General features: G+C 69.5%; 53 protein-coding genes, 2 tRNA genes, 2 rRNA genes and 1 other RNA gene (1 of these 58 cut by a window edge). 32 read left to right on the forward strand and 26 right to left on the reverse strand.

The genetic code is table 11. The annotated features are described in order from the left end of the window. The 4 genes from ACFYPG_RS12435 to ACFYPG_RS12450 form a co-directional block, all read left to right on the forward strand. Window positions 1-84, forward strand: a 23S ribosomal RNA gene (locus tag ACFYPG_RS12435); the annotation flags it as partial. Window positions 85-169: 85 nt separating this feature from the next. Beyond that, window positions 170-286, forward strand: a 5S ribosomal RNA gene (gene rrf / locus ACFYPG_RS12440). A gap of 105 nt (window positions 287-391) precedes the next feature. Then, the gene (locus tag ACFYPG_RS12445) at window positions 392-970 is read left to right on the forward strand and encodes an AAA family ATPase (protein WP_387351882.1); all 579 of its coding nucleotides are present in this window, start codon (window positions 392-394) and stop codon (window positions 968-970) included. A gap of 52 nt (window positions 971-1,022) precedes the next feature. After that, window positions 1,023-1,199, forward strand: a complete 177-nt coding sequence (locus tag ACFYPG_RS12450) for a hypothetical protein (RefSeq protein ID WP_387351884.1) — start codon at window positions 1,023-1,025, stop codon at window positions 1,197-1,199. Window positions 1,200-1,315: 116 nt separating this feature from the next. On the opposite strand, the gene ACFYPG_RS12455 is transcribed toward ACFYPG_RS12450, so the two are convergent. Next, the gene (locus tag ACFYPG_RS12455) at window positions 1,316-3,133 is read right to left on the reverse strand and encodes a VanW family protein (protein ID WP_387351886.1); all 1,818 of its coding nucleotides are present in this window, start codon (window positions 3,131-3,133) and stop codon (window positions 1,316-1,318) included. Window positions 3,134-3,316: 183 nt separating this feature from the next. On the opposite strand from ACFYPG_RS12455, the gene nudC reads away from it, so the two are divergent. Further along, window positions 3,317-4,234, forward strand: a complete 918-nt coding sequence (nudC, locus tag ACFYPG_RS12460) for an NAD(+) diphosphatase (protein WP_387351888.1) — start codon at window positions 3,317-3,319, stop codon at window positions 4,232-4,234. On the opposite strand, the gene ACFYPG_RS12465 is transcribed toward nudC, so the two are convergent. Together ACFYPG_RS12465 and ACFYPG_RS12470 are read right to left on the reverse strand one after the other, a co-directional pair. Next, the gene (locus ACFYPG_RS12465) at window positions 4,131-5,480 is read right to left on the reverse strand and encodes a lipopolysaccharide biosynthesis protein (protein ID WP_387351889.1); all 1,350 of its coding nucleotides are present in this window, start codon (window positions 5,478-5,480) and stop codon (window positions 4,131-4,133) included. The genes nudC and ACFYPG_RS12465 overlap by 104 nt on opposite strands. Then, on the reverse strand, window positions 5,477-9,838 hold the full coding sequence (locus ACFYPG_RS12470; protein WP_387351891.1) for an alpha-(1->3)-arabinofuranosyltransferase: 4,362 nt from the start codon (window positions 9,836-9,838) through the stop codon (window positions 5,477-5,479). The genes ACFYPG_RS12465 and ACFYPG_RS12470 overlap by 4 nt, the downstream gene beginning before the upstream one ends. 167 nt (window positions 9,839-10,005) lie before the next feature. Here ACFYPG_RS12470 and ACFYPG_RS12475 point away from each other — a divergent pair, with 167 nt between their 5' ends. The 3 genes from ACFYPG_RS12475 to ACFYPG_RS12485 are packed head-to-tail and all read left to right on the forward strand — an operon-like array spanning window position 10,006 to window position 13,823. Then, on the forward strand, window positions 10,006-11,883 hold the full coding sequence (locus tag ACFYPG_RS12475; RefSeq protein WP_387352682.1) for a hypothetical protein: 1,878 nt from the start codon (window positions 10,006-10,008) through the stop codon (window positions 11,881-11,883). Next, window positions 11,884-13,593: a hypothetical protein gene (locus ACFYPG_RS12480; protein ID WP_355006066.1), complete on the forward strand. Its 1,710-nt coding sequence runs from the start codon at window positions 11,884-11,886 to the stop codon at window positions 13,591-13,593. It begins immediately after the preceding gene. 35 nt (window positions 13,594-13,628) lie between these two features. Then, window positions 13,629-13,823, forward strand: coding sequence for a hypothetical protein (locus ACFYPG_RS12485; protein WP_124858362.1), 195 nt, complete (start codon window positions 13,629-13,631; stop codon window positions 13,821-13,823). Here ACFYPG_RS12485 and ACFYPG_RS12490 read toward each other — a convergent pair. Further along, complete coding sequence (locus ACFYPG_RS12490; protein ID WP_387352683.1) at window positions 13,808-14,986, reverse strand: glycosyltransferase family 4 protein; 1,179 nt, start codon at window positions 14,984-14,986, stop codon at window positions 13,808-13,810. The two genes, ACFYPG_RS12485 and ACFYPG_RS12490, sit on opposite strands and share 16 nt — an antisense overlap. A gap of 116 nt (window positions 14,987-15,102) precedes the next feature. Further along, window positions 15,103-16,359 (reverse strand): acyltransferase family protein, encoded by a 1,257-nt coding sequence (locus tag ACFYPG_RS12495; RefSeq protein WP_387351893.1) that lies wholly within the window; start codon window positions 16,357-16,359, stop codon window positions 15,103-15,105. A gap of 111 nt (window positions 16,360-16,470) precedes the next feature. Between ACFYPG_RS12495 and ACFYPG_RS12500 the strand changes: the two genes are divergently transcribed. Next, window positions 16,471-17,676 carry a DUF3068 domain-containing protein gene (locus tag ACFYPG_RS12500; protein WP_387351895.1) on the forward strand — a complete coding sequence of 402 codons (1,206 nt, stop codon included), beginning with the start codon at window positions 16,471-16,473 and terminating at the stop codon, window positions 17,674-17,676. A 76-nt stretch (window positions 17,677-17,752) separates the two neighbouring features. On the opposite strand, the gene ACFYPG_RS12505 is transcribed toward ACFYPG_RS12500, so the two are convergent. Then, on the reverse strand, window positions 17,753-18,493 hold the full coding sequence (locus tag ACFYPG_RS12505; RefSeq protein ID WP_387351897.1) for a class I SAM-dependent methyltransferase: 741 nt from the start codon (window positions 18,491-18,493) through the stop codon (window positions 17,753-17,755). 400 nt (window positions 18,494-18,893) lie between these two features. Between ACFYPG_RS12505 and ACFYPG_RS12510 the strand changes: the two genes are divergently transcribed. Both ACFYPG_RS12510 and ACFYPG_RS12515 read left to right on the forward strand, forming a co-directional pair. Continuing rightward, window positions 18,894-19,508, forward strand: a complete 615-nt coding sequence (locus ACFYPG_RS12510) for a DUF6230 family protein (protein WP_357204048.1) — start codon at window positions 18,894-18,896, stop codon at window positions 19,506-19,508. A gap of 74 nt (window positions 19,509-19,582) precedes the next feature. After that, window positions 19,583-21,097 carry a DUF6114 domain-containing protein gene (locus ACFYPG_RS12515; RefSeq protein WP_355006061.1) on the forward strand — a complete coding sequence of 505 codons (1,515 nt, stop codon included), beginning with the start codon at window positions 19,583-19,585 and terminating at the stop codon, window positions 21,095-21,097. Between the two features lie 71 nt (window positions 21,098-21,168). On the opposite strand, the gene ACFYPG_RS12520 is transcribed toward ACFYPG_RS12515, so the two are convergent. Beyond that, window positions 21,169-22,839, reverse strand: a complete 1,671-nt coding sequence (locus tag ACFYPG_RS12520; RefSeq protein WP_387351900.1) for a DUF885 domain-containing protein — start codon at window positions 22,837-22,839, stop codon at window positions 21,169-21,171. Between the two features lie 132 nt (window positions 22,840-22,971). Between ACFYPG_RS12520 and ACFYPG_RS12525 the strand changes: the two genes are divergently transcribed. Then, window positions 22,972-23,952, forward strand: a complete 981-nt coding sequence (locus tag ACFYPG_RS12525; protein WP_387351902.1) for a DMT family transporter — start codon at window positions 22,972-22,974, stop codon at window positions 23,950-23,952. 29 nt (window positions 23,953-23,981) lie between these two features. Here ACFYPG_RS12525 and ACFYPG_RS12530 read toward each other — a convergent pair whose 3' ends face one another. Together ACFYPG_RS12530 and ACFYPG_RS12535 are read right to left on the reverse strand one after the other, a co-directional pair. After that, the gene (locus tag ACFYPG_RS12530; protein WP_387351904.1) at window positions 23,982-25,055 is read right to left on the reverse strand and encodes a PHP domain-containing protein; all 1,074 of its coding nucleotides are present in this window, start codon (window positions 25,053-25,055) and stop codon (window positions 23,982-23,984) included. Window position 25,056: 1 nt separating this feature from the next. Next, window positions 25,057-25,818, reverse strand: coding sequence for a peptidoglycan DD-metalloendopeptidase family protein (locus ACFYPG_RS12535; protein WP_355006058.1), 762 nt, complete (start codon window positions 25,816-25,818; stop codon window positions 25,057-25,059). Between the two features lie 64 nt (window positions 25,819-25,882). Between ACFYPG_RS12535 and ACFYPG_RS12540 the strand changes: the two genes are divergently transcribed. The 4 genes from ACFYPG_RS12540 (at window position 25,883) to ACFYPG_RS12555 (ending at window position 27,787) form a co-directional block, all read left to right on the forward strand. Next, complete coding sequence (locus ACFYPG_RS12540; protein ID WP_355006057.1) at window positions 25,883-26,272, forward strand: hypothetical protein; 390 nt, start codon at window positions 25,883-25,885, stop codon at window positions 26,270-26,272. Window positions 26,273-26,383: 111 nt separating this feature from the next. Then, on the forward strand, window positions 26,384-26,551 hold the full coding sequence (locus ACFYPG_RS12545) for a hypothetical protein (protein WP_167362451.1): 168 nt from the start codon (window positions 26,384-26,386) through the stop codon (window positions 26,549-26,551). 116 nt (window positions 26,552-26,667) lie between these two features. Continuing rightward, window positions 26,668-27,195, forward strand: coding sequence for a tRNA adenosine deaminase-associated protein (locus ACFYPG_RS12550; RefSeq protein WP_355006056.1), 528 nt, complete (start codon window positions 26,668-26,670; stop codon window positions 27,193-27,195). Window positions 27,196-27,340: 145 nt separating this feature from the next. Further along, a complete protein-coding gene (locus ACFYPG_RS12555; protein ID WP_208648837.1) occupies window positions 27,341-27,787 on the forward strand; it encodes a nucleoside deaminase in 447 nt (148 codons plus the stop codon). Window positions 27,788-27,801: 14 nt separating this feature from the next. On the opposite strand, the gene ACFYPG_RS12560 is transcribed toward ACFYPG_RS12555, so the two are convergent. Both ACFYPG_RS12560 and ACFYPG_RS12565 read right to left on the reverse strand, forming a co-directional pair. Beyond that, window positions 27,802-28,956, reverse strand: coding sequence for a HAMP domain-containing sensor histidine kinase (locus ACFYPG_RS12560; protein WP_355006055.1), 1,155 nt, complete (start codon window positions 28,954-28,956; stop codon window positions 27,802-27,804). Beyond that, window positions 28,953-29,609 carry a response regulator transcription factor gene (locus ACFYPG_RS12565; RefSeq protein WP_355006054.1) on the reverse strand — a complete coding sequence of 219 codons (657 nt, stop codon included), beginning with the start codon at window positions 29,607-29,609 and terminating at the stop codon, window positions 28,953-28,955. Before ACFYPG_RS12565 ends, ACFYPG_RS12560 begins: the two co-directional genes overlap by 4 nt. Window positions 29,610-29,751: 142 nt before the next feature. Here ACFYPG_RS12565 and ACFYPG_RS12570 point away from each other — a divergent pair, with 142 nt between their 5' ends. Genes ACFYPG_RS12570 through ACFYPG_RS12585 form a run of 4 tightly spaced genes read left to right on the forward strand, consistent with a single transcriptional unit; the run spans window position 29,752 to window position 33,246 of the window. Further along, window positions 29,752-30,264 carry a hypothetical protein gene (locus ACFYPG_RS12570; RefSeq protein WP_355006053.1) on the forward strand — a complete coding sequence of 171 codons (513 nt, stop codon included), beginning with the start codon at window positions 29,752-29,754 and terminating at the stop codon, window positions 30,262-30,264. After that, a complete protein-coding gene (locus ACFYPG_RS12575; protein ID WP_355006052.1) occupies window positions 30,261-31,355 on the forward strand; it encodes a peptidoglycan-binding domain-containing protein in 1,095 nt (364 codons plus the stop codon). Before ACFYPG_RS12570 ends, ACFYPG_RS12575 begins: the two co-directional genes overlap by 4 nt. Window positions 31,356-31,363: 8 nt before the next feature. Then, window positions 31,364-32,047 (forward strand): ABC transporter ATP-binding protein, encoded by a 684-nt coding sequence (locus ACFYPG_RS12580; RefSeq protein WP_355006094.1) that lies wholly within the window; start codon window positions 31,364-31,366, stop codon window positions 32,045-32,047. After that, window positions 32,047-33,246, forward strand: a complete 1,200-nt coding sequence (locus ACFYPG_RS12585; protein WP_355006051.1) for an ABC transporter permease — start codon at window positions 32,047-32,049, stop codon at window positions 33,244-33,246. The genes ACFYPG_RS12580 and ACFYPG_RS12585 overlap by 1 nt, the downstream gene beginning before the upstream one ends. Window positions 33,247-33,368: 122 nt before the next feature. Here the strand turns inward: ACFYPG_RS12585 and deoD are convergent, their stop codons facing one another. After that, window positions 33,369-34,076 carry a purine-nucleoside phosphorylase gene (gene deoD, locus ACFYPG_RS12590; RefSeq protein ID WP_074315244.1) on the reverse strand — a complete coding sequence of 236 codons (708 nt, stop codon included), beginning with the start codon at window positions 34,074-34,076 and terminating at the stop codon, window positions 33,369-33,371. Window positions 34,077-34,151: 75 nt separating this feature from the next. Between deoD and ACFYPG_RS12595 the strand changes: the two genes are divergently transcribed. After that, a tRNA-Ser gene (locus tag ACFYPG_RS12595) sits at window positions 34,152-34,238 on the forward strand. Between the two features lie 213 nt (window positions 34,239-34,451). Here ACFYPG_RS12595 and ACFYPG_RS12600 read toward each other — a convergent pair. From ACFYPG_RS12600 to ACFYPG_RS12635, 8 genes are all read right to left on the reverse strand, one after another. Further along, window positions 34,452-35,009, reverse strand: a complete 558-nt coding sequence (locus tag ACFYPG_RS12600; protein ID WP_387351907.1) for a histidine phosphatase family protein — start codon at window positions 35,007-35,009, stop codon at window positions 34,452-34,454. Between the two features lie 27 nt (window positions 35,010-35,036). Beyond that, window positions 35,037-35,843, reverse strand: coding sequence for a PEP/pyruvate-binding domain-containing protein (locus ACFYPG_RS12605; protein ID WP_355006050.1), 807 nt, complete (start codon window positions 35,841-35,843; stop codon window positions 35,037-35,039). After that, window positions 35,840-37,384 (reverse strand): PEP-utilizing enzyme, encoded by a 1,545-nt coding sequence (locus ACFYPG_RS12610; RefSeq protein ID WP_387351909.1) that lies wholly within the window; start codon window positions 37,382-37,384, stop codon window positions 35,840-35,842. Before ACFYPG_RS12610 ends, ACFYPG_RS12605 begins: the two co-directional genes overlap by 4 nt. A 23-nt stretch (window positions 37,385-37,407) precedes the next feature. Then, window positions 37,408-37,812: an HIT domain-containing protein gene (locus ACFYPG_RS12615; protein ID WP_355006048.1), complete on the reverse strand. Its 405-nt coding sequence runs from the start codon at window positions 37,810-37,812 to the stop codon at window positions 37,408-37,410. Then, window positions 37,805-38,539 (reverse strand): hypothetical protein, encoded by a 735-nt coding sequence (locus tag ACFYPG_RS12620; protein WP_355006047.1) that lies wholly within the window; start codon window positions 38,537-38,539, stop codon window positions 37,805-37,807. Before ACFYPG_RS12620 ends, ACFYPG_RS12615 begins: the two co-directional genes overlap by 8 nt. 281 nt (window positions 38,540-38,820) lie before the next feature. Further along, window positions 38,821-39,570, reverse strand: a complete 750-nt coding sequence (locus ACFYPG_RS12625) for an SDR family oxidoreductase (protein ID WP_387351911.1) — start codon at window positions 39,568-39,570, stop codon at window positions 38,821-38,823. A gap of 244 nt (window positions 39,571-39,814) precedes the next feature. Continuing rightward, entirely contained in the window at window positions 39,815-40,309 is a 495-nt protein-coding gene (locus ACFYPG_RS12630) for a hypothetical protein (RefSeq protein WP_387351912.1), read from the reverse strand. A gap of 93 nt (window positions 40,310-40,402) precedes the next feature. After that, a complete protein-coding gene (locus ACFYPG_RS12635; RefSeq protein WP_387351914.1) occupies window positions 40,403-40,957 on the reverse strand; it encodes a hypothetical protein in 555 nt (184 codons plus the stop codon). A gap of 157 nt (window positions 40,958-41,114) precedes the next feature. On the opposite strand from ACFYPG_RS12635, the gene ACFYPG_RS12640 reads away from it, so the two are divergent. After that, complete coding sequence (locus ACFYPG_RS12640) at window positions 41,115-41,762, forward strand: DUF1349 domain-containing protein (RefSeq protein ID WP_387351915.1); 648 nt, start codon at window positions 41,115-41,117, stop codon at window positions 41,760-41,762. Between the two features lie 37 nt (window positions 41,763-41,799). Here ACFYPG_RS12640 and ACFYPG_RS12645 read toward each other — a convergent pair whose 3' ends face one another. Both ACFYPG_RS12645 and ACFYPG_RS12650 read right to left on the reverse strand, forming a co-directional pair. Then, on the reverse strand, window positions 41,800-41,991 hold the full coding sequence (locus ACFYPG_RS12645) for a DUF397 domain-containing protein (protein ID WP_387351917.1): 192 nt from the start codon (window positions 41,989-41,991) through the stop codon (window positions 41,800-41,802). Beyond that, the gene (locus ACFYPG_RS12650; protein WP_387351919.1) at window positions 41,982-42,749 is read right to left on the reverse strand and encodes a Scr1 family TA system antitoxin-like transcriptional regulator; all 768 of its coding nucleotides are present in this window, start codon (window positions 42,747-42,749) and stop codon (window positions 41,982-41,984) included. Before ACFYPG_RS12650 ends, ACFYPG_RS12645 begins: the two co-directional genes overlap by 10 nt. Window positions 42,750-42,947: 198 nt before the next feature. Here ACFYPG_RS12650 and ACFYPG_RS12655 point away from each other — a divergent pair, with 198 nt between their 5' ends. Continuing rightward, window positions 42,948-43,190, forward strand: coding sequence for a flavin reductase (locus tag ACFYPG_RS12655; protein ID WP_387351920.1), 243 nt, complete (start codon window positions 42,948-42,950; stop codon window positions 43,188-43,190). Window positions 43,191-43,330: 140 nt separating this feature from the next. On the opposite strand, the gene ACFYPG_RS12660 is transcribed toward ACFYPG_RS12655, so the two are convergent. After that, window positions 43,331-43,415 (reverse strand) — tRNA-Ser (locus tag ACFYPG_RS12660). 82 nt (window positions 43,416-43,497) lie between these two features. On the opposite strand from ACFYPG_RS12660, the gene ffs reads away from it, so the two are divergent. Together ffs and ACFYPG_RS12670 are read left to right on the forward strand one after the other, a co-directional pair. Beyond that, window positions 43,498-43,587: signal recognition particle sRNA small type (gene ffs / locus ACFYPG_RS12665), an RNA gene on the forward strand. 226 nt (window positions 43,588-43,813) lie between these two features. Next, window positions 43,814-47,233 (forward strand): DNA polymerase III subunit gamma and tau, encoded by a 3,420-nt coding sequence (locus ACFYPG_RS12670; RefSeq protein ID WP_387351921.1) that lies wholly within the window; start codon window positions 43,814-43,816, stop codon window positions 47,231-47,233. Here ACFYPG_RS12670 and ACFYPG_RS12675 read toward each other — a convergent pair. After that, window positions 47,211-47,969, reverse strand: a complete 759-nt coding sequence (locus ACFYPG_RS12675; RefSeq protein ID WP_387351922.1) for a DUF998 domain-containing protein — start codon at window positions 47,967-47,969, stop codon at window positions 47,211-47,213. The two genes, ACFYPG_RS12670 and ACFYPG_RS12675, sit on opposite strands and share 23 nt — an antisense overlap. Window positions 47,970-48,170: 201 nt before the next feature. On the opposite strand from ACFYPG_RS12675, the gene ACFYPG_RS12680 reads away from it, so the two are divergent. From ACFYPG_RS12680 to ACFYPG_RS12710, 7 genes are all read left to right on the forward strand, one after another. Further along, window positions 48,171-48,479, forward strand: coding sequence for a YbaB/EbfC family nucleoid-associated protein (locus ACFYPG_RS12680; RefSeq protein ID WP_007466279.1), 309 nt, complete (start codon window positions 48,171-48,173; stop codon window positions 48,477-48,479). A gap of 8 nt (window positions 48,480-48,487) precedes the next feature. Continuing rightward, a complete protein-coding gene (recR, locus tag ACFYPG_RS12685) occupies window positions 48,488-49,081 on the forward strand; it encodes a recombination mediator RecR (RefSeq protein WP_124856597.1) in 594 nt (197 codons plus the stop codon). Between the two features lie 314 nt (window positions 49,082-49,395). Next, on the forward strand, window positions 49,396-51,060 hold the full coding sequence (locus ACFYPG_RS12690) for an ABC transporter substrate-binding protein (protein WP_355006031.1): 1,665 nt from the start codon (window positions 49,396-49,398) through the stop codon (window positions 51,058-51,060). A gap of 82 nt (window positions 51,061-51,142) precedes the next feature. After that, a complete protein-coding gene (locus ACFYPG_RS12695; RefSeq protein WP_355006030.1) occupies window positions 51,143-52,147 on the forward strand; it encodes an ABC transporter permease in 1,005 nt (334 codons plus the stop codon). Next, a complete protein-coding gene (locus tag ACFYPG_RS12700; protein ID WP_355006029.1) occupies window positions 52,144-53,106 on the forward strand; it encodes an ABC transporter permease in 963 nt (320 codons plus the stop codon). Before ACFYPG_RS12695 ends, ACFYPG_RS12700 begins: the two co-directional genes overlap by 4 nt. A gap of 7 nt (window positions 53,107-53,113) precedes the next feature. Further along, entirely contained in the window at window positions 53,114-54,124 is a 1,011-nt protein-coding gene (locus tag ACFYPG_RS12705; RefSeq protein WP_357204482.1) for an ABC transporter ATP-binding protein, read from the forward strand. 76 nt (window positions 54,125-54,200) lie between these two features. Further along, window positions 54,201-55,304, forward strand: a complete 1,104-nt coding sequence (locus ACFYPG_RS12710) for an oligopeptide/dipeptide ABC transporter ATP-binding protein (RefSeq protein ID WP_355006027.1) — start codon at window positions 54,201-54,203, stop codon at window positions 55,302-55,304. Window positions 55,305-55,328: 24 nt separating this feature from the next. On the opposite strand, the gene ACFYPG_RS12715 is transcribed toward ACFYPG_RS12710, so the two are convergent. Beyond that, window positions 55,329-55,718: a hypothetical protein gene (locus tag ACFYPG_RS12715; RefSeq protein WP_357204495.1), complete on the reverse strand. Its 390-nt coding sequence runs from the start codon at window positions 55,716-55,718 to the stop codon at window positions 55,329-55,331. Continuing rightward, a protein-coding gene (locus ACFYPG_RS12720) for an HNH endonuclease family protein (RefSeq protein ID WP_355006026.1) crosses the window boundary here: on the reverse strand, window positions 55,712-56,230 show its 3' portion. The gene runs 120 nt beyond the window's last position; only the last 519 of its 639 coding nucleotides appear in the window; its start codon lies off the right edge, out of view; its stop codon occupies window positions 55,712-55,714. The genes ACFYPG_RS12715 and ACFYPG_RS12720 overlap by 7 nt, the downstream gene beginning before the upstream one ends.

Here is a 56,230-nt window from a genome sequence, read left to right on the forward strand (position 1 = left end):
TAGACGACTGGGTTGATAGGCCGGAAATGTAAGCCCGGTAACGGGTTCAGTTGACCGGTACTAATAGGCCGAGGACTTGACTACTAAGCTGCTACGCGTCCACTGTGCAACTCTGAACAAGCGAACACCCGTGACTGTGTGCCGGGGTTGTTTGATATGTTCATAGAGTTACGGCGGTCATGGCGGAGGGGAAACGCCCGGTTACATTCCGAACCCGGAAGCTAAGCCCTCCAGCGCCGATGGTACTGCACTCGTGAGGGTGTGGGAGAGTAGGACGCCGCCGGACAATCTTCCAGAGAAGCCCACCCCATCAGGGGTGGGCTTCTCTGCGTCTCCGCCCCCTTTTTGTGGGTCATCGGGTTCCCCTGCCCCTGGGGTCGCGAGGATTGCAATGCCGACCAGAGAGGACGACGTGAGCAGTCAGTACATCGTCATCACCGGGGGACCCGGAGCCGGCAAAACCACGCTGATCGAAAGGCTGCGGCTTGCCGGCTACGCCTGCGTCGACGAAGCAGGACGACAGATCATCCAGGACCAGCTGTCGATCGGCGGCCAGGCCCTGCACACCAGCGACTCACGACTGTTCGCCGAGATCATGCTCAGCTGGGAGGTCCGCTCCTACCGCCAAGCCAGCCAACATCCCGGACCCGTCTTCTTCGACCGAGGGATCCCCGACCTCGTCGGCTACTACCTCCTACTCGGCCAACCCGTTCCCGCACACGTGACAGCCGCCGCACAGCTCTTCCGCTACCACCAGCGGGTGTTCATCGCCCCGCCTTGGTCGCAGATCTACACCACCGACAGCGAACGACATCAGGACTTCGCCGAAGCCGTACGAACCCACGACGCCATGGTTACCGCCTACACCCAACACGGATACCAGCTCAGCACCCTGCCCCGCAGCGACATCGCCTCCCGCGTCAAGTTCATCCAGCAACACACCGCAACCCTCGACCACCGATCTCTTTGAATCGCCTCGCCCAGAATGCCCTGAGCTACGAGAATTCTCTTAGGCTCGGCCTGTGGATGAGGTCCTGACAATTGTGGTGTTCGTGGGCTGCCTGGCGGCGGTCCTGGGCACCCTCTGGTGGCTCGCGTCCCGCATTCGTCGCCGTGGTGTCGGTGGCGAGGTCATGGGTCCGTTCGAGGAGATGTGGCACCCCGCGGCGCACCGGTTCCGGGCCGAGATCCGGGTGTAGGAGAGTCGCGTTGTACCGATGCCACCACAGGGCGGCAAGCGCAACGAGCACGGCGACAACGCCGCCGAGCCGACCCGAGACCTGAGCTGACCCCAGACTCCAGCCGTACCCGGGCTTCAGGAGGGCTTCGGTCCGCAGACGTAGCGGGGCTCCGCGTCGTAGCGCCAGGTGAACTTCTCCCGCTTGACCACCGCGCCGCCCTTCTTGATGACCCGGAAGGCGTCCTGGGTGAAGCCGTTGATGCCGTTGGTCTCGATGCACGAGGGGCCGGGAGTCAGGTGGATCTGCTTCGGCGTGGTGATGTTGCGGCGAGGCCCGTACTCGGTCTTCACGCTGTCGTAGATCTTCGTGCTCCAGATCGACACGGTGATCGTGCTCGACGTGTACGACGTGTCGATGAGCACGCCGTACTCGGTGTTGTTGCGGAACTTGAAGTCCAGATTCGGCCAGAAGATTGTCGACTCGATGACCGCCGGGTACCTGTCGAACCAGTACGAGTGCGGCTTGTGCTCGACGTCCTCCAGGCCGGCGTAGTAGGTGGCGTTGAACAGCGTGGTGGTGAACTGCGAGGTGCCGCCGCCGACGCCCGGCACCAGCTTGCCGTCGAGGATGACGGGTGCGTCCCGGTAGCCCTGGGCGTAGCCGCGTTCGCCGGTGTGCCCGTTGAGCGAGAACGTCTTCCCTGGCAGTACGACAGTGCCGTCCACCTTCCTCGCGATGGTCGCGATGTTCTGGCTGCGCGACGAGGCCATGCCGCCGGTGAACCGGGTGGTGAAGGTCGACACCCGCTCCTTGATGCCCAGCCCGGCGAGCTTCTCCCCGGTCAGTTGCGGCGGCGTCGGCTTCAACTCGCCGGTCACCTCGCGGCCGTCCGCCTTCGGCAGCACGGCCAGCAGGTCTCGACCGAGGGCTGCCGTGTCCAGCTGCTGCCCGGCTTTCCCCTCCTTGGCGGTCGGCCGGCCACCGGAGATCGTCATCGTGGCGTCCTTCGGCGGCACCTCGATGGCGCTCAGCTTGTCGCCGAGCGCCGCCCGCAGCCGCTTGACGTCCACCGAGGGGGTGAGCTTGCCGGTCTTGTCGGCACCGAACCGGAGGCTCTTCGCGATCGCGGCGGGCGGGATCGTCACCTGGCCCTTGTTCGTCCGCAGGGTGACCGGTGCGGCGACCGCCGGCTTCGCCAGCTCGCTGACCATCCGGTCCAACTCCTCGGCGGTGGTCGCCGGGTGGGTCTCCACCAGGGGAACGGTGACCGGGGCGCCGGCCAACCAGCCGGTGCGGACCACCTCGGCGGAACGCTCCGGGTTCAGAGCCAGCCCGGGCTTGGGCTGGACGACCTTCGGCGTGGTGCCCTGATAGGTGATCGCCGGCATCGTCATGCCCTGGGCCTGGTCGCCGAGCACCTTACGGAGCGCGTCGTCCAACCGGCCCTCGTCGACGGTCACCACGGGTTCGACGGTGCGGGAGCCGACCAACCGGCTGACCGGGTGCGCGTCGGCCTCGGCGGCTGCCGCGACGGTCGCCGGCACGTCGACGGTCAGCCCCACGTCGGCGGGGTTGATCTCGGCGGTGCGCCCGTCGACGGTGACCTTCAGTGGTGTGGCCAGCGATGCCGCCCGCCGGTCCAGCTCCGCCCGCAACTCCCGGTCGGCGTCCGCGCGGCTCCGGCCGCCCAGTTCGGTGCCGAGCACGCTGGTGCCACGGGGAACGTCACCGGCGTACGCCCAGGCGCCGGCACCCGCCACGGCGGCGAGGACGCCACCGGTGATGCCCGCGGCGAGCAGCATGCGCACCCGACGCGGCCGGCGCGGGCCGCCGTCCGGCTCGCCGGGGGCGGCTGTGGTGACCGGCTCAGGTCCGTCCGGCCAGGTGACCGCGGTGACCTGCACGGTGGGCCGGTCGTCGGCGGGTGGACTGTTTTCGCCGTACAGCGTCACTGCAACCTCGATCGCCAGGGTGCCGCGGGAGGTCCTCCCTCCCGGAGGCACCTACGGTAACGAATGCGCGGCCGTCCTCGTCGGCTGCGCCCAGCAGGCGCTGCTACCGCGTGTCGTTCGGTGTGTCGCATCGGCCCCGGGGGCGGTGCCGACGGCCGATCATCGACGTGGCACGGTGACCGGGTGGGCACTGCGGAGCGGGTGTTGGCGTACGGGGGCGGATCGCTGGACCGGGCGGGACCGTTGCGCACCGATCCGACGCGGTTGGGCGCGCTGCTCACCGGGTCGACCGCCGTGTTGTTGCCGATGTGGCGGGACCGTTGTCTCGTCGACGGGCACGGGCCGGTCCGGCTCAGCGCGGAACGCGCGGCACTGGTCCGGTCCGCCGCCGGCGAGACCGTCTTCCTGGGGCTCGACGGGGAGGCCGCCGTTTTCGCCGCGGACCTCTCGGCGCTACCCGAGCAGTCCGCCGTCGAGATGGCCGGTGCGGTGCGGTCCGTCGACGTGCGGGCACTGGTCGGGCGGCTCGAACCCGGCGACGCGACCGTCCTGGCGTACGCCAGGGGTTTGTTGCACTGGCACCGGCAGCAGCGATTCTGCGGGACGTGCGGCGCGCCGGCCGTCGCCGGCGGTGGCGGGCACCTGCGGACCTGCACCGGCACGGAGTGCGGACGTCTGCTGTTCCCCCGGATCGAGCCGGCCATCATCGTGTTGGTCGAGGCACCCGGTCGGTCGGGGCGCTGTCTGCTGGCCCGGCACGCGGGCGCGGCCGAGGACGCGTACTCGACGCTGGCCGGCTTCGTCGAGATCGGCGAGAGCCTGGAGGACGCGGTCCGTCGGGAGATGGGTGAGGAGGCGGGCGTGACCGTCACCGACGTGACCTACCAGGGGTCACAGGCGTGGCCGTTCCCCGCCGGCCTGATGGTGGGCTTCCGGGCCACCGCCACCTCCGACGAGGTACACGTGGACGGCGAGGAGTTGCTGGAGGCGCGCTGGTTCACCCGGGCGGAGCTGCGGGACCGGGCGGCCTCGGGTCGCCCGCTCGGTCGGGTGGACTCGATCGACCACCGACTGCTGACGGACTGGCTGGCGGAGGGCTAGTCGGGTCGGCCGCCGGAACCGGGGCGGGCCGACGGGCCGTCACCGCCATCAGCGCGGTGGTGCCGATGGCCGTGCCCAGGGCCGCGACGAGGAGGCCGGGGACGGTGTGGGGCCGGAGGGTCGCGGTGACGGCCACCAGGCCGGCCACGCCCAGCCACAGCGGTGCCGCCGCCCAGCGCGCGCCGGCCGCGAGGCGGTCGTTGAGCAGCACGAACGTCACCGCGTAGAGAGCACCGACCGCCGCGAAGAGGGGCGCGTACCGGCCCAGGTGGTCGTAGTCGGGCCCACCGGCGAGGCGGAAGGCGAGCCCCCCGGCGAGCGTCGAGGCGAGGACGAGCACCACGCCACACCCGCCTGTCACCGCGAGCGCGATCGTTCGGCTGCGCCGGTCACCGCGGGCCAGCCTCGGTAGGGCGAGGACGGCGGCGACCTGCGGTGCCCAGAGCGCGCCCTTGCTCAGGACGGTGCCGACCGAGTACGCCCCGGAATCCGACGGGGACAGCAGTTGCCGGGACAACAGCAGGTCGGCGTAGGAGACGACGAGCATCGCCAGTGTCGCACCGCAGCCGGCAACGACCTGAGCGACGGTCAGCCGTGGGGCGGTGGACGACCGTTGCGGCTCGCGGGCGAGTCGGGCCAGCACCGCAGGGGTGAGGGCGGCGGTCAACGCGCCGACCGCCAGCGCACCGGTCGGTCCCGTGCCGAGCAGCAACCCGGCGATCACGCCGCCGTAGCGGCCGGCGGCGAGCACCGCCATCCCGATGGCGAGTCGTACGAAGCGTTGGCTTCCCTGCAACTCTCCGAGGGAGCGCGAGGAGAGCACGATTGCGACGGTGGTGACCGCCAGCAGCGCGGGCATCTCGACCGGGAGATCCAGGGCGATGACCAGCAGTGGTGTCGCCGCGACGAGGGTTCCCGCGCACACTGCGGCGGTGACCGCGGTGAGCCGCCGAGTGTCGGATGCGCCGTGCCGGGCGCGGTGCACGGCGACGGCCAGTTGCAGGCCGAGCCCGGGCACACCGACGATGGCCACCAGACCGAGGGCGGCGGCGAGCACGCTGAGGTCGGCCGGGTCGAGCCGCCGGGCGGCCAGGACCGGCACCAGGTAGGCCAGGCCGTTGACCAGCACCCCGGCCAGGGTGATGCTGATCCCTGCGGCGCCCAGACCGTTGTTCCGTCGGCCCGGATCCTCCGTCTCCGCCGTCCGCTCCGTCTCCGCCGGACGGACGGGTCGCCGAGGGCTCACGTGACCTCCGAGAAGGTCGGAAGCTGCCCGTCGGCCGGCCCCGCCGGGTCAGGTTCGGCCGGGTCCGGCTTGGCCAGGTCCGGGTTTGGCTCCTCCCCGACCAGCGCAGTCGCCGCAACGGCCGAGGTCACGGCGGTCGGCCTGGCCCGGCGTACGGGCCGCCGTCGGGCGGTGGTGGAGAGCCAGAGAGCGCCCAGGGCGACGACGATCATGAGTTGCAACAGGGCGTCGGTGTTGCGTTGCGTCGAATTGAGATAGAGCCACCCGGCGAGCAGGACGAGCACGCCGGGGAGCCACGTCTCGACGGCCCGGCTGATCGTCCTGGCCCGACGTGGGTCGGCTGGCCAGGGCAGGCGGCGTGGGCCGGGTACCGCCAGCATGAACCCCGCCGCGACCAGCAGTCCGCCGATGAAACCGCTCCACAACACCAGCGCGGCGGCACCGACGGCCAACAACGGCAGGGATCGGGTGACCCGACGACGGCCCCGCGGTACGGCGGTCGACGACGTGCGCCCGGTGGGCTGCCGGGCGGGCAGCACCGCGAGGAGGACCACCACCGCCAGCAGGATGCCGCCGAGCAGAAGGCCCGCCCGGTACGTCGTGTCCGGGGCGAAGCGGAGTACCACCTCCCCGGAGGTGCCAGCGGGAAGGATCCAGCCCTGCTGCCATCCGTCCACCACCAGCGGCTTCAGCGTCCGCCCGCCGATGGTCGCCTCCCAGCCGGTGTTGGTGTTCTCCCGCACGGCGAGTACGCGGTCGACGGGGTGATCGACCACCCGTACCCGTCGTTCGGTGGCTCCCCAGGAGCCCACTTCAATGGTGCCGGCGACCGCCGCCGGGGTCGGCGTGGGCGTCCGCGGCACCAGGGCGACCCGAGTCGGCGAGGCGAGCTTGCTCGGTGTGGTCACGAGGCGATGCTCCCCGCGGCCCAGGTCAAGCTGTCGGGGCGTGGCCCGCCCGCACGGCGTCACCGGCATCTCGCGCAGTTCCAGCAAATCGCGGAGTGTGCCGCGGAGCGTGGTGGTCACCCGGGACGCGCCGATCTGCAGCGTCGGGCCCGACCCGCAGGCCAGCGTCAGGGGTGCGTCGAGGCGCGGTTTGACGATTGTCGCTCCGGGCAGCACGGTCACCTCGCCGACCGCGACGGGCAGCTTCTCCGGCAACCGCAGCTTGTACGGGTCCGTGCTCGTGGCGGACGGCTTGTCGAGGAACTGGATGGTGATTTCGTCGGTCCGCATCGGCGGGTCCAGGCGAAGGAACCCGTCGTCGCCGAGCAAGCTGCTTCGGAAACCGTCGTCGCCGACCACCCGCACACTGCCGAGGCGGGTGGCGGCTGTGCCGTCATCGACGGAGAACCTGAGCCCGGTGATGGTCTGCGGCTTGAGCCACGTGAGGCGCAGGATCGGTGCCTCGTCGCTGACCGCCGGTGACCAACTGGTGGTCGGGTCCCCGTCGAGCGCGGCGCCGGCCCGACCGGTCGGGTCGGCAACGGCCGTTGAGGAGGCGCTGACCTGCGCGGCGAGGCGCAGCGGCTGTGCGTCGGCCACCAGCTTGTCGAGAGTGTTGTCCAGGTCCGCGCCGGCCGTCGGCCGCGCCCACAGCTTGGCGTCATACGCGCCGGCGGCGGGCAGGGTGAGGGTCCGGTCGATGATGGAGGCGTCCTCGGAACCGCGGACGGCGTCGGTGGAGCAGCGAGGGTGGCCGTCGACGGAGAAGCAGGCCGGCGTGGTGGGCGCCGCCGCCACGACGACGGTCGCCGGCCGGTCGGTGGCCGGTGCGGCGGGAAGGACGAGGGTCCGGCTGGTCTGGATGCCGGGAATCTTGATCTCGGCGATGCCGACCGACCTGTTGCCGAGCGAGCGGAGGTCGTACGCGTCGTCGATCGTGATCTGGACCGCGCGGGTGGCGTGGACGCCGGGTAGTTCGAAGACCATGTGATCGCTGAACTGTTCGATGGTGCGGCTCTCGTACCCGGCGGTGACGGTCACCTTCGTGGGCAGGGCGTCGGCTTTCACGTCGAACCAGACCTCGACCCGGGTGACCCGTGTCGGGTTGGCGAGGTCCACCTCGACCCACTGGCGGTCGCTGGGCGAGTACGGCGCGGACTGCCAGGAGGTTTCGGGATTGCCGTCCATCGCCGCGTACGGCTGGTGCTCGGGGCGGGCGCCGCCGGGGGAGTCCACCTGCGAGCGGGCGGTCGACGCGCGGATCGCGCTGATGCCCTCGAAGCGAGCGACGGTGGACTGCTGCGCTCCCCACTCGGGCAGGTAGTCGTGGGCGGGTGCCGTCACCTCGAAGGTGTCGTCGGCGGTGAGGGTCTGTGAGGCGTTGTCGCGCGCTCGGCCGAATGACACGTCCCGCCTGCGCAGCCCGTCGGTCATCGCGACCGGCCCGGCGACGCCGGCAGCCGCCGCATCGCCCGCCAGGACCGTTGGCGCCGCGCCGAGCTGCCCTGCCGCGGCGAGGTCGAGGAGCGATTCGGGGCCGCCCACCACGGTGGTCACGGCGTCACTGTCGTATGCGACGACCGGCTCGACCTGCCGGTCGACCCGGTAGACCTCCAACGCCCGGACCGGCACGTCGAGCCCCTGGTCGCGGAACTCGTCCGGGGACGAGGGCCCGCCGCGCAGGGGGCCGAAGGAGGTGACGCGGGTCAACCCGGGTGAGCGCTCCAGCGCCTGCCGGACCACTGCCGGGCGGGCCGTGTCGGAGCGGCCGTGGTCAAGGTCGGCGCGGAACAGGACGTGGCTGATCCCGGACCGGGCGAGCAGGTCGGCCAGCCCGGTCGAGCCGGAGCCGGAGGCGAGTGTCGACTCGATCGCGTCCAGCAGCCGGATCGTGGTCGGTGGGGTGAAGGGGATGGCGTTGCGTACCGCCCACCTGCTGTTCAGCAGCGGCTGGGCGATCTCATCGGTGGTGTTGCCCCAGTCGTACGAGGGGAAACGCGCCCCGGGTACGACGAGCACCCGCCCGCGCCCGGTGTTCGCGTCGAGCCAGTCGGTGGCCTCATGCCAGTAGCCGGGCACCGCCTTGACGCCGGCTGGCGTGGCGAGACCGCCGGCAAGCGCGGGCGTGGCAACCGCCGTGACGGCGACCATGGCCACGCCGGCCGTGAGCCAGGCGCGCGCGACCGTTCGTGGGCGATGCTGCTCGGGCGCGGTGCGTACCGCGCGGACGGCCAGGCCGATCAGGTGCGCCATGCCCAGGGCCAGGGGCAGGCGGAGCAGGACGTCGAACTTGTGCACGTTGCGCAGGGGTGCGCCGACGCCGTCGAGGAACTCCCGCTGCGGCCCGGCGAGGATGTTCGGCAGGTCACCGACGTGCCCGAGACCGACGAGCGCGACGCCGAGCACCAGACCGGTGATGAGGAACCGGCGGTGCGGCATCCCCCGTCGGGACAGCCCGAGCACACCGAGGGCGGCGACCACCAGGGTGGCGGCGACCAGTAGCGCCTCGTTGGCGAGTCGTGCGCCGGCCGGAAGGATCGACCCGAACGGGGAGGCCAGGTAGGCGAGCCAGTAGGAGGCGCCGCGGAGCGTCGTCACCGCGTCGGTGACGCTGGTCGTGTTCCGGGCGGTCTCGATGTAGTCCAGGAAGGGTGGGCTGTACCGCCCCAGAACGAGCAGCGGAATCAACCACCACGCCGTGGCCAGCGCCACCGCGCCACACCAGGCGGCGATGGCGGTGACGCGGCGGCGTACGGGTTGGAGGGTGGCGAGCCAGAGCAGGGCGAGTGGCACTACCGCGGCCACGGCTGTGGCGTTGACTCCACCGGCGCAGGCGACGGCGACGGCCGACCCGGCGACGGCGCGCCGCAGGGGGGTGCCGCGGGCGAGGCCCACCAGCGGGATGAGTACCCAGGGGGCGATGGCGCTGGGCCAGGACTCCACCGAGGCGTAGCCGAGCTGGGTGAGGATGCGGGGTGACAGCGCGAAGGCGACACCGGCGATCATGCGTCCGGCGGGCGTGCCGATGCCGAGCCTGCCCGCCAGCCGTACCACTCCCAGGTAGGCGACACAGAAGATCAGCGCCCACCACAGCCGCTGGACCACCCACGGCGCGAGGCCGAGTTCCGATCCGAGCAGGAAGAACGGGCCCATCGGCCAGAGATATCCGTATGCCTGGTTCTGTAGCTGACCGAACGTGCCGGTGGGGTCCCAGAGGTGCAGCGAGCGGAGCAGCCAGCCGGCCGGGTTGACGCTCAGGTCGACCTTGGTGTCGGGAACGACCTGACCCGGGGCCTGCTGGAATGCGAGGGCGGTCAGCGCGATGCAGATGACCAGGTGCCGGAACCGTCGGGCCGTGTGCCGGCTTCGACTGGACGCCGGGGCGGCGTCACTGGTCACCTCTGCACGCATTTCGGCTCCTGTCTTCACCGGCCGGACGCGCACCTGCAGCCGACGACTGTCGCGCGACGTTATCCGGACCGGGCACGGACGGGCGACCAGGGGCGCTGCGGTGGCGTTATCGGGAGAACGGCCGTCCCCACGGCGTGTAAGCGTGTGGCAGGCTGCCGACCATGTCAATGCCAGAAGCTGAGGCCGAGACGCGTCCGGAACGCGTCGCGTCCGATGGCGACCGGCCGGGGCCGGTCGGCCGATGGTTCCGTGCCGACCGCGTCCGCGCGGTAGCGATCGCCCTCATCGTCGTGTCCGTCGCGTGGCGCGCCGGCCTTGCCACCCGTGGCTGGTTCTCGCAGGACGAGTTCGTCATCGCTGCCCAGGTCCTCGACACCCGGTTGGACGCGGACTTCCTCCTGCGTACCTTCAACAACCACCTCATGCCCGGCGGCCTGCTGGTGGCGTGGGCGATGGTGCGGGTGGCGGGCTTTGTCACCTGGCCCTGGGTGGTGCTGCTGGCGGTCGGCCAGGCGGCGATCGGGTTCGCCGTCTACCGGTTGCTGCGCCATCTGCTCCGGCCGGGCTGGGGGCTGCTCATCCCGCTGTGCCTGTTCGTGTTCAGCCCGCTGACGCTCGAGGTTTCCTCGCTGTGGCTGGTCGGGCTGCTCGTGATGCCGATGCAGTTGGCCCTGGTCATGGCGGCGACGGCCCAGGTCTGGTACGTGCGGACCGGCCGGCTGCGGCACCTCGTGGCGGTCGTCCTGTGGGTGGTGTTCGGCCTTCTCTTCGACACCAAGTCCCTGCTGATCGTGCCGCTGCTGTTCCTGCTGACCGTCTTCCTCTTCACGTCGGGCGGCGCCTGGCGCAGCCTGGTGACGACGGTCCGCCGACACTGGCCGGCGTGGCTGGTGCTCGGTGCGCTCTCGGGGGCGTACCTGGCGTTCTATCTGACCCGTCCCGCCCGCGAGTTGGACGAGCCCACATCCGTCGGTCAGGTCCTCAAATTCCTCGGTGACCTGGTCGGCGAAACCGTCGTTCCGGGTCTGCTCGGTGGCCCCTGGCGGTGGGCGTACGCCGGTGACGGTCCTCCGGCCGTGAACCCGTACGACATCGCCAAGTGGCTGTCCTGGGCGGTGCTGGGGGCTCTCATCGTGGTCACCGCGCGGCGGCGCCCGTCGGCCCGGCGGGCCTGGCTGCTGCTCGCGTGCTACCTCGGGCTGGTCGCCGCGCTCTTCGCCGTGACCCGCCTCGGTGGGCCGCTCGGCTCGTTCGTGGGCATCATCCCCCGGTACGTCGCCGACGTGGTGCTGGTCGCCGCGATCTGTGTCGGCGCGGCCCTGTTGGGGACGAAGGACGCCGATGAGGAGGACGTGTCCGCGTGGCCGGTGCCGACCGTTCTGCGGGAGCCGGGTGCCTTCGCGGTCGGCCTGGTCTCGATAATCGTCGTCCTGGCCACCATCGGGGTGGGCACGCTGTGGAGCACGGCCCGTTTCGGGGACAACTGGAGCACCAAGTACGGACGGGACTACCTCGCGACGACGCAGATCGAGCTTGCCGCCGCGGCGCCGGGCACCGTCTTCCTGGAAACCACAGTCCCGGACCGCGTCATCGCCGGCTATTTCTGGCCGGACAATCTCCAGTCGCACTTCTTCCGCCCGGCCGAGCGTCGGCCCACCTTCGTGGAGGAGGCCGAGAAACCGTTCATGTTCGACGACTTCGGCCGGATTCGTTCGGTCGTGGTTCAGGGGCGGAAGGTCGTGCCCGGCACGGTGCCCGACTGTGGGCACCTGGCGGAGGGTGGTCAGCCCGCCCGGATCCCGTTGGACGGGTACCTGGAGGAGTGGCCGTACGCGATCCATTTCGGCTATGTCAGTTCGGGCGATTCGACGGCAATCTTCCGTCTCGGGGACAGCGTCCGGGTGATCACCCTGAAGCGCGGGCTGAACGACGTGTTCTTCCTGCTGGAGGGGGCTGGGGACGCCGTCGAGGTCACCGTGAGCACCTCGGGGGTCAGGGTGTGCACCCAACTGATCACCGTCGGCCGCGCGGTGCCGGCACCGTGAATGGTTGAGCAGACCACCGGCGTCGGGGCCCCACCGGTGCGGCGGGTGCGGGACGCGCTGCCGCTTTACGCAGTTGCGGCGGCTGTCACGGTGCTGGTGCTGGCCCCGCTCGCGGCACCCGGCTACGCGCTGCTGTACGACATGGTGTTCGTACCCCGGCAGCCGCTGAGTTGGGATCTCGTCGCCCCGGCGCAGACTCTGCCCCGGGCGGTGCCGATGGACGCACTGATGTCCCTGGTCACCCAGCTCGTACCGGGCTGGGCGGTGCAGCGGGTGGCGCTCGGTGGGGCGGTTCTCCTGGCCGCGGTCGGCGCCGGCCGTCTGGTGCCGACCGAACGGCTCGCGGTCCGATTGCTCGCAGCGGTGGCGTACGCGTGGACGCCCTACCTTGCCGAGCGGCTGCTGATCGGACAGTGGGGGCTGCTGCTCGCGTACGCCGCGCTGCCCTGGTTGGTCCGGGCGGCGCTGGACCTGCGAGCGGGTCGTGATGGCGCGCTCGCTCGGGTGGTGCTCGCCGCCGCTCCCGCCGCGATCACCCCGACCGGCGGGTTGATCGCGTTGGGCACGGTGGTCCTGCTGGTGTGGGACCGGACGCGCCTTCGCCGGTCGGCGCTCGTGGTGGGCGGCATCGCGTTACTCAACGCCCCCTGGGTGACCGCGGCCCTGGTCACCGGCGCCGGCGGGTCATCCGATCCGGCGGGGGTGTCGGCGTTCGCGGCGCGTTCGGAGAACTGGGCCGGTCCGCTGGTGGCGCTCGCGGGTACGGGTGGCGTCTGGAGCGCACAGGCGACCCCCTCCAGTCGCGCGGCACCGCTGGTGCCGCTGGCGACCCTGCTCCTGCTGATCCTGGCCGGTGTCGGTGCCGGTCTGCTGCGGCGTCGGCTGCCCCCGGGTGCGGCGGTGCGGCTGGCGGTGCTCGCTGGGATCGCCTGCCTTCTCGCTGCCCTCGGGGTGCTCCCCGGCGGGGCCGCCGCGTTGCGCTGGGCGGTGGTGCATCTGCCGGGTGCGGGGCTGCTTCGAGACGGCCAGAAGTTCCTGGCCCCGTACGCCCTGCTGCTGGTGGTGTGTGCCGCGTTGGGAGCCGAGCGGCTGGTGGCCAGGATCGACCGGGAGGTGGCGGGGGTGGTTCTGGTCGGCCTGCTGCTCCTGCCGGTGGCCGTCATGCCGGACCTTGCCTTCGGCGGTGCCGGCCGGCTTCGTCCGGTGAGCTATCCGGCGGACTGGCAGGTGGTCGCCGAGCGGGTGGCCGGCGAGCCGGGGGAGATCCTCGCGCTGCCGCTGTCCGCCTACCGGGCCTATCCGTGGAACCCGGGACGTGTCGTCCTGGATCCGTTGCCGCGCTATCTACCGGGGACGGTGCTGACCGACGACACACTGCGGGTCGGCGATGTCGCGGTGGCCGGGGAGAATCCACGGCTCCGCGAGGTGCGCCGGGTGTTGGCCGAAGGGCGGCCCGTCTCGGCCACCGGCGTGCGCTGGGTGGTGGTGCATCACCAACTGCCCAGCGAGGTCGACCCTGCGACCCTTCGTGATCTCGAAGCCGTTCACGAGGGACCGTCTCTCACCCTCTACCGAAATCCCGCTGTTCCTCCGGAATCGAACCCCCCTGGACGAGGTGCGTGGGCAGTCGTGATGGCGCTCGGCGCTGCCCTTCTGGTGGTCACGGCTGCCGCCATTTCGGCACTACACCGGCGCCCTACTGCGTGGTAACGTCCGCTCGCACGTCTCGCCATTGGAGGATTGGCATGCGTAGAGCTCTGACCCTGGTCGTCTCCGGCATGGTGGCGGCGTTGCTGGGGATCCTGGCCCTCGGCGGGCTCTCGGCCGCCGCGACCGCCACCGACAAAGAGGCGGCCAACGAGGCCAAGAGTGTTTCGGAAGCGGCCAAGCGTGCCGGAAAGAAGGACCCGTACGCCCCCGTGGTCTACGGCGACAGGTAGGACGGCTCGCCCCGCTGCTGCACTGGGCGGGGCGACTCCACACCGTCCAGCAGGTCCGCGAAGTGCCCACCCGCGGCCTGCCAGGTGAAGCTCGCCGCGTGCTCCCGGGCCTGCGCCCCCATCTCCCGCCGCATTTCGTCCTCGTGCAGAAGAGTGCGCACCTTCGCCAGGTAATCGTCGATGTCATCGGCCAGCAGGCCGGTACGCCCGTCCACGACAGCTTCGGCGACCCCACCCGCTTCCCGGAACGCGACTGTTGGCGTGCCCGCGGAACCCGCCTCGACAATCGTCAGGCCCCAGCCCTCCTTGAGTGACGGGGTCAGGGCGACCCAGGCAGAGGCGAGCAGAGCGGCTTTTTCCTCCTCCGTCACGAAGCCCCGGAAATCCACCCGCTCGGTGATGTCCAGCTCCGCGGCGAGCTCGCGCAGGTGCGACTCCCACCAGCCCTGGCCGGCGACGACCAGCCGCAGCTGAGGCAACTCGTCGGCGAGGGCCGCGACCGCCCGCAACGCCACCTCGACCCGCTTGTGTGGCACCAGCCGATTCAGCGTCACGAGCAGCGGGAACGGTGCCCGCTCGGCGTCGGTGCGGGGCAGCGCCGGGGTGCCGTTGTGCACCACGGCGACCTGCTCCGGCGGTACTCCCAGCACGGCCAGTTCTCTACGGGTGGCCTCGGAGACGGTGACGTATCGGCACCGCCGATAGACGCGCACGGCGAGCGACGACTCGACCCACCAGCCGAACCGGGCGGCCCACTGCGGAAGGACCACCGGCCACTGCTCGCGATGCACGTGGTGGATCAGCTTGACCACCGGGCGCCGTGTCCACAGCGGGGAGAGGAACGGCAACCCGTTGCAGACGTCGACCAGGATGTCGGGCCGGCCGCCCCGGCGGCTCGACATTGGGCCCACGCCCACTGCGCCGGCCAGGTAGCAGAGCGCCGCCCAGAGGTAGACGGTGTGTCTGCCGCCGCGCCGCACCAGCCGGACGCCTGCCTCGTTGACCTCGTCGCCGGGTGCCTCGCTGTGGGCGGCGCAGAAGAGGGTGGCGCGGAAACCGCGCGACACCAACTCGGCAGCGATCCGTTCCACGTACACCTCGGAACCGCCACCCTCGGGGTTACGGGTGTCTCGCCAGTTGAGGAACAGCACGTGTCCGGGCATGCCGAAGCGACGCTCCACGCGAACCCTACTCTCAAGTAATTTAGGGACGCGCGTCACACTAGGGGCTGGGGTGCCGGCCGGCAATGCCCCTATGGGGCAGCGCTGATCGACTGGCGCTACGCGTTGACCGTGGGTGCCGGCGTGACCGTCGGCGCCGCGACTGCCGGTGCGGCCACGTCGACGGCGGGTGTGCCGGACGCCTGCCCGCGCCTGGCCGGTCGCTTTCGACGCTGCGATCCGAGCACCTGCAGGGGCCGCTCGACGCCGTAGTAGCTGACGGTGGCGTACACCAGACCGAAGACCATGGTGAGTGCGAAGGTGTTGAACAGCCCGCCGGTGAAGAGCGGTCGGTCGTCGATCAGGTAGATCAATTCGATGACCAGCGGATGCCAGAGGAACAGTCCGTACGAGACGGTGCCGAGCCATCGGGCGGACTCGGCGCCGAAGACCTCCTTGACCCGCGTCCGCCCACCGAAGGCCACCGGGATCAGGATCAGTGTCGCGATCGCGAGGTACAGGGCCAGCTTGACGGCGAACTCGGCGGCTGTCGGGCCGGCGAGGTCGCGGGGGCCGGCGATGGGCGTCGTCGCGATCGCCATCAGGCCGACCGCCGCTGCCCAGCAGGCAATCGGTGCGGAGGCGAGGTCGTCCAGTACGCGGAAGGCGACGGGCGCGGTCCCGGTGCGCAGGGCGACGTGCGCCGCCGCCAGGGCCATCCCTGCGCTGAACCAGGCGGCGTACGAGGGGAGCCACATGGTGTGCAGGCCGTTGCTGAGCCAGCCGAACCCCAAGAGGGCGAGCCATCCCGCAGTAATCAACAAACCCCCGCAGACGATCACGACGGTTCGGACGGGACGCCATGACCGACCAACAGCGAGCACGGCTACCAGCGGCAGGATCAGGTAGAACGCGACCTCGGTGGCGAGGCTCCAGGTCTGGGTGAGCCCGGAGCGCAACTGGCCCGGCCCGTAGATCTGGGTGAAGGTGAGGTAGCGAATCCAGTCACCGGCGGATGCCGGCTGATTCTGCGGCAGGACGATCAGGCAGACCAGCACCGCCAGCCAGTAGGCCGGCAGGATTCGTAGGGCCCGCCGCCAGAGGTACCGCCCGGCGCGCGGTCGGGCCTGTCCCGTTGCGGCGCTCAGTGCCCACGGTCGGAACAGCAGGAATCCGGAGAGCACGAAGAAGATGGCAACGCCGACGTCGAGCCGGGCCAGCCATCCGCCCCACGTGGTGTTCATGGTGGCGGCGGTCTGAAACCCGACGTGGTGGCCGACGACCGCCACAGCGCCAATTGCTCGCAGCGCGTCGAGGGCGGGGAGTCGGTCGGTTACCGAAGTCTGCGGAACTGTTGGCGCGGCGGCTGTGGACATCTGGACATCCAGGGGGTCGCTTTGAAGGTGACCGGGGAGTAACCTCCCGCCATGTTAAGGATCGGGTGCCCCGGACAACAGGTCGTAGGGCGGCAGGCTACAGGAGGATGAGTGAAGCTTCGCGTGGGCGCCGCGCTCTTCGGGCTCGGTGTTTTGTTGCTGGTCTTCGCGGCTGGGCTGCCGTTCTACGTGGCCCCCTCCGTGACCAAGCTCCCTTATGATCTTGAACCAACGACGTCCGTCGCGGAGGCGAAGAACGCCAAGTTCCTGAAGATCACTCGTGTCGGCGAGTCGGTGAGCATCGAGGTCCTGCAAGGTGACCTCGTCTCCAGCGTCGAGGTCATTCCTCAGCCGGACGACACGAGGGACCGGCTACCCGAGGAACTCAAGGGCGACGCGGTGATCTGGGACGTGTACCAGACGGTCAGGCGTGCCGACACCTCGGATGTGGTCAGCCAGTACAGCACCGAGCTGGCCCTCGACCGGATCTCCGGCGCGGCCGCCCCGTGGAAGGAGCAGTGGCTCAACGAGAGCGGCGCGGAGCAGACTCCGGTCGGCAACGTGAGTTACTCCGGCCAGATCTACAAGTTCCCGTTCGGCACCGACAAGCGGGCCTACCAGGTTTTCGACCGTGACCTGAAGCGGGCCGTCCCGGCCAAGTTCGTCGGCACGGAAAAGATCAAGGGCATCGAGGCGTACCGCTTCGAGCAGCGAATCGAGAACGAGGTGTTGAACACCCCGGAGGCGAGCCTCAAGCCGCTGCTCGGCAGGTTCGCCCCCGGCGCCACCAGCGGTCAGATCGTCTACAGCAACACCCGTACGCTCTGGATCGACCCGGTGACGGGCTCCTACGTGAACGTCCGGGAACAGCAGAACAAGGAGTTGCGCCCCGACACCGGCACCGCCACGGTGCTGCTGGACGCGGACTTCAACTACAACGACGACACTGTCACTCGCAGTGTCGAGACGGTCAAGGACAACCGCTTCAAGATCGGCCTGATCAGTTTCTGGGGCCCGATCGCCGCCGGCGTCCTGGGTCTGATCGCCCTCGTCGTCGGCGTATGGCTGGTGACGCGGACCAACGACGGTGCTGCCCGGCACCGCGCCGACCCGGCTGTGGCACCCGGCACCGACCCGACTCGGACCCGGGTGGACCAGGAACCGGTACGCGACGCGGAGACCGCCGAGCAGCCCAGGACCGAGCCCGCAGGCGGTCCACTGACCGACGAGATCCCGCCGGCGTCGACGAACTGGAAGTCCGAGGACCCGACGGTGCCGACCCAGCGCCCGGCGCACGGCGAGGTGGAGCAGCGCTGACGGGTACGACAGGAAGCACGACCGGGGGGTGGGCCGCGATGCGGTCCACCCCTCAGTCGTGGAGCGGCACCTGCCTCTAATGCCCTGCGCGGCGCACGGCGTACCGCGTGCAGACCCAGTCCTCGCTGTACAGCACATCGCGCCACTGCCCGACGATGTCCCCGCCGTGTGCGGCCATGAGTCGCACCATGTCGGTGTGCGGGACGACAGTCATCTTCATCGGCGCCGGATAGTTGAGCAGGTGGCACTGTGCCCAGCTGATCAGGCGGGACGGCGCCAGATGCCAGACGATGCCCCTGGCCGTATGCCCCCGCTCGGTTGGCAACCCGACGACGGCGGTGCCGCCTGGCCGCAACACGCGCAGGAACTCGGCCAGATAGTGATCGATCGCGGGGCGCGGCAGATGTTGCAACACCAGGGCGCTGTAGACGAGGTCGAAGTGACCGTCGGGAAACTGGCTCAGGTCCGGTGCGTCGTTGAGGACGAACCGGATGTTCTCGGCGCTCCGGTTCAGTCGCCGGGCGGCCTCCAGCATGGTCGGAGCGATGTCCACACCGACGACCTCGTCCGCGTGTGGGGCGAGTGCCTGCGACAGTCGCCCGACGCCGCAGCCGAAGTCGAGCACCCGCTCCCAGCGGGTGGGCAGACCGAGTTGGCGAAGTTGGCCGGTCGTCTCCTCGACGTCGGTACGGCCGGTGGCCAGGAACTCCCCGACGTCCCACCGTCCGCCGCGTTTGCCGGGCTCAACGAGTACGGCCCAGAGTGGATCTTCAGCTCCGAGCTTGGTCCAGTGGCGTCGCACGTCGTTCAGATGCACGCCGAAACCCTAGGACCTCGGGCCGTTCGGTGGGGTCCTGCTGTCTCCGGGATCGCCTGGATGTTCGGACGGGAGGACGAGCCGAACGGCTCTCCGCGACCTGCGTACTTTACATCCGTTATCTAATTGTAATTCGTCGATGCCTCGCCACTCTCCGCTGTCGGGGGGCACGGTTTTGCCGTATTTGTCATATAGAGAGGCTTTTATCCACACAGGTAATTCCACGATTCGTGACGTCGAGCCGCTGTTGGGTCGCCCTCGTGTTGCCGCCGGATGGTCAGGGGGTTGTGAGCCGCGCCGCAACGGGTGCACGATCAGGCTCGATCGTTACCCGCCGGTAACACATGACGGGCCCGGTGCGAGGCCGCCAGTCCGGGACCGGCCACCTGAGGAGGAACCCGTGCAGGATCGGTTTGAGGATCAGGGTCGTACCCGGTGGCGGCGGTTCGCCGCCATGGCGGTCCCCGCCACCGCCGCCGTCGGCGCCATCCTGTTCGGCATGTCGACCGGCGCCATCGCGTCCGACGTCACCGTGTCCGGACAGACGTTCAAGATCGGCGCGGCCCGTCTCGAGGGCGACGGCTTCAAGCAGTACGGCGGCGTCGTCCGCGAGAAGGGTGAGAACGGCAAGACCCACCCGATCGCCGTCGCCGAGATCAGCAGCGCAGAGCTCTACAACCTCTGCCAGTCCGTCCGCTCCGACCTGCCCGGCCTGCCGGTGGTGCTCACCATCAACGCCGGTGAGGGCAAGGAGCCTGCCCGGGCCAAGGACCTGCTGATCGCCATGGACTCGCTCGACGGCAACGCGACGTTCACCAACATCAAGATTGGCCGGGACGCGACGGACCTGAACGCGACGGCGCAGAAGGGTTCGTTCGGCCAGAATTCCGACCACGTCACCATCACGAACCTGCAGCAGGTGTCCCGCTACACCACGGCGGCCACCTTCAACCTGGTCGGCCTCCGGTTGAAGGTCAACGTGGGCGATGACGCCAAGGGCAAGGAGTGCTTCTGAGGTGACTGGGTCCGCGCTGGCCGACCACCGCGGGCCCCGGCCCTGTCCCCGTCCCGCTCCGCCAGGAGGAGTACGTGACAACCGCGAACGCGTCCCACGCCCGGCCCGGCGGTACGGCCCAGGCGTGGCAGACCTTCCGCCGCTGGCAGCGGAGCCGACCGTTCTGGGGTGGTCTCTTCATCGCCCTGGCTGGGGTGGCGATGTTCGCCTCCACCCGGATGACGATCAACGGCCTGAGCTTCCACAGCGGAGCCACCGGTCTGCTCTCGCTTCTGATCCCGGTCATCCTGGTGACCTGCGCCCTGCTGCTCTGGTTGAGCCCGGCGCAGCGGCTGTTCTACTCGGTCGTCGCGGCGGTCACATCGGTCTACTCGCTGATCGGACTCAACCTCGGCGGCTTCTTCGTCGGTCTGCTGCTCGGCATCGTCGGCAGCGCGCTCGCCTTCGCCTGGACCCCGATCCGACCCGCGCCAACCGCTGCTGACCTGTCCGACACCGAACTGCCCGTCGCCGAAAAGGTCGATGCGGATCAGGCGGAGGCGGATCAGCCCCACGCCGAGCAGCGCGGAGTCGAACGGCTCGACACGGAGCGGATCGGAGTCGTGCAGGCCGACGCGGCCGGCGAACCGGTGGACCGCCCGGCGGGCGACGCGACCGACGCGGGCGCACCCCCCGAGTGGCCGGGACGTTCTGCTGATCCTCGGGTGTTCAGAGTCGCACTGCTGGTGCTGGGCCTCGCCGCGACCGGCCTGGCCACCCAGCCCAGAGCGGTGCAGGCCGCACCGACCCGACCCGCCGCGATCGCCTGCCCGACCCCGTCCCGGTCCGGCACGCCGTCGCCCAGCGCCACCACTCCCATCACCAGGACGCCGACCCCGACACCGAGCGCCAGCCCGGAGCGGGACGGCAACATCATCACCGACATCCTGGACGAGATCGGGGACCTGCTCACCGGTGGACGCAGCGAGAAGACCGCGACGCCGTCGGCTACCCCGACCGCCAGCCCGTCGGCGAAGCCGACAGTCAGGCCGACGGCCCATCCCGGGTCCACGGCCTGCCCGTCACCGAACCCGGGCGGGTCAGGCAAGCCCGGGGCCACGACACCCGACAAGCCAGACAAAGCGGAGCCGGGCAAGCCGCTGCCCCGCATCGCGGCCGACCCGAATCTGCCAATGGTGGGCCAGCTGCCGTCCAAGCTCACCGGCTCCAAGGTCACCATGACCGGGCTGCGGTTCGACGGGACCACCGAACTGCGGACCGAGAGGGGCAGCCTCAAGGTGCTGAAGTTCAGCATGCGGGAGGCGGTGACCGACGACTTCCTGCTGGTCGCCGACGGCCCCGACGGGCGCACCCAGCGATACAAGACCGACCGGCTGACCGTCCGCGGTGACGTGGCCTTCTACTCCACCCGGTTCGTCGGCAAGCTGCTCGGCATCAAGCTCACCTTGACCCCGGACCTGCCGTTGCCGGACGGGATCCCGGTCACCCTGCCGATCTCGATCACGTTCACCGACCCGGTGATGGATCTGGCGTACGTCACCAGTGACACGCTGACCGCCCGGCCGTCGTTGGCACTGGCCCTCGGCTGAACGACACCCGCTCCGATGGCTCCCGGTGCTGGCGGTAAGACGAGCCGCCAGCACCGGGAGCTATCAGCGACTCAGAGCCGGGCCAGCGCCCGGCGCAGCGGGTCGAGACCCAGGGCGCCCAGGTCCAACGCCTGCCGGTGGAACTCCCGCAGGTCGAAATCGGCTCCCTTGCGGGCCTTGGCGTCCTCGCGGGCCTGGAGCCAGATCCGCTCACCCACCTTGTACGACGGCGCCTGCCCCGGCCAACCCAGGTAGCGGTTCAGCTCGAAGCGCAGGTTCTCGTCCGGAACCCGGCAGTGCGCCCGCATGAACTCCCAGCCCAGCTCGGGCGTCCACCGCTCGCCCGGGTGGAAACCGAACGGATTGTCCTTCGGGATCTCCAGCTCCAGGTGCATGCCGATGTCCACGATGACCCGTGCCGCGCGCATCGCCTGGCCGTCGAGCATGCCCAGCTTGTCGCCCGGATCCTCCAGGTAGCCCAACTCGTCCATCAGCCGCTCCGAGTAGAGCGCCCAGCCCTCACCGTGCCCGGAGACCCAGCAGAGCAGCCGCTGCCAGCGGTTGAGCAGGTCGGCCCGGACGGCGGTCTGCGCCACCTGGAGATGGTGACCCGGCACGCCCTCGTGGTAGACCGTTGTCACCTCTCGCCAGGTGGAGAAGTCGCTGATGCCCTGCGGCACCGCCCACCACATCCGACCCGGGCGGGAGAAGTCCTCGCTCGGGCCGGTGTAGTAGATGGCACCGTCGCTGGTCGGGGCGAGGCAGCACTCGATGCGGCGGACCTGCTCGGGGATGTCGAAGTGGGTGCCGTGCAGCTCGGTGATCGCCTTGTCGGCCAGCGCCTGCATCCAGTCCCGGAATGCCTCCTTGCCCTGGATGGTCCGGGCCGGGTCGGCGTCCAACCTGGTCACGGCCTCGTCGACGGTGGCGCCGGAGCCGGCGATGCGCCCCGCCACGACCCGCATCTCCGCCTCCAGGCGGGCCAGCTCGGCGAAGCCCCAGGCGTACGTCTCGTCCAGGTCGACCTTGGCGCCGAGGAAGTACTGCGAGGCGAGCTCGTAGCGCTCCCGACCGGCGGCCTGCTTGTCCCGCCCGTGCGGGGCCATCTCGGTACGTAGGAACTGGCCGAACTCGGCGGTCGCCGCGGTCGCCGCCGCCGCACCCCGGCGCAGTTCCGCCCCGAGCGTGCCCTCCGCCCCGAGCCGCTCGACCAACCCGTGGAAGAAGTTGTCACCGGTCGGGTCGACCCAGATGTCGCACTGCTTGGCCACCTCGACCAACTGCACCTTGGAGCTGACCTCACCGGCGGCGAGCGCCTCCCGCAGCGTGGTCTTGTAGCCCTCCAGCGCGGCACCGAAGCCGTTGAGCCGGGCGGCGATGTTGGCCTTCTCGTCGCTGGTCGCGGTGGGCATCAGGTCGAACACCATGCGGATCTCGTGCAGCCCGCTGGTGATCACGCTGACCTCGCTGGTCACCTCACCGGCGTCGTACCTGGCGAGGTCCAGGCCGAGCCGCTCCTGCATGGCCTCCTTGGCGGTTCGTTCCGATTCGTCCTCCGGCTCGGTCACCTCCAGCTCGGCCAGGGTCCGGCGGGTGAGGTCCGCGCGCGCCCCGTAGCCGTCGGGCGAGAGGTCGTCGAGCTGGTCGTCATGGCCGGCGATGCCGACGAAGGTCGCGCCGGTGGGGCTCAACGGCGCCCACTCGGCCACGTAGCGGTTGGCGAGTTCATCAATTCGTCCCACGCTGCGACCCTACGGGACCACCCCACCCCCGTGTCGCCGACGTTTTGTCGTGTTGGAGCTGCGGGTTCGGGCGTGGCGTGACTGCCGAAAGGCGCGCGACATTTGTCGTACGGTTGCGGCAGAGTGTCAGGGGTGAACACCGATACCACTCCTGACAAGGCGCCGGTCCGCGCCTGGCTGCCCGGCTTTGTCGCCCTCGCCGCGATCTGGGGTTCCAGCTTTCTCTTCATCAAGGTCGGGGTGGCCGAGCTGCACCCGGTCCAACTCACCCTCTACCGGGTCGTCGCCGGCGCGTTGACCCTGCTGGTGGTCCTCGCCGTGCTGCGCGACCGGCTGCCCCACGAGCCCCGGGTCTGGGCGCACCTGACCGTCGTCGCCGCCTTCGGCGTGGCCGTGCCGTTCACCCTCTTCGGCTACGGCGAGCAGCGGGTCGAGTCGATGCTGGCCGGCATCTGGAACGCCACCACGCCGTTGATCGTGCTGCCGCTGGCGGTGCTGGTCTTCCGCACCGAGCGGCTCACAGCGCGCCGTGCGGTCGGGCTCGGGTTGGGCTTCGTCGGGGTGCTGGTGGTGCTCGGGGTCTGGGAGGGCATCGGCGGGGCGCACTTCACCGGGCAGCTCATGTGCTTCGGTGCGGCGGCCTGCTACGGGCTGGCCATCCCGTACCAGAAGCGGTTCGTCGCCGACAGCGCGTACTCAGGCCTGTCGCTCTCCACCGCGCAACTGCTGCTCGCGGCCGCGCAGCTGGCCATCGTCGCCCCCTTCGTCGCCGGCCTGCCGCCGCTGCCCACCGAGCTGTCGGCGGGGGTGGTGACAAGTGTGCTCACCCTCGGCGCGCTCGGCACCGGGCTCGCGTTCGTGATCAACATGCGCAACATCCGGCTGGCCGGCGCGAGCACCGCGTCCACTGTCACGTACCTGGTCCCGATCTTCGCGGTGCTGATCGGTGCGCTGGCGCTCGACGAACGCCTCAACTGGCACCAGCCGGTCGGCGCGCTGATTGTGCTGCTCGGGGTCGCTGTCTCGCAGGGGATGTTCAGTCGTCGCCGGAGCAGCCCGGTCATCGGCGTCGGCGCTCCCGCCACACCCGCCGCCGAACCCGCCCGCAGCTGACAGAGCACAGTTTCGGTCAGCCCCGGGGATCAGGTGCGGGTGTGCGTCCAGGCCACCAGTTGCTCCGCCGACCAGGTGTTGATCACGCGGTCGGCGGGGACGCCGCAGAGGGCGGCGCGTTCACAGCCGAACCGTTGCCAGTCGAGTTGGCCGGGCGCGTGCGCGTCGGTGTTGATGGCGAACCGGCAGCCGGCCTCCAGGGCGCGACGGATCAGGCGCTTCGGCGGGTCCTGCCGCTCCGGCCGAGAGTTGATCTCGACGGCGGTGTCGTGCGCGGCGCAGGCGGCGAAGACGGCGTCCGCGTCGAAGTCGCTCTCCGCCCTGGTCCGCGCGCGGTGCCCCCGATCGCCCGGACCGGTCACCCCGGCCGGGCGGGACGACACCATCCGGCCGGTGACGTGCCCGAGGATGTCCAGGTGCGGGTTGGCGACCGCCTTCAGCATGCGCCGGGTCATCTTCGACCGCTCGTCCTTCAGGCCGCTGTGCACCGACCCGACCACCACGTCGAGCCGCGCCAACAGGTCGTCGTCCTGATCCAGGGAACCGTCGGCGAGGATGTCCACCTCGATCCCGGTGAGGATCCGGAAACCCTCGGGCAGCGCCGCGTTCACCTGCGCCACATGGTCGAGCTGCCGGCGCAGCCGCTCCGCGGTCAGCCCCCGGGCCACCGTCAGCCGGGGCGAGTGGTCGGTCAGCACCAGGTACTCGTGGCCCAACTCCACAGCGGCCAACGCCATCTCCTCGATGGGTGAGCCGCCGTCGGACCAGTCCGAGTGGGTGTGACAGTCGCCGCGCAGGGCGGCGCGGAGCGCCGTGGCCTCGGCGTCCAGGTCGCTGCCCTCGGTCGCCACCAGACGGCGGAGGTAGACCGGTTCCTCACCGGCGAGGGACTCCGCCACGCAACGGGCCGTGACGTCACCGACCCCGGCCAGTTCGGTGAGTGTGCCGTTGCCGACCCGTTCGGTCAGCTCTGCCGCAGGCATGCCAGCCAGCGCCTTCGCCGCCGACCGGAACGCGCGTACCCGGTAGGTGGCCTCGTTCGCCCGTTCCAACAGGAAGGCGATCCGGCGCAGGTCGGCGATGGGATCTCTCGCGCGAGTCATGTCAGGGCGCCTTCGGGCAACCGCGCTTGCGTTGCCACGCGGTGACCTCGGTGGCCGGCTCCCGGTTGCCGCCACGCCGCCAGGAGTCCAGGTAACGCGCCGGCCAGATCACCCCGCGCCGGATCCACCAGCCGTCCTTGCCCGCGCACGCCGGCGAGATGCCGAAGTGCACATGACACACGTTGTTCGCGTTGCCCGTACGGCCCACCTTGCCGAGCTGCTGCCCGGCGCGGACCCGTACCCCGGCGTCGATTCCGCCGGTCACGACGCTCAGGTGGGAGCCGTAGTAGCGCACCCCGTCGTCCCCGAGCAGGGCGACCGACAGGCCGCCGTTGTCGGGGCCCTGCGGCCCACGCTTGCGGTACCGGTCCACTCGGCTCACCTCCAGCACCGTCCCGTCGGTCACCGCCACGAACGGCTCGCCGCAGTCGGCGAAGAGGTCCGTCGCCGGGTACGCCCCGTGCGTCGGGTGGTAGTCGACGTTGTCGGCGCGTACCGGAAAGACATGCTTCAGCCCGGTGCGGGGTGCCGCCGTCGACGGCCTGGCCGCCGACGGCGCCGGGGAGCTCGGGTCGGTCGCCGCCGGCGTGGGCGGCTGCGACGCCGGCTGGTCGGCGGTCGCCCAGACCGACTGTGGCGTCGGCGCGGCGCCGTCGGGCACCCCCGGCCGGGTGGTCGCGCAGCCGGCGGCCAGCACCGGGGCGAGCAACAGCAGGATCGGGTACGCCGGACGAGCGCGGCGGCTGATCGTCGGCGAGGACATCCGGTCATCCTGGCAGAGCCGGTACCGTGGGCACGAGCGGCACGCGTGAGGGAGGGCAGCGACGGTGACCATTGCCCGACCCGAACCTGGCCCCGATTTCGGCGCCGCACGCCCGGTTCCGCGTACCCCGTCGGGTCTCTTCCCCTCCGGGCCACCGCCACGGCCCACCTACCGCGAGCCGCACCCGGTCACCGGCGCTGGTGTCGCCGTCGGAGGCGGCGCGGCGGCCGGTTGGCTGCTGCTGTTCGGCCTGCTCGGCACCGACGTGGCCAGCTACGCGTGGTGGACGGTGTTCGCCGGCCTGCTGGCCTGGGCCACCGCCCTGGTGCTGGTGCGCTTCGGTGACCGAGGGGTGGCCACCGGGGTCGCCATCGTCACGGCGGGTGGTTGGAGCATCGCCGCCGCGGTGGTGGCGGTCCGCTGGGCCACCAGTGGTGACTGGCCGCTGTGGTGACCGGCGCGGACGGGCCCCGAAACGGTGCTCGGTGACTGCACCGAGTGCCCGGTTGGCTGCGTAGCGAACGCCGTCTTGACGTGGCCGCCGAGACTCGGCACGCTCGCAACTATGGCCTGGACCACTCCCCGGCAGGATCCCGATCGCAATCGCCGTCGACTGCAGTTGCTGGCCGAGTTGGCGGGCGCCCGGGCGGTCCGCCAGCGCAGCCGACCGCAGCGGCAGCGCACCGAGCGTCTGCGCCAGCTCATCGCCACCCGCCGTCGAGTCGTCGGCTGATCCGACTTTGTCAGGAATGACCCGCCCTTCGGGGCGTTGACGGGTCGCCTGCCGACCCGACCGGCTAACGTGCACGCGTAACGAGTCGACGCTGTGTCGAGGCTATTGGGGGGACCGTGTCGTACTTCGCTGCGGCCGTGGTGCGCGACGACAGTGGCTGGACCGCCGCCGAGGTCAGCCTGCGTGGCGCCACCGACATCGACGAGGTTGCCGACCGGCTGCGTGACGTCGACCTGGAGGCCGACGTGTCGCTGCTCTTCGTCGAGGCCGACGACGCCTACCTGGTGATCCTGCGCCTCGACGAGGGCGAGGACCTGCGGGTCTTCGGTTCGGACTCCGCGTACGCGGAGGAGTCGCAGCTCGGGTCGCTGCTGGTCGGTGACCTGAAGACCTCGGTCACGGGGCTCGACGGCGACGACGAGCCACGCCCGGTGAGCACCGGCGACGAGGAGACCGAGCAGCCCGTCGTCGACCCGGAGGCCGATCCGGTCGGCGACGCCGACCTGCTGGCCAACCTGGGCATCTCCGCGCAGAAGCTGCTGACCCTCTGCACCCACGAGGGGATGATGCCGGCGGACGTCACAGTCGAGATCTGCCAGGTGCTCGGCTGCGCCGACGAGGTCGAGGAGCTGCGTGAGGTCTGAGCCGGCCGACGCCACCGATCCGTCGCTGGAGTCGATCCGACCGGGCCAGCCGACCCCCGGCGCGGTGCGCCGCGCCGGACCCGGCGCGCACGAGGGCCTGGCCGACCTGGGCGAGGTCGGCCGACGACAGCGGCACGAGCTGTGGATGCGCCGTGCCCTGGAGGTGGCCGTCGCCGGTCCACCCGTCGACGACACGGTCAGCACCGACGTCGACGACGTGCCGGTGGGGGCGGTGCTCTACGGGCCGGACGGCACCGAATTGGCCACCGGACGCAACGAGCGCGAGCTGACCGGTGACCCCACCGCCCACGCCGAGGTGCTGGCCCTGCGTCGGGGCGCCGAGCGCACCGGTCGGTGGCGGCTGGACGGCTGCACCCTGGTGGTCACCCTCGAACCGTGCACCATGTGCGCCGGTGCGCTGGTGCTGGCCCGGGTCTCCACAGTCGTGTTCGGTGCCTGGGAGCCCAAGACCGGCGCTGCCGGATCGCTCTGGGACGTGCTGCGCGACCGTCGGCTCAACCACCGTCCCGAGGTCTACGGCGGGGTGCTGGAGGCCGAGACCGCCACCGTCCTGCGCGCGTTCTTCCGCTGAGGCCGGGTCGCCGGTCAGGCCGGCGGCAGGGTGACCGTGACGATCAGACCACCGTCCGGGCGGGGCTGCGCCTCGGCGGTGCCGCCGTGGGCTCGGGCCACCGCGCGGACGATGGACAGCCCCAACCCGAAGCCCCGCGCCCCGACGACCCGCTCACGCGACAGCCGCCGGAAGGGCTGGAACATCGTCTCGACGTCGTAGCCGGGGACGACCGGGCCGGTGTTGGTCACGGTGAGGGTGGGTCGGCCGGAGACCAACCCGGTGCGCACCTCCACCCAGCCGTCGGCGGGCAGATTGTGGCGCAGCGCGTTCTCCACCAGGTTGAACGTGAGCCGCTCCAACAGCACCGGGTCGCCGCTGGTGGGCGCCGGAGCCAGGGCCCGCCGGACCGGCACGCCGGGTATCTGCTTCCCGGCCTGGTCGGTCGTGTGCGTGCAGACCTCGGCCAGGTCGACCGGCGTACGCTCGGTCAGCTCGTTCTCCGAGTCGGCCAGGGTCAGCAGACCGTCGATCAGCCGCTCGTGTCGTTCGTTGACCGCCAGCAGCGACTCGCCCAGTCGCCGGGTCTCCGCCGAGGCGTCCGGGCGGGTGATGGCCAGCTCCACCAGGGCACGGTTGAGCGCCAGCGGCGTACGCAGCTCGTGCGAGGCGTTCGCCACGAACCTGCGCTGCCCGTCGAATGAGCGGTCCAGCCGTTCCAGCATCTCGTCGAAGGTGTCGGCGAGTTCGCGTACCTCGTCGGGAGGGCCGGTGAGCGCGATCCGCTCGTGCAGGCCACGGCCGGCGGTGTCCGCGCCGGCGATCCGGCGGGCCGTGCCGGTGATCTGGAGCAGGGGTTGCAGGGCCCGACCGGCGAGCAGCCAGCCGAACGCGATCGCCACCGTCGACACCACGATCAACGCGATGCCGCCCTGCGTGAGCAGCGACTCCAACGCGTTGCGCTTCGCCTCGTCCTGCACCTCCTGCAACAGGGTGCGCAGGTTGTCGACGTTCTGCCCGCTGGGCGTCACGGGGGAGGTCTTGGGCAGGTCGCGCAGGCTCACCCCGAACGGCTGCGCCATCCGCTGATCCACCAGCACGTACGTGACGGCGAGTAGGACCACGCCGGCCAACAGGAAGAGCCCGCCGTAGATGAGGGTGAGGCGGGCGCGGATCGTGAGACGCTTCATCGGATCTGGTACCCCGCCCCGGGAATCGTCTCGATCACCGGTGGGTCGCCGAGTTTGCGGCGCAACTTCATGACGGTCACCCGGACCACGTTGGTGAACGGGTCGATGTGCTCGTCCCACGCGCGTTCCAGCAGGTCCTCGGCGGAGACCACCGCGCCGTCGGCGCGTAGCAGCTCGGCCAGCACCGCGAACTCCTTGCGGGACAGCGCCACGTGCCGGTCGTCCCGGCGTACCTCGTGGCGGGCCGCGTCGAGTTGGATGCCGGCGCGACGCAGCGTCGGCGGCGCCGCCGGGCGGGACCGGCGGGTCAGCGCGTGCACCCGGGCCGACAGCTCGACCAGGGCGAACGGCTTGGTCAGGTAGTCGTCGGCACCGAGCGCCAACCCCGCCACCCGTTCCCGGACCGCCGCTGACGCGGTCAACATCAGCACCCGGGTCTCCCCGCCCGCGTCCACGATCGCCCGGCACACGTCGTCGCCGTGCACCACCGGCAGGTCCCGGTCCAGGACCACCACTGCGTACTCGTTGACGCCGAGCCGTTCCAACGCGGCGTCCCCGTCGTACGCCACGTCGACGGCGAACGACTCCCGACGCAGCCACTCGGCGATGGCGTCCGCCAGCACGTTCTCGTCCTCGACCACCAGCACTCTCACCCCCCCAATGGTGCTCCGGGTGCCGTAACGGCGGCATAACCGCCGACGGTAACGCCGGGGATACGCCCGCTGCCGTGCACTGGGTGTCACGTTCGGCGAACCGCGCCGGACCTGAGCGGAAGCGGACACCATGCGACGACAGATGCTTGCGATCCCGGTCCTGCTCGCCCTGGCACTGTCCGCGTGCGGCGCGGGAGGCGACGACGGCGGCGGGGTCGCGACCGCCGGCGGGGCGAAGGCCGAGGCCACCGCGAGCGGCACGCCGGCCAGTGACTCGGAGCGACAACTCGCCTTCGCCCGATGCATGCGGGAGAACGGGGTGGACATGCCCGACCCCGAGGCGGGCGGGCGTCCCAACTTCCGGTTCGGTGCGGACGTGGATCAGCAGAAGGTCCAGGCGGCCATGGAGAAGTGCCAGGACAAGCTGCCCAACGGTGGGCAGGGACCGCAGCTCAACCCCGAGCAGGCCGAGCAGATGCGGACGTTGGCCAAGTGCATGCGGGAGAACGGGGTGCCGGACTTCCCGGACCCGGACGCCGACGGGCGGGTCCGCATCGGGACGCAGGGCAATGCGATCAACCTCGGCGACCCGGCCATGAAGGCCGCGATGGAGAAGTGCCGGCAGCACGCGCCGCAGTTCGGGGGTGGCCGGTGACCATCGCCATCCGACGCTCACGGTTGCGCGCCGCCGTCACCGGCGGCGTCGTCCTGCTGGTCGCCGCCGTCGGCGTGGTCGCCGCGGTGGGTTTCGGGGGCGGCGGCACCGACGGGGGCCGGGCCCAGGCCGGCAGCGCGCCTCCCGCCACCGCCACCGTCACCCGGCAGACCCTCGCCGACTCCGAGACCGCTGACGGCGAGCTGGGGTACGGCGCGACGCGTACCGCAACGGCGAAGCTCAACGGCACCGTCACCGGGCTGCCGGCCACCGGGTCGACGGTACGGCGGGGCAAGGCGCTCTACCTGGTCGACAACGAGGAGGTGGTGCTGCTCTACGGCGGGTTGCCCGCGTACCGGACCCTCGCCCCGGGGGTGGAGGGAGCCGATGTCGCGCAGTTCGAACGGAACCTCGGAGCGTTGGGCTACACCGGCTTCACCATCGACGACGAGTACACCGGCGCCACCGCCGACGCGGTCCGGGACTGGCAGGAGGACCTGGGCCTGACCGAAACCGGTCGGGTCGAGCCGGGGCGGATCGTGTACGCCGACCGGGAGGTCCGGGTGGAGAGCCACCAGGTCGACGTCGGTGATCTCACCCACCCCGGCAAGGCGGTGCTGACGTACACCGGCACCAGCCGGGTCGTCACCGTCGAGTTGGACGTGGACGACCAGCGGTTGGCCAAGCGCGACGCGAAGGTCACAGTGCGGCTGCCGGACGGCCGGACGGTGGCGGGCACGGTCAGCACTGTCGAGACGGTCGTCCAGGCCGGCGCGGCCGGTGCCAACGGGCAGGCCGGCGAAGCCGAGACGAAGATCGAGGTGACGGTCGCGGTGACCGACCCGAAGACCCTCGCCGGCTTCGACCAGGCCAGCGCGGACGTCACGTTCACCGTCTCGGAGCGCCGCGACGTGCTCACCGTGCCGGTGGCTGCCCTGTTGGCGCTGGCCGAGGGCGGCTACGGCGTCCAGGTCGCCGATGGCGACGCGAGCCGGGTCCTCGCGGTGACCACCGGGTTGTTCACCGACGGCCGGGTGGAGGTCTCGGCGGCGGGCCTCACCGAGGGCACGACGGTGGTGGTGCCGAGGTGAGCAGCGACGTGATCGTGCTCGACCGGGTCAGCAAGCGGTACGCCGGCGGCGTCGTCGCGCTGGACGACGTGTCGCTGCGGGTCGGTCGCGGCGAGTTGGTCGCGATCGTCGGCCCATCCGGATCGGGCAAGTCGACCATGTTGCACCTGATCGGCACCCTGGACCGGCCGTCGTCGGGCAGCGTGCTCATCGACGGGTACGACGCGGCGAAGCTGACCGACCGGGAGTTGTCCGCGCTGCGGGCCACCCGGATCGGCTTCGTCTTCCAGCAGTTCCACCTCGCTCCCGGCGTCCCGGTCGTGGACAACGTGGCCGACGGGTTGCTCTACTCCGGCGTACCGCTGCGGCGGCGTCGCGAACGGGCGGAGGCCGCGTTGGTCCGGGTCGGCCTGGGCAACCGGTTGGGGCACCGGCCGCACGAGCTGTCCGGTGGGGAGCGGCAGCGGGTGGCAGTGGCCCGCGCGGTGGTCGGCGAGCCTGCGGTGCTGCTCGCCGACGAGCCGACCGGCAACCTGGACTCGCACTCCGGGGCCGGGGTGTTGGAGTTGCTGCACGATCTGCACCGGGCCGGCACCACCGTCGTGGTGATCACCCATGACCGGGAGATCGCGGGAAATCTGCCCCGGCAGGTGCGGATGCGCGACGGCGCGGTGCGGCACGACTCGGCTTTCGTACCGGGCGGGGTCGACTGATGGCGACGCTGACCCCGGCCCGACTGCGGCCGATGGACGTCGTGCGCGTCGGTGGGGTGGGGCTGCGGACCCGTCCGCTGCGGGCGTTCCTCTCCGCGTTGGGCATCGCGATCGGCATCGCGGCGATGATCGCGGTGGTCGGCATCTCCTCGTCGTCCCGAGCCGAGTTGGAGCGGGCGCTCGACGCGCTCGGCACCAACCTGCTCACCGTCGAGGCGGGCACCACACTGTTCGGCGCGGACGCGCAACTGCCTGAAGAGTCGATCGCGATGATCGGGCGGATCGGCCCGGTGACAGAGGTGTCCGCCACCGGGCAGGTGCCCGACGCCAAGGTGTACCGCTCGGACCGGATCCCGACGGCGGAGACCGGTGGCATCGCCACCCGGGCGGCCCGACTGGACCTGCTCGGCACCGTGGGAGCCAAGGTGACCACCGGCACCTGGCTCAACGAGGCGACCGCCCGCTACCCGGCGGTCGTGCTCGGCGCCACCGCCGCGCAGCGGCTCGGGATCACCTCAGCGGACCCGCAGGTGCAGGTGTGGTTGGGTGGGCGGCCGTTCACCGTGGTCGGCACCCTCGCCGCCGCACCGCTCGCCCCGGAGCTGGACACGTCGGCGTTGGTCGGCTGGGCGGCGGCGGCCGAGTACCTGGGCTTCGACGGTCACCCGACCACCGTCTACACCCGGGCGCAGGAGTCGCAGGTCGACGCGGTCCGATCGGTGCTCGGCGCGACCACCAACCCGGAGGCTCCGAACGAGGTCGAGGTGTCCCGGCCCTCGGACGCGCTGGCCGCCGCCGAGGCGACCGACGACGCGTTCACCGGCCTGTTGCTGGGCCTGGGAGCTGTCGCCCTGCTGGTCGGCGGGGTCGGCGTGGCGAACACCATGGTGATCTCGGTGCTGGAACGCCGAGCCGAGATCGGCCTGCGCCGGTCACTCGGCGCCACCCGTGGTCAGGTACGGGCCCAGTTCCTCACCGAGTCGCTGCTGCTCTCCGCGCTCGGCGGGATCGGCGGGGTGGTGCTGGGCATCCTGGTCACCTCGGGCTACGCGCTGTCGCAGGGCTGGCCGGCAGTGGTACCGGCCTGGGCGATGCTCGGCGGGGTGGGCGCGACAGTGGTCATCGGCGGCTTCGCCGGCCTCTACCCGGCGGTGCGTGCCGCCCGCCTCGCGCCGACCGAGGCGCTGGCCGCCGTCTGACTTGCTGGCCGCCGTCCGACTTGCTGCGGCCCGGTGGTCTGATGCGAAAGAGCGTGATGACTGGGAGTCATCTTGATGCCTCACAGTCATCACGCTCTTCGCGGTATTGCCGCCCGAACAGGTCAGGCGATGATCGTGTCGAGGGCGATCTCGACCATCTGGCTGAAGGTCTGCTCGCGCTCCTCCGAGGTGGTCTTCTCGCCGGTCTTGATGTGGTCGCTGACGGTCAACACGGTCAGCGCGCGGGCCTTGAACCGGGCGGCGATCGTGTAGAGCGCCGCCGACTCCATCTCCACCGCCAGCACGCCGTAGTCGGCGAGGGTGTCGTACAGGTCCGGCCGGTCGGTGTAGAAGGCGTCCGCCGCCAGGATCGGCCCCACGTGCATGGTGATGCCGCGCCGCTCGGCCACCTCGACCGACGTACGCAGCAGCCCGAAGTCGGCCACCGGGGCGTAGTCGATCAGCCCGTCGAAGCGCATCCGGTTCATGTTCGAGTCGGTGGACGACCCGATCGCGGCCACCACGTCCCGCAGTTGCAGGTCGGTGCTGAGGGCACCACAGGAGCCGACCCGGATCAGCGTCTTCACGCCGTACTCGTTGATCAACTCGTGGGCGTAGATGGAGGCCGACGGCATGCCCATGCCGGAGCCCTGGACGGAAACCTCGACGCCGTTCCAGCGGCCGGTGAAACCCAGCATGCCCCGAACCGTCGAGTAGCAGGTAGCGCCCTCGAGGTAGGTCTCCGCGATCCACTTGGCCCGCAGGGGGTCGCCCGGCATCAGGACCCGCTCGGCGATCTCGCCCGGCTTCGCGCCGATGTGCGTACTCATGGCAAAGATCCTGCCAGGCCGGCCCGGGCGATACCGGTTCGGCGTCGGAACCGGCGGTCCTGTACCCTCGTCGGCGGTGGCGTGTCCGAGCGGCCTAAGGAGCACGCCTCGAAAGCGTGTGAGGGTTAACGCCCTCCGAGGGTTCAAATCCCTCCGCCACCGCTCTGTAGTGCAGAAACGCCCGGTCGATCCGCGAGGATCGACCGGGCGTTTCGTTCGTGGCTGAGCCCGGGCTGTCTCACACCCGCAGAGCGCGTGATGCTCAGACCCAACCGGTTCGACAGCAAGACGACGGCGACCACGACCCTGGGCAGGAGCTTTCCACGACGACGGCGCGACGCCTGCAGCGCCTGACAGTCGAATAGGCTAAGGGAACTACGGCTCGTCCTGCACGTGATAGGGCCAGCCTGGTCGCCACCGCCCTGAGCCACGCCAATCCTCGGATAGGGCTTCCGCCCAGGACTTCCCGTTCAGAAGGACCTCCAACGCAAGCTGCGTGCCCTGGTGGCCAACAATCGCAATGTTGGAGCCAGGAGCACCACCCTCGCGGAGACCCTCAACGAAGCTTGCGACGCGTTCCTGAACGTCTAACAGGGACTCCCCTCCGGGAAAGGGTTCCTCAACGTGATTATGGATACAAGAGAATACCTCACTGGCGGCCGCGCCCGTCATTGCACCATAGTCACACTCCCGCAATCGGGAGTCGATTTCGATCGAATATGCAGGCTCGAATATGATCTGCGCTGACATGATTGATCGCGCGAGGTCTGAGGTGAACACGCCATCAAAGGTGGTCGGTGCAATCTGATGGCGAAGCTGGGCACATTCCCCCCGACCCCGCAGGGACAGCTCTCCGGGCATCCAGCCAGTGGCGATGTTAGCCTCGTTGTCCAACGTCGTGCCATGAGCGAAGAACGTTACGATGAAACTCAACGTGACTCCTCTGGGGGCCCAGTTCCGCTACCAGATCGAATTGACCAGCCTACGAGATTGGATTACCCACAACTGGTTATCGTCCGCAGCCCATTCAACGTCCTGCGCTGTACCGAAAAGCTTCTCGATCTCTGAGACGCATGCTTCTACGGATCTGAGCAGTTCTACGGGAGCTCCTTCACTTCCAGACACCAACTCGCGAGCTCGCGCGGCATTTCGGAATATGACGTACCTGTTGCTGTCGGCAGTGTCTGACGCGCCACCGCCTAGACCTCGGCCAAATTCGATCACCATGGCCGTCATGCCTCTGTAAATCGTAGATGAATGAGCGACTCCACTCCACCGCGCTTCAACCAATTCCTGGACTACAATCGCCATCCCAGAAGAGGAGGGTTTGATTCCAGTAAGGCGACGATAAAGTGCGGCACGAGGGGTGTCATAGGAACGGACAACATCGGTTATCGCTGTCGCTAGTTCCTGATGCTCCCGATCAATCCCGAGAACCGACTCGTACATCCCGGCGCAGCTCGTGCGCTCGCCATCCTCGCCGACGGCCGAGCTCCTGACGACGAGTGGATAGGACTGATCACGAATCGGTAGGTGCTCCATAAGGCGAGAAAGAGTTTGATTCTGTACTGCCTTCGGATTGTTGGCTATATCCGCGGCGGCGCTAGCCGATAGTGCTGCACCGTCCGGCACGGGAAATCCCAGCTGAATCAACCTCCCCAACTTGACGGCTTTTCCGCCGTATGCTGAAGGATCACCGGCCTCCGAAAGTTGGACAATGGGCAAGGCTTTACCAGGTCCAATGGCGACGCCTGCACCACCGGTCATGTGAGAACCTTGACGACACCTCGACTGCCATCAACCTCGATGAACATGCCTGTTCGGAGAATTTGCGAGGCATTCCTGACCCCGACGACCGACGTGATGGCCAACTCTCTGCAAATCGTTGCGGCATGTGAGGTGATGCCCCCGCGAGATGTGACAACCGCTTGCGCCGAAATCATCAAATCAAGCATGTCCAGGTCCGTGGCTTCGCTAACCAGCACATAATCGTCGGATAGAAGCGCCTCAGATCTATCAAACATCGAGCGGTCGAGCACGATACAGCGACCTCGGCGAACACCGGGATATACCGGTTCGCCAGTCAGATCGCCGGCCAGAACAGGCGCGGCATCGTTCGAAAACCCAAGCCAATCCTCTGTAAGGCTGGGCGAGGTGCTGATGCAGACGCCGTCAGCGGACCAAAGGGCCAGACATTCGTTGGACCGGTTCCCAATACCTGGGTGGGACTGTCCGCGACTCGTCACGTATTCGACCAACTCCTCGGGCATCATTCGGCGCAGATCCCATTCCCTTGTAGCCGTCACCTCGGCAGCTAGGCGAAGGAAATCATCCAGGATGGGGAACAGGCGGAGCTGGGCAATGCGCCGCCTCAGCTTGAGGTACCCGATCGTTCTATAGAAGCGAAACAACGAGACAAGTTCCTTGTCCATGTCCAGCGCTCTGCTGAACTTGTGCGGGGCAACATTGCCCTCACCCAGTTGAGAACTCGGGCGGCTGCGGGCAACGTTGACATCCCGCACAAACCTGGCAAGAAAATCGTCGAATGCGGGTGGACTGCGGCGCACGTATCCGTGGTAAGAGAGGAACCTCTTGTTGTCAAATTCGAGCTTTAAGCGCGAGAGGACGTCAGGCGAGAGTAGTTGATGAGCAAGGCCTGGGTTCTCGGACATGGTTTCAAGGTCTGTCTCCGACAATTCAGAGGTGGACAGCTGCCGTATGAGGTGCACATATCCGGCGCCCGATAGAACCCCCGTACGAGCCGGTTTTCCTGGGTCGCCGAGCGTGAGACTGACGAAAGCCCGTGATACGTCGTCGGACGTAACATCTTGCTCAAGTCGATCAGCTAGAAGCGATTTGAGATGATCCGTGAACCAAGGGCGGCCCCGGTCAAGCACCTCAGGTATCCGAGCTACAGAATACAGCTTTCGTAACTTTCGATCGTGTGCCTCGTAGAAGCGCATGGCAGTCGGAAGTTTGGTGAAACCTCGACGATGACTCAAGGAAGTCTTGCGTGCATATCGCTCGAATTCGCTGACCTTGTCCGCAAGGCTGGCGATCATTTCAGAGGCAACGTCGCCCTCACGCAATTGTTCGATGAGTGCAAAGGCGCGTTTTCTTGCCTCGTGGTCTTCGACAAAATAAATCTCCTTAGTGCCATGGTAGACGGAGATGAGGCGACCGTATCGCGTGGCATGGTCGCCGAAGGCTCCGGTGGCGGCTCTGAGGAAATATGACGAGTAGTGGAGGTCCTCGTCCAGGTTGACAGAGCCTACTAGCCAGTCGGAGGACGGTAGGGGAAAATTCAACGGGCACCACCTCAGAAGGGGTCTTAGTCGACTTCAGCTGCGGTAATGGCTTCTCGTTGTTGTCGCACCCAGTAGCGGATGCCCAGGCCGCTTTGTGGATCAGTGGCAAAACGTGGGATTACGTGTAGGTGGGCATGCTGAACTGTCTGCCCAGCAACTATTCCAACGTTCCAGCCTACGGTGTATCCGTCGGGGTTAAATTCTCTTTCCAGGTAGGCCTTGGCGTCAAGCAGCAACTTGTGAATATCCGCTACTTCATCTGCTGTCAGGTCAAATAACGTTCTAGCGTGGCGCTTCGGAACTATGAGGCCGGATCCGAGGATCGGCTCGTTAGTCAGACGTCGACTATAGATCGCGAGGTCTGTTTCTATAAAGAATGCTCCACGTCGGAGGTCGTCCAACTCGAAGGAGTCCCTGAGCTCACCCATCGTCTGCAACTCCTACGTTCGAACCAGTAGAGGGAGCGTTGCGCACGCTTCCCCGCTTCGGATATTCCTGGGTGTTCGTACCGTGGGGGCCGAACGACCCAAGGCGTTTTCTACTCTCCTTTGTAACCCTTATCTCACCGTAGGTCTTTCGCTGGTGTGGGTTGTTGAAGTAGGTTCCTGTGATTTGGTTCTCCTCGGTATTGACGACTAGATCCATCACACCGTTGTGAGTATGCAACGTTCGGTACTGTGTCGTTATCGGTTGATTCAAGTAAAGGCTGTATAGCCTCATCGGCCCGCCGGTGCCGTTCCGCACAAACCCAGCTACCAGGCTGTGCGTGACGGCGTTTTGGTCATAGTACCAAACATCGATGGAGGTCAGAGTCTGCCAGATTTCAAGCACCATATAGTGGTCGAACTGATGGTTTGTGTAGGTTGATCTGAGGTGGCCAGTCCAGCGCCCCGATACATCTGGGGTGTCGATTCCGAATAGCTTCCTGACCAGTCTTGGTCGCCAGAGCCATTTATTGAATGCCACCACGACCAAAAAAGCGGGTCCGATTGCGAAACTCGCGGATGCCACGACCTTCGAGGGTGCAATCGACAGGTGAACGCCGCGCGTGAGTTGATAATGTGCTGCCGCTGCAAGCGCATATACTAGGAAGTAGACCGTAAACAGGCTGCGCTGCGGAATCAATTCCCCATCCTTCCGCGGCTCAATCACCACGGCGGCTGCCGCATAGCTGAGGCTACGGGGCGGTGTGTCCGCGAGTCTGACAAGAACCCGACAGTTTCTGGTTGTGAATCCTGGTATTCAGGCCGAACGATCATGGCGGACATCTGGCACTCGTTGTCGTCAGCACGCCATCGCACGGTCCGGGACGCGACGGCAAATCTCCTGGTTGCCACGATTCGTGAGCTCCTGGAGTTCCCGCTCATCCCTCCGCCACCGCTCTGTAGTGCCGAAACGCCCGGTCGATCCGCGAGGATCGACCGGGCGTTTTCGCGTCAGAGCTGCTGCTCGCCGCCGTCGACGAACAACTCGCCGCCGGTCATGAAGCTGCTCTGGTCCGAGGCGAGGAAGAGCGCGGCGTTGGCGATCTCGTCCGGGTGGGCCATGCGCTGCATGGGCACACCCGAGGCGATGGTCTTCAGCAACCCTGGCGCCTCGGCGGCGCTGGGTGCGAGGCCCGCGAGCCCGGGGGTCTCGGTCGAGCCGGGCACGAGGGTGTTGACCCGGATCTTCCGGCCGATCAGCTCGGCGGCCCAGGTGCGGCCGAACGAGCGGATGGCCGCCTTGGACGCCGCGTAGACGCTGAACGCCGGGGTGCCGTTGCTCGCGGCTGTCGAGCCGGTGAGCACGATCGACGCGCCCTCGTTGAGCAGGGGCAGGGCCTTCTGCACAGTGAAGACGGTGCCGTAGATGTTGGTGTCGAAGGTGCCGGCAATGTGCTCGACCGTGATCGAGTCGAGGGTGCGGAACTCCCCACCGCCGGCGTTGGCGAACACCACGTCCAGCCCGGCGCCCCGTTCCTCGATCGCCCGCATCACCCGGTCCAGGTCGTCGAGCTTGCTGACATCGCTGGCGATGCCGGTGACGTTCGCGCCGATGCTGGCGACGGCCTCGTCCACCGGGCCCTTGCGGCGGCCGGTGACGAAGACGTACGCGCCTTCGGCGGCGAAGCGGCGGGCGGCGGCCAGGCCGATGCCCGTGGTGCCCCCGGTGACGAGGGCGGTCTTGCCGTCGAGCTGTCCCACGATGGATCTCCTCTGTCGGCGTGTGGTGGTGCGCGGCCGGCCGGGCCTCCTGCAGTTCTGTACCGTGCGGTACGTATCCGACCGTAGTAACCGTCGACCGGGTCCACAAATTTCTGTACCGATCGGTTTTTTCTGTGAGGAGGTGTTCGCAAGGCCGTGGCCCGCTACGCCGAAAGGGACATGGGGTACGCGCGGGACGCCCTCGCCCAACCTGGAGCGGGACGGCTCGACAGGTCAGCCCGGCTCAGCACGGGCCCGTCCCCTCGTTGAAGAGGCGGCGGGCCCACTCCGCGTACCCGGCTATGGTTTTTCGGACCGTGCGCCCGTCGTGCAGGAACAGGTACGCGCGGTCGCCGCTGCGGGCGAGCAACCCGTCGAGCCGGTGTGTCCCCTGTGGAGCCCGTAACCGGCTGACCTCCGGGTAGCGGTCCCAGACCTCGTCGACGGGCGAGCCCGCCGTTATGCCCTCGGGTGTCCGCATCGGGTCGCCGACCCAGAGCAGCACGAGTTTGTCCTCCACGAAGACCGGACTGACCGTGTCGTGGCCAGCGAGCATCGGCCCGCAGGCGTCCAGGCTGGTACGCAGGATGCCGCGTCGGGTCAGCTCGTCCTCGGTGGCACCGAACTCGATGTTGCTGAGGCCGTTCAGATCGATGATCTCCACGTTGCCGGCGGGCCGGCCGTTCGGAATCGACCTGGTGGGCGGTACGCCGCTGCCCGCGATCGAGGCAGCCGTCAACAGCGCGGCGATAAACGTAAATTGTCGCAATTTCATGGAATCCCCCAGTCCCCCAACGGAACGGGGGCGTTCAGGTTGCTGCCGAACGCTGGATTACTGGTTTTCCCACTGTTCGACCAGCTCATCCCAGTAGTCGGCGCTGAGTCGACGCCGCCCGTGCGCCAGCCAACCCTCGGTGCTCCGCTCCAGATGCAACCCCAGTTCGGCGAACCTGTCGATCCAGGCGCCGGGCTCCACGCCGAGCTGAATCAGCGCACCGTTGATCGGCCAATGCTCGCGCGGCGCGCTCAACTCGTCGTCGAAGCACGGGCCCCAGGACAGCGCCCCGCCCAACCACACCGCTGCCGACTGGTAGCCGACCCCACCACCGAACTCCGCCTCCAGATAGGCCACCGGCCCCGACTGTGACCACCGGGTCAGCACCTCGACCAGCGCCGTCGACAACACCAGGCCGAACGGACGCGCGGCGCTCCGGTCGTCAGTGGCGAAATCCGGCAACGACCCGGTCAGCTCGGTCACCAACTGCGGGGTGACCGGCAGCAACGCGAAGTCCTGGCGCAGCCCGCCGAGGACCGCGTGATCCAGCTCGGCGGTCTGCTCGCGGAGCAGCTCGACGTCCGCGACCACCGCGCTGAGCTGGTAAGCCATGGAACCTCCGGTCGTCCACAGCCTGTGGATAGAACATGTGTACGACGGGGCTCCCGTCGTCGGTGTTTGGGACGGTACCGGCCGGAGGATGGACGTGCCGGGCCCTGCTCGATCAGTGGGCATCGGCGAGCAGGGCGACCGTTGTACGGTCCTGGCCATGGTCAGTCAACTGAGCGTTCCCGGTGTGCCGTTCCCGCTCGTGCCCTCGTCCGCCGAGCTGTGGCGGGTCGACGAGGCGGCCGGCACCGTGGCGGTCGAGGCGCAGCCGCTCACGGACATCTTCATCGACCCCAGCACCGGCGCCGCCAACGCGGCCGGAACCACCACGGTCAGCGCCGAGTCGACGCTCAACGCCGCGACGCTGCTCGGGGACCTGCCGACGGGGGACTTCCAGTTCAGCGCCCGGGTCAGCGTGGACTTCGCCGCCACCTTCGATGCCGGTGTGCTCCTGCTGTGGCTCGACGAGCGGCGCTGGGCCAAGCTGTGCTTCGAGTTCTCCCCGGCGGGCGACCCGATGATCGTGTCGGTCATCTGCCGAGGCGTCGCCGACGACGCGAACGCCTTCGTCGTACCCGACCGGTCGGTGTGGCTGCGGGTCTCCCGGGTCGACGGGGTCTACGCGTACCACGCCTCGGTCGATGGTGAGACCTGGCAGCTGATCCGCGTCTTCCTCCTCGACCCCGACGCGTCTCGCGATCGGATCGGCTTCGCGGGCCAGTCCCCGACCGGTGAGGGGTGCAGCGTGACCTTCGACGAGATCACGTTCCGGGCAGAGCGTCTGGGGGATCTCCGCGACGGATCCTGACCTGTTCGCCGCGGCGGGGCGTGCGACCGGGAGGAGGTCAGGTGCGTCGGGTGAGCTTGCTGACGAACGCGCGCCAGGCCGTCGGCGCGAAGGCGAGCGCCGGGCCGGTCGGGTCCTTTGAATCCCGTACGCCGATGACGCCGGGCAGGTTGTCGGCGACCTCGACGCAGGCGCCGCCGTTGCCGCTGCTGCGGCTGCTCTTGCGCCACCGGGCGCCGTTCAGCTCCATGACTCCGCCACTTCCTGGATGAGTTGGACCGACTGCCAGTGGGACAACGCCTCGCCGCGCACGTTCTCCCATGCCGCCATCATGGCCGCGATGTCCTCCGGGTCGCTAGCCACTTGTCCCTGAAGTTGGTTGTCGAGGTAGCCGGCGACCCGGTGGTCGTGGCTGTGCGCGATCACGAAAGGTCCGTTGAGGCCGGCATAGGCGCCGACCGTGCTGGGCACCACGTGCACCCGGATGTGCGGCTCGACGCACGCCGCCGCCACGGCCAGCAATTGCTCGCGCATCGTCGCCCGCCCGCCCACCGGGCGGCGGATGACCGCCTCGTCCACCACGGCCGTGAACTGCGGCGGGTCGTCCCGCTTGAGGATTGCCTGCCGGCCGAGCCGGACGGTGAGATGCCGCTCGATCTCACCGCGGGGGATCAGGCCCGCGTCGCCCAGCACCGCGCGGGCGTACGCCTCGGTCTGGAGCAACCCCGGCAGAACTGTCGACTCGAACCAGCGAAGCGACACCGCCTCGCGCTCGATCTCCTGCCACGGACGAAACCAAATGGGATCACGACGTCTTGAAGTGTCCGGCCAGATGTCCGACACGTCCTTGTGCAGCGCCTCCGCTGCCGCCAGCCGATGGCGTGAATGCGGGATGCGGTCCTCGGTCAACCAGCGCCCCACTGTCTTCGGGTCGACGCCGACGGTCTCGGCGAGGGATTCGGTGGTGTGCCCGGTGTCGCTGAGCGCCACCCGAAGCGCGTCGTTCACGGCTCCTCCATCGGATGTCCTAAATATCTGCGAACCATATCGCTACGCGGTGTATCTGTCTCGTAACGCACCCAAGGGTGGTCCACAGAAGACGGCGTGGCCGGTGGAGGCGCAGGAGCCCGGCGGTCCGCGTCAGTCCGGGGGTCGCCCCGACGGGGAGGCGGGGCGGCTCCCGTCCACCGCGAAGGAGATCCGCCCATGCCCCGCCGCCGCCACCGGAACCACCTGCCGACCCGACCGACCTGGCGCTGCGCCGCGTGCGGCATCGCCTGGCCCTGCTCAGCGGCGAAGCTGCGACTGCTGGGCGAGTACCGGAACGACCGGCTCGCGTTGACCGTCTACCTGGCGACGCTTCAAGCAGAGGCCGGCGAACACCTCACCGACGTCGACCCGGCCCGGCTGACCGACCGCTTCCTCTCCTGGGCCCGCGCCCGCGCCTGACCGCACCCCGGCTTCTCGGCGGCGCTGAGCTGGAGGTGTGGTTCTCGGCGCACGTCGAGGTGGTGGGCTGACGCCCCGCACAGACGACTCAGGGCCGGTCCCCGCGGGGCCGGCCCTGTCGTTCGTGCTGCTCAAGCGAGCGGAGGATACGAGATTCGAACTCGTGAGGGTGTAAACCCAACACGCTTTCCAAGCGTGCGCCCTAGGCCTCTAGGCGAATCCTCCGCGAGCCAGGATACAGGCCCGTGTCGGGCGGGCCACCCCACCACCCCCTGAAGATCGACGGGCGGTCGGGTAGGCTGGGCGTCACCTCCCGTGCGGCGGTATCTCGTGAACCTCCCCAGGGCCGGAAGGCAGCAAGGATAAGCGAGCTCTGCCGGGTGCACGGGAGGCCTTTTTGTCTGTGGGCCGGTTGATCCACTCGGCATCCCTGATGTCGCGGTGTCCCGGCCATGCGGACACCGCGGTTTCCAGGAAGCCGAGTCGATCAAGGCCTGGCGGCCCGGTCGATCAAGCCCTGGTGGCCCGGTCGATCAAGGCTGAAGGCCCAGGCACCCGGGGTGGTGGGTGGTCACCCGCGCGCGACCGGCGCAGAATGGCTCGGTCGAGAGGAGGCGGGACGAGTGACGCTGGCGCTCTACCGCAAGTACCGGCCGCGTACCTTCGCTGAGGTCATCGGTCAGGAGCACGTGACCGAGCCGCTGTCGCAGGCGCTGCGCAGCGGACGGCTCAACCACGCCTACCTCTTTTCCGGCCCCCGTGGCTGCGGCAAGACCACCAGCGCCCGGATCATGGCCCGCTCGCTCAACTGTGAGCAGGGCCCCACACCCGAGCCGTGCGGCAAGTGTGACTCCTGCCGCTCGCTGGCCGCCGACGGCGCCGGCTCGATCGACGTGATCGAGATCGACGCGGCCAGCCACGGCGGTGTCGACGACGCCCGCGAGCTGCGCGAGCGCGCCTTCTTCGCGCCGGCCAGCAGCCGCTTCAAGATCTACATCATCGACGAGGCGCACATGGTCTCGACCCAGGGCTTCAACGCCCTGCTCAAACTGGTCGAGGAGCCCCCGGAGTACGTCAAGTTCATCTTCGCCACCACCGAGCCGGAGAAGGTCCTCGGCACGATCCGGTCGCGGACCCACCACTACCCGTTCCGGCTGTTTCCGCCGAAGGTGGTCCGCCCGTACCTGGAACAGCTCACCCAGGCCGAGGGCGTCGCCGTCGAGCCGGCGGTCTTTCCGCTGGTGGTCCGCGCCGGCGGTGGCAGCATGCGGGACAGCCTCTCCGTGCTCGACCAGCTCATCGCCGGCGCCGGCGCGGAGGGGGTCAGCTACGCCCGGGCCGTCGCGCTGCTCGGGGTCACCGACTCGGCGCTGATCGACGAGATGTGCGACGCGCTGGCCGCCGGTGACGGCGCGGCCGCGTACGCCACCGTCGACCGGGTCGCCGAGGCCGGGCACGACATGCGCCGGTTCGCCTCCGACCTGCTGGAACGGCTGCGCGACCTGATCGTGATCCAGCAGGTGCCGGACGCCGCCGCGAAGGGTCTGATCGACGGCCCGGCCGACCAGATCGAGCGGATGGCAGCCCAGGCTTCGCAGCTCGGCTCGGCAACGCTCTCCCGCTGCGCCGACATCGTGCACAACGGCCTGGTCGAGATGCGCGGCACCACAGCGCCCCGACTGCTGCTGGAGCTGATCTGCGCCCGGATGCTGCTGCCCGGCGCGGACGACTCCACCGGCGGCCTGCTCCAGCGCCTGGAACGGATGGAACGCCGGCTCACAGTGGGCGGCAGCGACGCGCCGTCGGCCGCCGCCGGCTCCGCGCCAACCAACCACCCAGGGGTACGCCCACAGCCAGCCACCCCGGTCCCGGCTGCCGCCACCCCGGCACCCGCGAACGCCCCTACCTCGGCACCGCCGTGGGACGTCGACCCGGCGGCGTCCCCGGCCCAGAGCGCTCCCGCCCCGGCCGCTCCGGTCACCGAGGCACCCGCTCCGACCTCCGGCGCACCGGTCTCGTACGTCTCGCCGGCCGACTCGCCGATCCCGGCCTCGCCCGGCGCGTCGACCGGTCCGGCAACCGCTGACCAGGCCGTACCCGTCTCGCCCGCCGGCTCGGCCCCGCGTCGCGTGGTGCCACCGTCGGCGGTGCTTCCCGACCCGGCCACGCCCGCGCCGCCCCGACCCGGAGCACCGGCCGCCGCGCTGGACGCTGTAGCGGTCCGCCGTGTCTGGCCCGACGTGGTCGGCAAGGTCAACCGGACCAACAAGCGGATCGCCGCCCTGATGCGCGACGCCGTGGTCCGCGAACTCGACGGCGACACGCTGGTGCTGACGGTGAAGTCCACAGTGCTGGCCAAGATGATGGCCGACCACGCGGCGGTGCTCACCGACGCGCTCTACGAGGAGTTGGGCGGGCGCTGGCAGATCCGGTGCGAGGTGGCCGGCGAGCGCGGTGGCGTGTCGCTGTCCGGCTCGTCGCGCGCACCGCAGACCGCACCGCCCCGACCCGCCGCGCCCCCAGCCCCGTCCGACGCGCCCGCCGCCGCGAACCCGACTGCCGCAGGCCCGACGAGCGCGCCGCCGGCCGCGCCTGGCCCGACCGCCGCGCCCGGCTCGAATGCCGCGCCTGGTTCGAGCGCCGCGCCTGGCTCGCCTGCTGCCCGTGGCTTGAACGCCGCGCCTGGTTCGAACGCCGTGCCTGGTTCGAGCGCCGCGTCTGGTTCGAACGCCGTGCCTGGTTCGAGCGCCGCGTCTGGTTCGAACGCCGTGCCTGGCTTGAACCCCGCGCCCGGCTCGAACGCCGTGCCTGGCTCGAACCCCGCGCCCGGCTCGAACGCCCTGCCTGGCTCGAACCCCGCGCCCGGCTCGAACACTGCGCATGGCTCGAACACTGCGCATGGCTCGAATGACGCGCCTGGCTTGGGCGCTGCGTCTGGCTCGAACCCTGTGCCTGGCTCGAATGCAGCGTCAGGGTCGAACACATCTGGCTCGACCGCTGCGCCGGGCTTCAGCGCGGCACCGGGCTTCAGCGCTGCGCCTGGCTCGACCGCTGCGCCTGGCTCGACCGCCGCGCCTGGCTCGACCGCTGGGTCAGGCTCGAACGCAGCGCCAGGTGCGAACTCCGCCGGGCCTGGAAGCGGGCCATCCAACGCCCCGACCGCCGCCGGTCCGACGAACGCCTCGCCGACCGCCGCGAACCCGAGCGGCGCTGCCGGCTCGGCCTCGCGTGCCGGTGTCGGTGCGGGTTCCACTGGTCACGGGGCTGGTGGTCACGGTGCTGGTGGGCGGGGCGCAGCGTCGTCCGCCCCGGCGGCGGACGACGACGGCGACTGGCCGGAGGCGGCGCGCCCAGGCGGCGGTGGCCTCGCCGCCGAGGCTACTGATGACGAGGACTGGCCGGAGGCCGCCCGACCTGGCGGCGCGTCCGCTGGAAACGAGTCGAGCCCTCACTCCGCACCGGCGTCGACCGGCGCGAATGGCAGCACCGGGTACGGGAACGCCGGGAATGGCAGCGGCGCGAACGGCAGCGGCACCAACGGCAGCGGCGCGAACGGCAGCGGCGCGAACGGCAGCGGCCCGAACGGCGGCGGCGCGAATGGCACCGGACCCGGTGGTTCGGGTGGGCCCGGGGCGGCGGCCGGTGGCGGTAAGCCGGGCGGGCGGGGTAACCCGACACCGGCGGCCCGGCAGCCGGCGACAGCCGGTGGTGCGCCGGTGAGCAGCGCCATCGCCGCGGCTCGCGCGGCGGCGGCGGGGCGCGGTGCGCGTACCGGAGCGGCAGCCCGGCCCGTCGCGGACGCCGAATGGGCCGGCGAGCCGCCCTACGACCCGGACTTCGACGGCCCGGCGCGGGCCGGCGGCCGGCCTGGCGGCGCGGCACCGGCGGCGACCCCGGCCTTTGAGGGGTTCGACCCGGGCGACGAGCCGTTGGACGAGATCATCGACGAGAAGACCGCCCGGGAGTCCAGCGAGGAGCAGGCGGTACGCCTCCTCAGAGAGACCTTCGGCGCCGAAAAAATCAACGAGATCGACGCCCGCTAACGCCGTCGATCATGGAGTTGTGGTGGGTGGCAAATCGCCCATCAGTGCTCTTCTTGGGCACCATAACTCCATGATCGACGCCGACGGGGGTGCGCGGTTGGGGGGTTTCGGCTAGGAGGACTCCCAGGGCGCAGGCCCAGAGGGGGAACGGGAGCACCGCTACTCGTTCCATGCCGCCCACCCCGAGCCCCAAGCCCTGTTGGGCGGCGAACAGTGTCGTTCCGGCCAGCGCGATGAGCCCGGCGGTGAGGGTGAGTCGGCGCCACCTGCCGAGCGTCGTGCTGCGTGGTGCGAGGCCGGCGAGGAGTAGGCCGACGTTGCCCATCCCCATGATCAGGACTGCGCCGAGGACGTGCAGGTTCTCGTCAATGTCGGCCGGGTAGAGGGCCACGAGGGCGTATCCGCCGGTGGCCAGCAGTAGGAGTGTCTGGGCAGTGCGCACCATCGGGCCGCGGCCGAGAACCCGCCAGGTCAGCAGGAGCCCGCCGGCGAGCAGGACGGCGGTGGCCAGTGTCGCGGTGTTCATCAACGGGTGCCACGGTGAGCAGACGTAGCGGGGGCGGGTGGTGTCCCAGACGCCGCAGTGGGCGTTGCCGAGGTCGCTGATGTTGTGGGTGGCCCAACTGTAGGTGGGCTCGCGCCACCGCAGACCGGTGATCAGGCTGGCGACGAGGAAGACGGGCGAGGCCGCGAGCCAGCACAGTGCGCCGACCCGGCCGGTGCGGTTGAGGTTCATGCCTTGAGCAGACCAGTGCGACGGGTATGGGCGCACTACCAGCAGATGGCCGGTTCGGGGTAGGGGTAGCCGTACCCGAAGCCACGGCGTGGGCGGACGCACCGGGCGGGGCGAGGTCGGTCCCAGCGGATAGGCTGAGCGGCGGTCGAGCAGACGAGTGCGAGAAGGAGCCATCCCGTGCGCCCAGGTGGACAGCCGAACATGCAGCAGATGCTGAAGCAGGCGCAGAAGATGCAGCAGCAGATCGCCGCCGCCCAGGCCGAGCTGGCCGAGGCCGAGCTGACCGGCACCGCCGGCGGCGGGCTGGTCACCGCGACGGTCTCCGGCTCCGGTGAACTCAAGGCCATCAAGATCGACCCGAAGGCCGTCGACCCGGACGACGTGGAGACGCTGGAGGATCTGGTCGTCGCGGCCGTGCACAACGCCGCCGAGGCGGCCCGGGAGCTGACCGAGCGCAAGATGGGCCCGGTCGCCGGCGGCATGGGCGGCCTCGGCCTGCCCGGTTTCTGAGCCGGCAGATGTACGAAGGTGCCATCCAGGATCTGATCGACGAGCTGGGTCGGCTGCCGGGCGTGGGTCCGAAGAGCGCTCAGCGGATCGCGTTCTACGTCCTCTCGGCGGATCCGGCCGACGTCAACCGGCTGGCCGGCGCGCTGCGCAAGGTCAAGGAGCTGGTGCGGTTCTGCACTACCTGCTACAACGTGGCCGAGTCCGAGCAGTGCCGGATCTGCCGCGACCCGCGCCGCACCGACGAGGTGCTGTGCGTGGTGGAGGAGCCCAAGGACGTGGTGGCCGTCGAGCGGACGGGTGAGTTCCGCGGTCGCTACCACGTGCTGGGTGGCGCGATCAATCCGCTGGAGGGGATCGGCCCGGACAACCTGCGCATCCGGGAGTTGATGATCCGGCTCGGTGGTGGCGGGGTTCGGGAGTTGATCCTGGCCACGGATCCGAACACCGAGGGCGAGGCGACAGCCACCTACCTGGCGTTGATGGTGAAGCCGATGGGCATCTCGGTGACCCGGCTGGCCAGCGGGCTGCCAGTCGGCGGCGATCTGGAGTACGCCGACGAGATCACCCTCGGCCGGGCCTTCGAGGGGCGCCGCGCGGTCTGATCGCCTGACGTACGGCCGGTGGCCGGCACCCCGTTCGGGTGCCGGCCACCGCTGCGTCTCTGCCCGGAAATGATCTGACACCTGTGCCCTCATCGGGGCTGTTCGACGTAACAGTTTGGCATCACGGGTGCTGATTGATCGGTTTTTGCCGCTGTTTACCTAAGAATCGAATGTCAAGCGGCGGTTGAGGCACGATCCGATACCAACCGTCCACTCAGCGGTTTCCGGGTGGACGCATCGGGAGCTATGGTCACCGCCATCGGTGACCCCTGTCACCACGTTGTCCGTACCCCCAAGGACGAGGTGAAGCACACATGCGTGCACCCAGGCCGAAGGTCGCGATCGCGGCCATCGCGGTCGCGGCCCTCGCGGTAGCAGGCTGCGCCGAGAGCAACCGCGACGACGACAAATCCGGCGGTAGTAAGAAGGACACCCTCATCTTCGGCGTCGCCGGAGACCCGAAGGTGCTCGACCCGAGCTTCGCCAGCGACGGTGAGTCGCTGCGTGTGGCGCGTCAGGTCTTCGAGACCCTGGTCCGACCGGAGGAGGGTGGCACGAAGGTCACCCCCGGCCTGGCCGAGTCCTGGACCCCGGACGCCGCCGGCACCACCTGGACCTTCAAGCTCCGCTCGGGCGTGAAGTTCCACGACGGCACCGACTTCAACGCCGAGGCCGTTTGCGTCAACTTCAACCGCTGGTACAACGCCAAGGGCCTCATGCAGAGCCCGGACGTGACCGCGTACTGGCAGGACGTCATGGGTGGCTTCGCCAAGAACGAGGACGCGGAGCTCCCGCCGAGCCTCTTCAAGTCCTGCGCCGCCAAGGACGCCACCACCGTGGACCTGGCCTTCACCCGGGTCTCCAGCAAGATCCCGGCCGCGCTGATGCTCCCCTCGTTCTCCATCCACAGCCCGAAGGCGCTGCAGGAGTTCGACGCGAGCAACGTCGCGGGCACCGCCGAGGACATCAAGTACCCGGCGTACGCGACGGCGCACCCGACCGGCACCGGCCCGTTCAAGTTCAAGGCCTGGGACGTCGCCAACAAGACGCTGACCCTGGAGCGCAACGAGGACTACTCGGGCGCCAAGGCCAAGCTGAAGACCCTCATCTTCAAGACGATCTCGGACGAGAACGCCCGCAAGCAGGCGCTGCGCTCCGGCGACATCCAGGGCTACGACCTGGTCGGCCCGGCCGACGTCGAGCCGCTGAAGAGCGAGGGCTTCAACATGCTCACGCGCCCGGCGTTCAACGTGCTCTACCTGGCGATGAACCAGAAGGGCAACCCGAAGCTCGCCGACGTCCGCGTCCGGCAGGCCATCGCGTACGCCCTGAACCGTCAGCAGCTGGTCACCTCCAAGCTGCCGCCGGGCGCCAAGGTCGCCGACAACTTCATGCCGGACACCGTCGAGGGCTGGAACGGCGACGTTCCGAAGTACACCTACGACCCGGCCAAGGCGAAGGCGCTGCTGGCCGAGGCGGGCGCGTCGAACCTGACGCTGAAGTTCCACTACCCGACCGAGGTCACCCGGCCGTACATGCCGAACCCGAAGGACATCTTCGAGTTGCTGTCGGCGGACCTGAAGGCCGTTGGGATCACCGTCGAGGCGATCCCGCTGAAGTGGAGCCCGGACTACCTGAACGCCACCACCTCGGGTAGCAAGCACGACATCCACTTCCTGGGCTGGACCGGCGACTACGGCGACGCCTACAACTTCATCGGCACCTTCTTCGACCGGCCGAAGGACGAGTGGGGCTTCAACAACAAGGCCCTGTTCGACCAGTTCAAGGACGCGGACACCACCGCCGACATCGCGGCCCGGACCGAGAAGTACAAGGCCCTGAACAAGTCCGTGATGGAGTTCCTGCCGGGTGTGCCGATCTCGCACTCGCCGCCGGCGATCGTGTTCGGCAAGGACGTGACCGGCGTCAAGGCGAGCCCGCTCACCGACGAGCGCTTCGCCACCGCCGAGTTCAAGTAAGTCCTGATCTGACGCAAGGAACGCGGGCGGGCGCTGTCGCACAGCGCTCGCCCGCAACCCTCCGCACCCCTTCGAGGCCGCCGTGTTCCGGTTCATCGTCAGGCGCCTGCTTCAGCTGATACCCACGCTGTTCGGGCTCTCCATCCTGCTCTTCATCTGGCTCCGCCGGCTCCCCGGCGGCCCCGAGACCGCCATCCTCGGCGAGCGCGGCACGCCCGAGATGCGTGCCGCCATCCGCCGCAACATGGGGCTCGACGAGCCCATCCTGGTCCAGTACGGCCGGTTCGTCCGGCGCATGATCAAGCTCGACCTGGGCACCTCGACCTCCACCAAGCGGGCGGTCACCACGGAGTTCATCGAGCGCTTCCCCGGCACCGTCGAGCTGACCATCACCGCGATGATCATCGCGATCGGCATCGGCATCCCGCTGGGCTACCTGGCCGCCCGCCGTCGCGGCCGTTTCCTGGACCACGCGTCAGTGGGCGGTTCGCTGATCGGCATCTGCATCCCGGTCTTCTTCCTGGGCTACGTGCTCAAGGCGATCTTCTCGGAGAATCTGCACTGGTTCCCGTCCAGCGGCCGGCAGGACCCGACGCTCGAGGCGACCCGGGTCACCAACTTCTTCGTCCTCGATGGCCTGATGACCCGCGAGTGGGACGCCGCCGCCGACGCGCTCTGGCATCTGGTGCTGCCGGCCATCGCGCTGGCCAGCATCCCGTTGGCGATCATCGTCCGGATCACCCGGGCGAGCGTGCTGGAGGTGCTCAACGAGGACTTCGTGCGCACCGCCGAGGCGAAGGGCCTGACCGAGCAGACGGTTCGTCGCCGGCACGTCCTGCGCAACGCCATGCTGCCGGTCGCCACCTCGATCGGTCTGCTCGCGGGCGGTCTGCTCTCCGGCGCCGTGCTGACCGAGACCGTCTTCGCCTTCAGTGGCATCGGAGCGTTCGTCGCCGAGGCCATCGGCCAGCGCGACTATCCGGTGCTGATGGGCTTCATCCTGATCATCGCGGTGGTGTACGTGCTGGTGAATCTCCTGGTCGATCTCTCCTACAGCTTCATCGACCCGAGGGTGAGGGTGCGATGACACTCAGCCCGGGCAAGAAGCGCGAAAAGATCGACCGGCTCTCCGAGTTGGCCGCCCGTGACGACGAGCGGGGCGTCAGCCTCTGGCAGGAGGCGTTCCGCCGGCTGCGCGGCAACCCGGCCGCGATCGTCGGCGCCGTCATCCTGGCGCTCTTCGTGCTGGTCGCGGTCATCGGCCCGTTCCTCGTGCCGTACGCGGCGACGGACACGATCGGCATCCGGGAAGGGCTGATCAAGCCGGGTGTCATTCCCGGCCCGAACGGCGACCACTGGTTCGGCTACGACCACCAGGGCCGTGACGAGTTCAGCCGGATGATCGTGGGTGCCCGCCAGACCCTGCTGGTCGGTGTGGTCTCCACCCTGATCGGTCTGGCGATCGGCGCGCTGATCGGTGGCGTCTCCGGTGCCGCGGCCGGCCTCGGTGGCCGGTGGGGGCGGTGGATCGACACAACCCTGATGCGGTTCATCGACATGCTGCTGGCGATGCCGAGCCTGCTGCTGGCGGTGAGCATCGCCGCCCTGCTAGGGGCCAGCCTGACCACGGTGATGATCGCGGTCGGCGTGGTCTCGGTGCCGGTGTTCGCCCGGCTGCTGCGCGGCTCGATGATCTCCCAGGCCAACAGCGACTACGTGCTGGCGGCCACCTCGCTCGGTGTCAAGAAGTCGAAGATCGCGCTGACCCACGTGGTGCCGAACTCGCTCGCCCCGGTGATCGTGCAGGCCACGCTGACCCTGGCCACCGCGATCATCGAGGCCGCGGCGCTCTCCTTCCTCGGCCTCGGCAACCCGGACACCGCCGTACCGGAATGGGGTGTCATGCTCGCCGACGCGCAGCAGTACCTCGGCATCCGGCCGTCACTGGCGATCTACCCGGCCGTCGCGATCATCATCACCGCGCTCGGCTTCACCCTGCTGGGTGAGGCGATGCGCGAGGCCCTCGACCCGAAGCTGCGGAAGTAGGCCCGCAATGGCACTGCTCGAAGTTGAAGATCTCTCCGTCACGTTCGCCCGGCGCGGCCAGCGGGCCGTGCACGCGGTCGACGGGGTGTCCTTCTCGGTCGACGCCGGTGAGGTGGTCGGCCTGGTCGGCGAGTCCGGCTGCGGCAAGAGCGTCACCTCGCTCGCGATCATGGGTCTGCTGCCCAAGCAGCCCGGCCTCCGGGTCGGCGGCAAGGCCGTCTTCGACGGCACGGACCTGCTCCAGCTCGACGACCGGTCGCGGCGGGACATCCGGGGCCGCGACATCGCGATGATCTTCCAGGACCCGCTCTCCTCGTTGAACCCGGTGATCCCGATCGGGTTGCAGGTGACCGAGGTGCTCACCCGGCACCGGGGGATGAAGGGCGAGGCCGCGGCGAAGGAGGCGGCGGCGCTGCTGGACCGGGTCGGCATCCCCGACCCGAAGCGGCGGCTCAAGGAGTACCCGCACCAGCTCTCCGGTGGCATGCGCCAGCGGGCGCTCATCGCGATGGCGGTGGCCTGCCAGCCTCGGCTGCTGATCGCCGACGAGCCGACGACCGCGCTGGACGTCACCATCCAGGCACAGATCCTGGAGCTGCTCAAGGAGCTGGTCCGGGACTCCGGCACCGCACTGTTGATGATCACGCACGATCTCGGTGTGGTGGCCGGCATGGTCGACACCGTCAACGTGCTCTACGGCGGCCGGGTGGTGGAGACGGCCCGCCGTCGTCCGCTGTTCCGCCAGCCGCGCCACCCGTACACAGTGGGTCTGCTCGGCTCGGTGCCGCGCCTGGACGCCGGGCGGGGCGAGAAGCTCAACCCGATTCCCGGTTCGGTCCGCGACCTGCTGCCGTGGCCGGACGGATGCGCCTTCGCCCCGCGCTGCGCCCGCCGGATCGACGAGTGTGTGGGTGAGCCGCCGGAGCTGGTGCACGCGCACGACGGACGGAGCTACCGGTGCGTCAACCCGGAGCCGCTGCCGGGCCTGGTGCCCGCCCCGCGCGAGGAGGAAGCGTGAGCGAGCGTAGCGAGCGAACCATCAGGCACAGCAGCGTGGCGTCTCACGCCGGCGCGGAGCGAAGCGGAGTGCTGGCGTGAGTGAGAACGACATCCTCGTCGAGGTGCGCGACCTGAAGGTGCACTTCCCGATCAAGCGGGGGGTGCTCTTCGACCGGGTGGTCGGCCAGGTGAAGGCCGTCGACGGGGTCGACCTGAGCATCGCGCGCGGCAAGACGTACGGCCTGGTGGGTGAGTCCGGTTGCGGCAAGTCCACGTTGGGCAGGGCGCTGCTCCAGCTCACCCCGCCGACCGCCGGTGAGGTCAGCTTCGACGGCGTCGAGCTGACGACGCTGCCGTCCGGCAAGCTGCGCAGCATGCGTCGCCGGATGCAGATGATCTTCCAGGACCCGATGTCCAGTCTCGACCCCCGGCAGAACGTCGAGTCGATCCTGACCGAGGGCCTCCAGACCCACGGAATCGGCACCGACCGCACCGACCGTCGACGGATCATCGGCGAGACCCTGGACGCGGTCGGGCTGCCGCGCTGGGCGCTCTCCCGCTACCCGCACGAGTTCTCCGGCGGGCAGCGGCAGCGCATCGGCATCGCCCGTGCGCTGGTGCTCGGGCCGGAACTGATCGTCGCCGACGAGCCGGTCTCGGCGCTCGACGTGTCGATCCAGGCCCAGGTGGTCAACCTGCTGGACGAGCTCCAGGACAGCCTGGGGCTCACCTACCTGGTGATCGCGCACGACCTCGCTGTGGTCCGGCACATCTCCGACACGGTCGGCGTGATGTATCTGGGCGCGCTGGTGGAGGAGGCGCCGAGCGACCGGCTCTACACCGAGCCGCTGCACCCGTACACCCGGGCGCTGATGTCGGCGGTGCCGGTGCCGGACCCGGACGTGGAGGACCGCCGGGAGCGGATCCTGCTCGCCGGTGACCTGCCGTCGCCGGCCAACCCGCCGACCGGCTGCCGCTTCCACACCCGCTGCCCGTGGGCGCAGCCCACCCGCTGCGCCGACGAGCGACCGGTGCTGCGGGACATCGGCGCCAGCCGGGTGGCCTGCCACTTCGCGGAGCAGATCGCCAGCGGCGAACTGCGCCCGCACGGGGTCAGCGCGCAGATCGTCAGGCCCGAGGGCGAGGGGGACGCGCCGAGCGTGGTCTCCGCGCCCACCGAGCCCGGCTCGTACGTCTGAGACTGGACGCGGTGCCGGCGGTCGTCAGCCCTCGGGGCGGTTCAGCAGCCCCACCGCGACGCCGTGCACCGCGTCCAGCCCAGCCGGGTCGGCAAGCGTGACCGACGTGCCGGTCACCGCGTACCACTCGTCCGCGTCCTTGTACTGCACCCGCAGTGTGACCTTGCCGTCCGCGTACTCGGTGCGCAGCGTCAGGTCCCCGGTGACGACGCCGACCTCGTCGGTCATCACGCCGCCGGGGCCGGGCACGATGTCGGTGGTGCGGCTCTGCGGGCCGGCCGCCCCGCTCGAATCCGCGACCATGCCGGCACCCGGCACGGCGGCGGGAGTCTCGGCGGCGCCGTCCGCGGTCATGCCGGCGGCGGACGGGCCGCTCTCCTCGGCGGCGGTCACGAATCGCTCCCCACTCAACAGCCCTCCAACATGTCGGTCAGGGCGGCCTTCTCGGCGCTGGTCACCGTCAGCTTCCAGTAGTGCTTGACCGTCACCCAGTCCTGGGCGTATTTGCACCAGTAAGACCGGTTTGCCGGTTTCCACTGCGACGGGTCCTGGTCACCCTTTGCCCGGTTGGACGAGGCGGAAACCGCGAAAAGCTGCGGACGGGTGGTGTCGTTGGCGAAATCGCCGCGCTTCGCGTTGTCCCACTCGTCGGCACCCGAGCGCCACGCGTTGGCCAACGGCACCATGTGGTCGATGTCCACGTCGGAGGGATCCGAGAAGCTGCGACCGTCGTACACGCTCTCCCAGCGCCCACCGACCACGTTGCAGCCGGAGAGCTTCACGTCCTTGCCGTCGCGCTGGAGGATGCTGTCCCGGATATCGCAGTTCTTGCCGGTGTCCCGCCAATGCGGGAAACGCTCCCGGCTGTAGCCCTTCATCGAGCCGGCGGTAGCGACGGTCAGCTGACTCAGCTGCTCAGCGGCGTT

The sequence above is a fragment of the Micromonospora sp. NPDC005553 genome (assembly GCF_042871765.1).
Taxonomy (GTDB): Bacteria; Actinomycetota; Actinomycetes; order Mycobacteriales; family Micromonosporaceae; genus Micromonospora.

Excerpts from the sequence above, each read along its gene's own strand:
- ACFYPG_RS12570 (WP_355006053.1), top strand. The coding sequence starts at position 29,752 with ATGCTTGCGATCCCGGTCCTGCTCGCCCTGGCACTGTCCGCGTGCGGC.
- ACFYPG_RS12535 (WP_355006058.1), bottom strand. The coding sequence starts at position 25,818 with ATGTCCTCGCCGACGATCAGCCGCCGCGCTCGTCCGGCGTACCCGATC.
- ACFYPG_RS12615 (WP_355006048.1), bottom strand. The coding sequence starts at position 37,812 with ATGGGTGAGCTCAGGGACTCCTTCGAGTTGGACGACCTCCGACGTGGA.
- ACFYPG_RS12495 (WP_387351893.1), bottom strand. The coding sequence starts at position 16,359 with ATGTCCACAGCCGCCGCGCCAACAGTTCCGCAGACTTCGGTAACCGAC.
- ACFYPG_RS12480 (WP_355006066.1), top strand. The coding sequence starts at position 11,884 with ATGGTTGAGCAGACCACCGGCGTCGGGGCCCCACCGGTGCGGCGGGTG.
- ACFYPG_RS12475 (WP_387352682.1), top strand. The coding sequence starts at position 10,006 with ATGCCAGAAGCTGAGGCCGAGACGCGTCCGGAACGCGTCGCGTCCGAT.
- ACFYPG_RS12585 (WP_355006051.1), top strand. The coding sequence starts at position 32,047 with ATGGCGACGCTGACCCCGGCCCGACTGCGGCCGATGGACGTCGTGCGC.
- ACFYPG_RS12490 (WP_387352683.1), bottom strand. The coding sequence starts at position 14,986 with ATGCCCGGACACGTGCTGTTCCTCAACTGGCGAGACACCCGTAACCCC.
- ACFYPG_RS12640 (WP_387351915.1), top strand. The coding sequence starts at position 41,115 with ATGGTCAGTCAACTGAGCGTTCCCGGTGTGCCGTTCCCGCTCGTGCCC.
- ACFYPG_RS12675 (WP_387351922.1), bottom strand. The coding sequence starts at position 47,969 with ATGAACCTCAACCGCACCGGCCGGGTCGGCGCACTGTGCTGGCTCGCG.
- recR (WP_124856597.1), top strand. The coding sequence starts at position 48,488 with ATGTACGAAGGTGCCATCCAGGATCTGATCGACGAGCTGGGTCGGCTG.
- deoD (WP_074315244.1), bottom strand. The coding sequence starts at position 34,076 with ATGAGTACGCACATCGGCGCGAAGCCGGGCGAGATCGCCGAGCGGGTC.
- ACFYPG_RS12485 (WP_124858362.1), top strand. The coding sequence starts at position 13,629 with ATGCGTAGAGCTCTGACCCTGGTCGTCTCCGGCATGGTGGCGGCGTTG.
- ACFYPG_RS12705 (WP_357204482.1), top strand. The coding sequence starts at position 53,114 with ATGGCACTGCTCGAAGTTGAAGATCTCTCCGTCACGTTCGCCCGGCGC.
- ACFYPG_RS12555 (WP_208648837.1), top strand. The coding sequence starts at position 27,341 with ATGCGCCGTGCCCTGGAGGTGGCCGTCGCCGGTCCACCCGTCGACGAC.
- ACFYPG_RS12545 (WP_167362451.1), top strand. The coding sequence starts at position 26,384 with ATGGCCTGGACCACTCCCCGGCAGGATCCCGATCGCAATCGCCGTCGA.
- ACFYPG_RS12690 (WP_355006031.1), top strand. The coding sequence starts at position 49,396 with ATGCGTGCACCCAGGCCGAAGGTCGCGATCGCGGCCATCGCGGTCGCG.
- ACFYPG_RS12700 (WP_355006029.1), top strand. The coding sequence starts at position 52,144 with ATGACACTCAGCCCGGGCAAGAAGCGCGAAAAGATCGACCGGCTCTCC.
- ACFYPG_RS12530 (WP_387351904.1), bottom strand. The coding sequence starts at position 25,055 with ATGACTCGCGCGAGAGATCCCATCGCCGACCTGCGCCGGATCGCCTTC.
- ACFYPG_RS12645 (WP_387351917.1), bottom strand. The coding sequence starts at position 41,991 with ATGGAGCTGAACGGCGCCCGGTGGCGCAAGAGCAGCCGCAGCAGCGGC.
- ACFYPG_RS12655 (WP_387351920.1), top strand. The coding sequence starts at position 42,948 with ATGCCCCGCCGCCGCCACCGGAACCACCTGCCGACCCGACCGACCTGG.
- ACFYPG_RS12470 (WP_387351891.1), bottom strand. The coding sequence starts at position 9,838 with ATGCGTGCAGAGGTGACCAGTGACGCCGCCCCGGCGTCCAGTCGAAGC.
- ACFYPG_RS12605 (WP_355006050.1), bottom strand. The coding sequence starts at position 35,843 with ATGACCGGTGGTGCAGGCGTCGCCATTGGACCTGGTAAAGCCTTGCCC.
- ACFYPG_RS12560 (WP_355006055.1), bottom strand. The coding sequence starts at position 28,956 with ATGAAGCGTCTCACGATCCGCGCCCGCCTCACCCTCATCTACGGCGGG.
- ACFYPG_RS12635 (WP_387351914.1), bottom strand. The coding sequence starts at position 40,957 with ATGGCTTACCAGCTCAGCGCGGTGGTCGCGGACGTCGAGCTGCTCCGC.
- ACFYPG_RS12680 (WP_007466279.1), top strand. The coding sequence starts at position 48,171 with ATGCAGCAGATGCTGAAGCAGGCGCAGAAGATGCAGCAGCAGATCGCC.
- ACFYPG_RS12445 (WP_387351882.1), top strand. The coding sequence starts at position 392 with ATGCCGACCAGAGAGGACGACGTGAGCAGTCAGTACATCGTCATCACC.